51 protein-coding genes and 1 tRNA gene (2 of these 52 cut by a window edge) are annotated in these 57,671 nt (G+C 70.9%); 39 read left to right on the top strand and 13 right to left on the bottom strand.

The window, feature by feature from the left end:
* Both VGN50_RS02495 and VGN50_RS02500 read right to left on the bottom strand, forming a co-directional pair.
* A protein-coding gene (locus tag VGN50_RS02495; RefSeq protein ID WP_327443055.1) for a phage holin family protein crosses the window boundary here: on the bottom strand, nt 1–165 show its 5' portion. 231 nt of this gene lie to the left of the window's left edge; 165 of the gene's 396 nt are visible here — the first part of the coding sequence; its start codon is at nt 163–165; its stop codon lies off the left edge, out of view.
* A 134-nt stretch (nt 166–299) separates the two neighbouring features.
* The gene (locus tag VGN50_RS02500; RefSeq protein WP_327443056.1) at nt 300–836 is read right to left on the bottom strand and encodes an NAD(P)H-dependent oxidoreductase; all 537 of its coding nucleotides are present in this window, start codon (nt 834–836) and stop codon (nt 300–302) included.
* Between the two features lie 135 nt (nt 837–971).
* Between VGN50_RS02500 and VGN50_RS02505 the strand changes: the two genes are divergently transcribed.
* From VGN50_RS02505 to VGN50_RS02515, 3 genes are all read left to right on the top strand, one after another.
* Nucleotides 972–2,393, top strand: coding sequence for an NAD-dependent malic enzyme (locus VGN50_RS02505; protein ID WP_327443057.1), 1,422 nt, complete (start codon nt 972–974; stop codon nt 2,391–2,393).
* A gap of 49 nt (nt 2,394–2,442) precedes the next feature.
* On the top strand, nt 2,443–3,216 hold the full coding sequence (locus VGN50_RS02510) for an IclR family transcriptional regulator (RefSeq protein WP_327443058.1): 774 nt from the start codon (nt 2,443–2,445) through the stop codon (nt 3,214–3,216).
* A gap of 111 nt (nt 3,217–3,327) precedes the next feature.
* A complete protein-coding gene (locus VGN50_RS02515; RefSeq protein WP_327443059.1) occupies nt 3,328–4,125 on the top strand; it encodes a glycerophosphodiester phosphodiesterase family protein in 798 nt (265 codons plus the stop codon).
* On the opposite strand, the gene acs is transcribed toward VGN50_RS02515, so the two are convergent.
* Complete coding sequence (acs, locus tag VGN50_RS02520) at nt 4,091–6,115, bottom strand: acetate--CoA ligase (protein WP_327443060.1); 2,025 nt, start codon at nt 6,113–6,115, stop codon at nt 4,091–4,093. The two genes, VGN50_RS02515 and acs, sit on opposite strands and share 35 nt — an antisense overlap.
* An 87-nt stretch (nt 6,116–6,202) precedes the next feature.
* Between acs and VGN50_RS02525 the strand changes: the two genes are divergently transcribed.
* Nucleotides 6,203–7,057 carry a hypothetical protein gene (locus VGN50_RS02525; RefSeq protein WP_327443061.1) on the top strand — a complete coding sequence of 285 codons (855 nt, stop codon included), beginning with the start codon at nt 6,203–6,205 and terminating at the stop codon, nt 7,055–7,057.
* On the opposite strand, the gene VGN50_RS02530 is transcribed toward VGN50_RS02525, so the two are convergent.
* On the bottom strand, nt 6,999–7,586 hold the full coding sequence (locus tag VGN50_RS02530) for an AMIN-like domain-containing (lipo)protein (RefSeq protein WP_327443062.1): 588 nt from the start codon (nt 7,584–7,586) through the stop codon (nt 6,999–7,001). The genes VGN50_RS02525 and VGN50_RS02530 overlap by 59 nt on opposite strands.
* 114 nt (nt 7,587–7,700) lie before the next feature.
* Between VGN50_RS02530 and VGN50_RS02535 the strand changes: the two genes are divergently transcribed.
* The 8 genes from VGN50_RS02535 (at nt 7,701) to VGN50_RS02570 (ending at nt 13,570) form a co-directional block, all read left to right on the top strand.
* A complete protein-coding gene (locus VGN50_RS02535; RefSeq protein ID WP_327443063.1) occupies nt 7,701–8,555 on the top strand; it encodes a hypothetical protein in 855 nt (284 codons plus the stop codon).
* A 715-nt stretch (nt 8,556–9,270) separates the two neighbouring features.
* The gene (locus tag VGN50_RS02540; protein WP_327443064.1) at nt 9,271–9,978 is read left to right on the top strand and encodes a hypothetical protein; all 708 of its coding nucleotides are present in this window, start codon (nt 9,271–9,273) and stop codon (nt 9,976–9,978) included.
* On the top strand, nt 9,975–11,102 hold the full coding sequence (locus VGN50_RS02545) for a TadA family conjugal transfer-associated ATPase (RefSeq protein WP_327443065.1): 1,128 nt from the start codon (nt 9,975–9,977) through the stop codon (nt 11,100–11,102). The genes VGN50_RS02540 and VGN50_RS02545 overlap by 4 nt, the downstream gene beginning before the upstream one ends.
* Nucleotides 11,099–11,833, top strand: coding sequence for a type II secretion system F family protein (locus VGN50_RS02550; RefSeq protein ID WP_327443066.1), 735 nt, complete (start codon nt 11,099–11,101; stop codon nt 11,831–11,833). The genes VGN50_RS02545 and VGN50_RS02550 overlap by 4 nt, the downstream gene beginning before the upstream one ends.
* Entirely contained in the window at nt 11,830–12,444 is a 615-nt protein-coding gene (locus VGN50_RS02555; protein WP_327443067.1) for a type II secretion system F family protein, read from the top strand. The genes VGN50_RS02550 and VGN50_RS02555 overlap by 4 nt, the downstream gene beginning before the upstream one ends.
* 156 nt (nt 12,445–12,600) lie before the next feature.
* On the top strand, nt 12,601–12,795 hold the full coding sequence (locus VGN50_RS02560) for a DUF4244 domain-containing protein (RefSeq protein WP_414694528.1): 195 nt from the start codon (nt 12,601–12,603) through the stop codon (nt 12,793–12,795).
* Nucleotides 12,796–12,809: 14 nt separating this feature from the next.
* On the top strand, nt 12,810–13,148 hold the full coding sequence (locus VGN50_RS02565; RefSeq protein ID WP_327443068.1) for a TadE family type IV pilus minor pilin: 339 nt from the start codon (nt 12,810–12,812) through the stop codon (nt 13,146–13,148).
* Nucleotides 13,145–13,570: an Rv3654c family TadE-like protein gene (locus VGN50_RS02570; protein WP_327443069.1), complete on the top strand. Its 426-nt coding sequence runs from the start codon at nt 13,145–13,147 to the stop codon at nt 13,568–13,570. Before VGN50_RS02565 ends, VGN50_RS02570 begins: the two co-directional genes overlap by 4 nt.
* 51 nt (nt 13,571–13,621) lie before the next feature.
* Here the strand turns inward: VGN50_RS02570 and VGN50_RS02575 are convergent, their stop codons facing one another.
* Entirely contained in the window at nt 13,622–14,419 is a 798-nt protein-coding gene (locus VGN50_RS02575) for a hypothetical protein (RefSeq protein ID WP_327443070.1), read from the bottom strand.
* A 30-nt stretch (nt 14,420–14,449) separates the two neighbouring features.
* On the bottom strand, nt 14,450–16,825 hold the full coding sequence (locus VGN50_RS02580; RefSeq protein ID WP_327443071.1) for a DEAD/DEAH box helicase: 2,376 nt from the start codon (nt 16,823–16,825) through the stop codon (nt 14,450–14,452).
* A gap of 70 nt (nt 16,826–16,895) precedes the next feature.
* On the opposite strand from VGN50_RS02580, the gene VGN50_RS02585 reads away from it, so the two are divergent.
* From VGN50_RS02585 to VGN50_RS02630, 10 genes are all read left to right on the top strand, one after another.
* Nucleotides 16,896–17,252, top strand: a complete 357-nt coding sequence (locus tag VGN50_RS02585; RefSeq protein WP_327443072.1) for an anti-sigma factor antagonist — start codon at nt 16,896–16,898, stop codon at nt 17,250–17,252.
* A 127-nt stretch (nt 17,253–17,379) separates the two neighbouring features.
* Entirely contained in the window at nt 17,380–19,818 is a 2,439-nt protein-coding gene (locus VGN50_RS02590) for a sodium-translocating pyrophosphatase (RefSeq protein ID WP_327443073.1), read from the top strand.
* Nucleotides 19,819–19,875: 57 nt separating this feature from the next.
* A complete protein-coding gene (locus VGN50_RS02595; RefSeq protein ID WP_327443074.1) occupies nt 19,876–20,589 on the top strand; it encodes an AIM24 family protein in 714 nt (237 codons plus the stop codon).
* Nucleotides 20,586–22,085 (top strand): DUF7059 domain-containing protein, encoded by a 1,500-nt coding sequence (locus VGN50_RS02600; RefSeq protein WP_327443075.1) that lies wholly within the window; start codon nt 20,586–20,588, stop codon nt 22,083–22,085. The genes VGN50_RS02595 and VGN50_RS02600 overlap by 4 nt, the downstream gene beginning before the upstream one ends.
* A 131-nt stretch (nt 22,086–22,216) precedes the next feature.
* Nucleotides 22,217–22,882: a helix-turn-helix domain-containing protein gene (locus VGN50_RS02605; RefSeq protein ID WP_327443076.1), complete on the top strand. Its 666-nt coding sequence runs from the start codon at nt 22,217–22,219 to the stop codon at nt 22,880–22,882.
* On the top strand, nt 22,882–24,618 hold the full coding sequence (locus VGN50_RS02610) for an ABC transporter ATP-binding protein (RefSeq protein ID WP_327443077.1): 1,737 nt from the start codon (nt 22,882–22,884) through the stop codon (nt 24,616–24,618). Before VGN50_RS02605 ends, VGN50_RS02610 begins: the two co-directional genes overlap by 1 nt.
* Complete coding sequence (locus VGN50_RS02615; RefSeq protein ID WP_327443078.1) at nt 24,615–26,651, top strand: ABC transporter ATP-binding protein; 2,037 nt, start codon at nt 24,615–24,617, stop codon at nt 26,649–26,651. Before VGN50_RS02610 ends, VGN50_RS02615 begins: the two co-directional genes overlap by 4 nt.
* Before the next feature lie 47 nt (nt 26,652–26,698).
* Nucleotides 26,699–27,295 carry a TMEM175 family protein gene (locus VGN50_RS02620; RefSeq protein ID WP_327443079.1) on the top strand — a complete coding sequence of 199 codons (597 nt, stop codon included), beginning with the start codon at nt 26,699–26,701 and terminating at the stop codon, nt 27,293–27,295.
* 79 nt (nt 27,296–27,374) lie between these two features.
* Nucleotides 27,375–29,141, top strand: coding sequence for a sodium:solute symporter family protein (locus VGN50_RS02625; protein WP_327443080.1), 1,767 nt, complete (start codon nt 27,375–27,377; stop codon nt 29,139–29,141).
* A 10-nt stretch (nt 29,142–29,151) separates the two neighbouring features.
* Nucleotides 29,152–29,448 (top strand): hypothetical protein, encoded by a 297-nt coding sequence (locus VGN50_RS02630; protein ID WP_327443081.1) that lies wholly within the window; start codon nt 29,152–29,154, stop codon nt 29,446–29,448.
* Nucleotides 29,449–29,467: 19 nt separating this feature from the next.
* On the opposite strand, the gene VGN50_RS02635 is transcribed toward VGN50_RS02630, so the two are convergent.
* The gene (locus tag VGN50_RS02635; RefSeq protein WP_327443082.1) at nt 29,468–30,268 is read right to left on the bottom strand and encodes a class III extradiol ring-cleavage dioxygenase; all 801 of its coding nucleotides are present in this window, start codon (nt 30,266–30,268) and stop codon (nt 29,468–29,470) included.
* 159 nt (nt 30,269–30,427) lie between these two features.
* Between VGN50_RS02635 and topA the strand changes: the two genes are divergently transcribed.
* The 7 genes from topA to VGN50_RS02670 all read left to right on the top strand — a co-directional run bounded on the left by topA (nt 30,428) and on the right by VGN50_RS02670 (nt 39,047).
* The gene (topA, locus tag VGN50_RS02640) at nt 30,428–33,217 is read left to right on the top strand and encodes a type I DNA topoisomerase (RefSeq protein WP_327443083.1); all 2,790 of its coding nucleotides are present in this window, start codon (nt 30,428–30,430) and stop codon (nt 33,215–33,217) included.
* A gap of 18 nt (nt 33,218–33,235) precedes the next feature.
* On the top strand, nt 33,236–33,961 hold the full coding sequence (locus VGN50_RS02645) for an ATP-binding cassette domain-containing protein (RefSeq protein ID WP_327443084.1): 726 nt from the start codon (nt 33,236–33,238) through the stop codon (nt 33,959–33,961).
* Between the two features lie 274 nt (nt 33,962–34,235).
* Entirely contained in the window at nt 34,236–35,498 is a 1,263-nt protein-coding gene (locus VGN50_RS02650) for an MFS transporter (RefSeq protein WP_327443085.1), read from the top strand.
* Between the two features lie 83 nt (nt 35,499–35,581).
* Entirely contained in the window at nt 35,582–36,199 is a 618-nt protein-coding gene (tmk, locus tag VGN50_RS02655) for a dTMP kinase (RefSeq protein WP_327443086.1), read from the top strand.
* Complete coding sequence (locus VGN50_RS02660) at nt 36,196–37,341, top strand: DNA polymerase III subunit delta' (protein ID WP_327443087.1); 1,146 nt, start codon at nt 36,196–36,198, stop codon at nt 37,339–37,341. Before tmk ends, VGN50_RS02660 begins: the two co-directional genes overlap by 4 nt.
* 28 nt (nt 37,342–37,369) lie before the next feature.
* Nucleotides 37,370–38,908, top strand: a complete 1,539-nt coding sequence (locus tag VGN50_RS02665; RefSeq protein ID WP_327443088.1) for an alpha/beta hydrolase — start codon at nt 37,370–37,372, stop codon at nt 38,906–38,908.
* A gap of 62 nt (nt 38,909–38,970) precedes the next feature.
* A tRNA-Thr gene (locus VGN50_RS02670) sits at nt 38,971–39,047 on the top strand.
* A 75-nt stretch (nt 39,048–39,122) separates the two neighbouring features.
* On the opposite strand, the gene VGN50_RS02675 is transcribed toward VGN50_RS02670, so the two are convergent.
* The 3 genes from VGN50_RS02675 to VGN50_RS02685 all read right to left on the bottom strand — a co-directional run bounded on the left by VGN50_RS02675 (nt 39,123) and on the right by VGN50_RS02685 (nt 41,639).
* The gene (locus VGN50_RS02675) at nt 39,123–39,965 is read right to left on the bottom strand and encodes a class I SAM-dependent methyltransferase (RefSeq protein ID WP_327443089.1); all 843 of its coding nucleotides are present in this window, start codon (nt 39,963–39,965) and stop codon (nt 39,123–39,125) included.
* 102 nt (nt 39,966–40,067) lie between these two features.
* Complete coding sequence (locus VGN50_RS02680; RefSeq protein WP_327443090.1) at nt 40,068–40,541, bottom strand: DUF6328 family protein; 474 nt, start codon at nt 40,539–40,541, stop codon at nt 40,068–40,070.
* A 27-nt stretch (nt 40,542–40,568) separates the two neighbouring features.
* A complete protein-coding gene (locus tag VGN50_RS02685) occupies nt 40,569–41,639 on the bottom strand; it encodes a mannosyltransferase family protein (protein ID WP_327443091.1) in 1,071 nt (356 codons plus the stop codon).
* A 181-nt stretch (nt 41,640–41,820) separates the two neighbouring features.
* On the opposite strand from VGN50_RS02685, the gene VGN50_RS02690 reads away from it, so the two are divergent.
* From VGN50_RS02690 to VGN50_RS02710, 5 genes are all read left to right on the top strand, one after another.
* Nucleotides 41,821–43,410, top strand: coding sequence for a CYTH and CHAD domain-containing protein (locus VGN50_RS02690; protein ID WP_327443092.1), 1,590 nt, complete (start codon nt 41,821–41,823; stop codon nt 43,408–43,410).
* Nucleotides 43,411–43,531: 121 nt separating this feature from the next.
* Nucleotides 43,532–47,233 (top strand): ATP-binding protein, encoded by a 3,702-nt coding sequence (locus VGN50_RS02695; protein ID WP_327443093.1) that lies wholly within the window; start codon nt 43,532–43,534, stop codon nt 47,231–47,233.
* 4 nt (nt 47,234–47,237) lie between these two features.
* Nucleotides 47,238–47,639 (top strand): roadblock/LC7 domain-containing protein, encoded by a 402-nt coding sequence (locus VGN50_RS02700; protein WP_414694536.1) that lies wholly within the window; start codon nt 47,238–47,240, stop codon nt 47,637–47,639.
* Nucleotides 47,640–47,643: 4 nt separating this feature from the next.
* A complete protein-coding gene (locus tag VGN50_RS02705; protein ID WP_327443095.1) occupies nt 47,644–48,015 on the top strand; it encodes a DUF742 domain-containing protein in 372 nt (123 codons plus the stop codon).
* Nucleotides 47,996–48,580, top strand: a complete 585-nt coding sequence (locus VGN50_RS02710) for an ATP/GTP-binding protein (protein WP_327443096.1) — start codon at nt 47,996–47,998, stop codon at nt 48,578–48,580. Before VGN50_RS02705 ends, VGN50_RS02710 begins: the two co-directional genes overlap by 20 nt.
* Nucleotides 48,581–48,641: 61 nt before the next feature.
* On the opposite strand, the gene VGN50_RS02715 is transcribed toward VGN50_RS02710, so the two are convergent.
* The gene (locus VGN50_RS02715; protein ID WP_327443097.1) at nt 48,642–50,090 is read right to left on the bottom strand and encodes an LLM class flavin-dependent oxidoreductase; all 1,449 of its coding nucleotides are present in this window, start codon (nt 50,088–50,090) and stop codon (nt 48,642–48,644) included.
* 41 nt (nt 50,091–50,131) lie between these two features.
* A complete protein-coding gene (locus VGN50_RS02720; protein ID WP_327443098.1) occupies nt 50,132–51,034 on the bottom strand; it encodes an alpha/beta fold hydrolase in 903 nt (300 codons plus the stop codon).
* Between the two features lie 66 nt (nt 51,035–51,100).
* On the opposite strand from VGN50_RS02720, the gene VGN50_RS02725 reads away from it, so the two are divergent.
* The 3 genes from VGN50_RS02725 (at nt 51,101) to VGN50_RS02735 (ending at nt 54,575) form a co-directional block, all read left to right on the top strand.
* Nucleotides 51,101–51,559 carry an SRPBCC family protein gene (locus VGN50_RS02725; protein WP_327443099.1) on the top strand — a complete coding sequence of 153 codons (459 nt, stop codon included), beginning with the start codon at nt 51,101–51,103 and terminating at the stop codon, nt 51,557–51,559.
* Nucleotides 51,560–51,601: 42 nt separating this feature from the next.
* Nucleotides 51,602–52,918, top strand: a complete 1,317-nt coding sequence (locus tag VGN50_RS02730) for an MFS transporter (RefSeq protein ID WP_327443100.1) — start codon at nt 51,602–51,604, stop codon at nt 52,916–52,918.
* A gap of 259 nt (nt 52,919–53,177) precedes the next feature.
* A complete protein-coding gene (locus tag VGN50_RS02735) occupies nt 53,178–54,575 on the top strand; it encodes a C40 family peptidase (protein ID WP_327443101.1) in 1,398 nt (465 codons plus the stop codon).
* A 119-nt stretch (nt 54,576–54,694) separates the two neighbouring features.
* Here the strand turns inward: VGN50_RS02735 and VGN50_RS02740 are convergent, their stop codons facing one another.
* Nucleotides 54,695–55,279, bottom strand: coding sequence for an inorganic diphosphatase (locus VGN50_RS02740; RefSeq protein ID WP_327443102.1), 585 nt, complete (start codon nt 55,277–55,279; stop codon nt 54,695–54,697).
* Nucleotides 55,280–55,343: 64 nt separating this feature from the next.
* On the opposite strand from VGN50_RS02740, the gene VGN50_RS02745 reads away from it, so the two are divergent.
* Both VGN50_RS02745 and VGN50_RS02750 read left to right on the top strand, forming a co-directional pair.
* A complete protein-coding gene (locus VGN50_RS02745; RefSeq protein ID WP_327443103.1) occupies nt 55,344–56,780 on the top strand; it encodes a D-alanyl-D-alanine carboxypeptidase/D-alanyl-D-alanine-endopeptidase in 1,437 nt (478 codons plus the stop codon).
* Nucleotides 56,781–56,794: 14 nt separating this feature from the next.
* Nucleotides 56,795–57,671, top strand: partial view of a zinc-dependent metalloprotease gene (locus VGN50_RS02750; protein ID WP_327443104.1) — the 5' portion only. Its footprint extends 203 nt past the window's final position; the window shows 877 of its 1,080 coding nt (coding positions 1–877); its start codon is at nt 56,795–56,797; its stop codon lies beyond the right edge, outside the window.

Raw genomic sequence — 57,671 nt, forward strand, 5'->3', positions numbered from 1 at the left:
GGCCACCGCGAACATCGCCGCGCCCTTGCCGGCCGCCTTGGCGTCGGAGGAGATCTCGGCCTTCGCGAGCGCGATCTCGTTGCGGACGATCGTCGAGATCTCGCCTGTCGCGTCAGCGACGAGCTGACCGATGGTGCGTTCGGGCTTGTCAGGGTTGGTGCTCATGGGCCGCGCCCTCGCTTCCGTCGGTCCGTGGTGCCGGCGAACCCACCCTAACCGCGTTGCTCCGGCCGCACATCCAAGGGCTCGAAGCAGTCGGCATTCCCGGGCGCGCGGGAGGGGCGGGTGGACATGGCGTCTCAGGCGGGTACGCGAGCGGCCTCGCGCAGCGCCGTGAACATCGCGGCCAGCTCGGCCTCGACGTCCTCTCCGGCGGTGACCTCGCCCTGCTGGGTCAGCGTCTGCTCGAAGGCCAGCCCGGGAGCCTCGACGACGGTCATCTTCAGCCGTTCGAGCGTCTGGCGCAGCGCTGACCGGGCGAAGTGCGCGCCCCGCCATCCGTAGCCCACGCAGGCCACGGGGAGCCCGTCCCACTCGGCATACAGGTAGTCGATGGCGTTCTTGAGTGCGGCGTTGTAGCCCCGGTTGTACTCCGGCATCACCAGCACCAGCGCATCGGTGGCGCGCATCGCGGCGGACCAGCGCCGGGTGTGGTCGTGGACGTAGTGCCCGTCAGCCGGCTGGCCCGGCTCGTCGAGGAAGGGCAGGGCCAGCTCGCGCAGGTCGTGCACCGTGGTCTCGAAGTCTCCGGGCACCCGCTCGACCACCCACTGGGCGACCAGGTGGCCGATGCGCTGCGGGCGGGTACTCGCGACGACGACAGACAGGCGGGGCATGCCCGAAGTCTCGCACCGTGGAGGGGGGGCAGGGCAGATGAGAGACCCTTGTCCGGATCCTGCCGCGGCCCCTACTGTTCCACTGAACAGAAAGAAAAGTCCACAATACGGAAACCATCGTATGGAGGCCCCACCATGTCCGCACCGAGTCCCGGGTACTCCATCACCGTGCGGGCCGTCGCGCCCGCCGCCATCGACACGACGGGCATCGTCGCCGCGGCGGTGGCACAGGCGGGTGGCTCCCTGACGGCCCTGGACGTGGTCGAGTCGCGGGCCGACAGCCTGGTCGTCGACGTCACGTGCAACGCGTCCTCCGCCGAGCACGCCGACCAGATCACCGCCCAGATCGCGGCGTTGCCCGGCGTCACCGTGCGCAACGTCAGCGACCGCACTTTCCTGCTCCATCTCGGCGGCAAGCTCGAGGTCGTCCCGAAGGTGCCCCTCAAGCACCGCGACGACCTGTCGCGGGCGTACACCCCCGGCGTGGCCCGGGTGTGCCTGGCCATCGCGGCCAACCCGGACGACGCGCGGCGCCTGACGATCAAGCGCAACACGGTCGCCGTCGTCACCGACGGCTCTGCGGTCCTCGGCCTCGGCAACCTCGGGCCGGCCGCGGCGCTGCCGGTGATGGAGGGCAAGGCGGCGCTGTTCAAGCAGTTCGCCGGCGTCGACGCGTGGCCGGTCTGCCTGGACACCCAGGACACCGAGGAGATCATCATGATCGTCAAGGCTCTGGCGCCGGTCTACGGCGGCGTGAACCTCGAGGACATCTCGGCGCCGCGCTGCTTCGAGATCGAGGCGCGGCTGCGCGCCGAGCTGGACATCCCCGTCTTCCACGACGACCAGCACGGCACCGCGATCGTGGTGCTTGCGGCGCTGACCAACGCTCTGCGCGTGGTGGGGAAGAAGCTCGAGGACGTCCGGATCGTCGTCTCGGGAGTCGGCGCCGCCGGGCACGCCATCATCCGGCTGCTCGCCGCGCAGGGCGTTCGCGACATCGTCGGCTGTGACCGGCACGGCGCCCTCGACCCCGCTGCCGACCACAGCGACGAGTTCCGTGGCTGGATCGCCCGCAACACCAACCCCTCGGGCGCCCGGGGCACGCTCAAGCAGGTGCTCGCCGGCGCCGACGTCTTCATCGGCGTCTCGGCGCCCAACCTGCTCGACGGCGACGACATCGCGACAATGGCCGAGCGGTCGGTCGTCTTCGCGCTCGCGAACCCCGACCCCGAGGTCGACCCGGTGGCCGCGAGCCGGCACGCCGGAGTCGTCGCCACCGGCCGCTCGGACTACGCCAACCAGATCAACAACGTCCTCGCCTTCCCCGGTTTCTTCCGGGGCCTGCTCGACGCGGGGGTCAGCGACATCACGGACGAGATGATGATCGCCGCGGCGACCGCCATCGCCGACTGTGTCCACCCCGGCGAGCTCAACGCCAGCTACATCGTCCCCAGTGTCTTCGACCCCGAGGTCGCCCCGGCGGTCGCGGCCGCGGTGCGTGGGGCGGCGGGCTTCCACGGCCATCATCCCGAGACCACCGGGGGAGCGAACCGATGACCCCACTGCTTGGCGTGCAGCGGTTCATGGTCGGCACGAGGAGCGATACATGAGCGTGCAGACGGCCCCCAGGTCCGGCGGGGTCCAGTCGCTCGAGCGCGCCTTCGGCATTCTCGAGACGATGGCTGACGCCGGGGGCGTCATCAGTCTGTCCCAGCTGGCCACCGACGCCAACCTGCCCCTGCCGACCATCCACCGGCTCGTGCGCACGCTCGTGGATCTCGGCTACGTCCGGCAGGAGGCCTCTCGTCAGTACTCTCTGGGGCCCCGGCTCATCCGCCTGGGAGAGACGACCTCACGGATGTTCGGACGCTGGGCCAGGCCCCATCTGGAGCGGCTGGCCGACGAGCTGGGGGAGTCCGTGAACCTCGCGATGCTCGACGGCGCCCAGGTGGTCTATGTCGGCCAGGTCATGGCCTCCCAGAACTCCATGCGGATGTTCACCGAGGTCGGTCGTCGCGTGCTGCCGCACTCGACCGGGGTCGGTAAGGCGATCCTGGCCGACATGGACCCTGCGGAGGTCCGCGCCCTGTTGGCCCGCACCGGCATGCCGGCTCGCACCGAGCACACCATCACCTCGGCCGATGACTTCCTCGCGGAGCTGGCTGCCACCCGCGAGCGCGGCTATGCCCTCGACGAGGGCGAGCATGAGGTCGGAGTCCGGTGTGTCGCCGTCGCCGTGCCCGATGCGGTGCAACGGCTGGCGCTGTCGGTCTCGGGTCCCCTACCGCGCATGACCGACGTCGTCGTGGCCCGGGCGGCCGGTCCTCTCCATCAGGCGGCGGCCGCCATCTCGGCCGAGATGCGCGGCGGCCGGCGCTAGCCCGACCCCCGTTCGCCCCTGGGCCGAACGGCCGCCGACCATCGGGTGAACAGTGGTCTGGCGGGCTGTTTCCGGTCCTTTCGGTGATCGCGGCTTGGCACTCTTGGGGGCATGGCCTACGGAGCCGAGACCTCTCCGATCGCCCTGGCTCACCGCGGGGGCGCGGGACTGGCGCCCGAGAACACCCTCGCGGCGTTCTCCCTCGCCACCGCCCTCGGACTGCGCTATCTCGAGACCGATGTCCGGCTCACTGCGGATCGCCACCTCGTGTGCTTCCACGACGAGCGGCTCGACCGGGTGACCGATGCGCGTGGGCCGGTGCGGCGGCATACCCTCGCGTCGTTGCGTGCGGTTCGGGTCGCCGGCACCGAGCCGGTCCCGACGCTGGTCGAGGCCCTCGAGGCCTTCCCCGACGCCCGCTTCACCGTCGACCTCAAGGAGCGCGATGCCATCGCGCCCCTGGTGAGGGTGTTGCGGCACAGTGACTTTCGTGAACGGGTCTGCGTCGCGGGCGCCTGGGACGGCTGGCTCGCGACCGTGCGTCAGGCGGTGCCCGGGGTGCGCACCGCCCTGGGGTGGCGGTCGCTGAGTGCCCTCGTCTGCTCGGCCCGAGCCGGTATGCCGCCGAACCGGCGCTGCGCGACCGCCGAGTTCGCCCACGTGCCACTGCGACTGGGGCGCGTGCCCGTGTTCGTGGAGCGGCTGGTGGAGGGCGCGCACCGGATCGGCGTCCGCGTCGTGGTGTGGACCGTCGACGACCCCGTGCAGCTGACCCGGCTGCTCGACGCCGGCGTGGACGGCATCATCACCGACCGGCCCGACCTGCTGCGTGAGGTGCTGCTCGCCCGTGGCCAGTGGACGCCGATGTCCGGGGTCAGTCCTCGGTGGACCCCGCCATGCCCTGCTTGATCAGACCCATCACCGACGAGTCGGCCAGCGTCGTCACGTCGCCGACCTCGCGGTTCTCGGCCACGTCCCGCAGCAGGCGCCTCATGATCTTGCCGGAGCGGGTCTTGGGCAGCTCGGCGACCACCAGGATCTGACGCGGCTTGGCGATGGGGCCGATCTCCTTGGCCACGTGGTTGCGCAGCTCCTGGATCGTCTCGTCACCGTGGTCCTGCGCGCCGCCGCGCAGGATGACGAACGCGCAGACAGCCTGGCCCGTCGTCTCGTCCGTCGCCCCGACCACGGCCGCCTCGGCCACTGAGGGGTGGGACACCAGGGCCGACTCGATCTCGGCGGTCGACAGCCGGTGACCCGAGACGTTCATGACGTCGTCCACCCGGCCGAGTAGCCAGATGTTGCCCTTCTCGTCGTACTTGGCACCGTCGCCGGCGAAGTAGTACTTCTCGCCGAACCGTGACCAGTACGTCTCCTTGTACCTCTCCGGGTCGCCCCAGATGCCACGCAGCATCGACGGCCACGGCTTGGTCAGGACGAGGTAGCCCACCGCCTCGGGGTCGTGCAGCGGCTTGCCCTCGTCGTCCAGGATCTCCGCGCTGATGCCCGGGATGGGCCGCTGCGCAGACCCCGGCTCGAGCTCGGTCACGCCGGGCAGCGGGCTGATCATGATCGCGCCGGTCTCGGTCTGCCACCACGTGTCGACGATGGGGCACCGGTCGGCGCCGATGTTCCTGCGGTACCAGAGCCAGGCCTCGGGGTTGATCGGCTCGCCCACCGAACCCAGCACCCGCAGCGACGACAGGTCGTACTTCGCGGGGATGTCGTCGCCCCACTTCATGAACGTCCGGATCGCGGTGGGAGCGGTGTAGAGGATGGAGACCTTGTACTTCTCCACGATCTCCCACCAGCGTCCCTGGTGCGGGGTGTCCGGCGTGCCCTCGTAGATCACCTGGGTCGCGCCGTTGGCCAGCGGCCCGTAGACGATGTAGGTGTGCCCGGTGACCCAGCCGATGTCGGCGGTGCACCAGTACACGTCGGTCTCCGGGTGCAGGTCGTGGACCACCGAGCTCGTGTATGCCGCCTGCGTGAGGTAGCCCCCCGTGGTGTGAAAGATGCCCTTGGGCTTCCCCGTGGTGCCAGACGTGTAGAGGATGAACAGCGGGTGCTCGCTGTCGTGCGGCACCGCGTCGTGCCGGTCGCTCGCGCTGTCGACCACCTCGTGCCACCACACGTCGCGCTGGTCGTCCCACGCAACCTGCTGCTCGGTGCGCCGGACGACCAGGACCTTCTCGACGGTGCTGTCCCCGGTCACCGCGTCGTCGACCGCAGGCTTGAGGGGCGCGGGCTTGCCGCGCCGGAACTGGCCGTCGGCCGTGATGACGACCTTGGCCTCGGCGTCGGCGATGCGGGTCCTCAAGGCGTCGGCCGAGAAGCCGCCGAACACCACCGAGTGCGGAGCGCCGATGCGGGCGCAGGCCAGCATGGCGACGACGGCCTCGGGGATCATGGGCAGGTAGATCGCGACGCGGTCGCCCTTGACCACTCCCAGCCCCTCCAGCGCGTTGGCGGCCTTGGCCACGTCCCGCTGGAGGTCGGCATACGTGATGGTGCGGGTGTCGCCGCCCTCACCCTCGAAGTGGATCGCGACGCGCCCGCCGTTGCCGGCCTCGACGTGGCGGTCCACGCAGTTGTAGGCCGCGTTGAGCTCGCCGCCGACGAACCACTTGGCGAACGGTGCCCCACTCCAGTCGAGCGTCTCGTCGAAGTCCTTGGCCCAGGTGAGGTAGTTCCGCGACTGCTGGGCCCAGAAGCCCTCGTGGTCGGCGGCCGCCTGTTCGTAGAGGTCGGCCCGGCCGTTCGCGGCCTCGGCAAGCTCTCGACTCGGCGCGAACGACTTCGACTCGACTGGCTCAGACACGGTCTTCCTCCTGGGCGACGACGCGGTGACGGCCGCCGAGGCGACCGCTGAACTCCCAGCCAACCCGGATACCGCCATGGCTTCAAGGGGTACGCGTCGGTCGACGGGGCGTACGTCACGTTATCCAGGCTCACGCAACGAGCTCTCAGAGGCTAGCCTCGCCGCGTGAACACACTGCGGCGTGAGCGGAGCGAGGCGGCCGCGCGCACGCGGGGAGCGGATCTGAGGCGGGTCGCTAGGCGCTTCTGGCCCGAGACCGCCCTGTTGCTCGGGGTCGTCCTGTGGTGGCCGGCGGGGTTCTGGGGCCTGGGGTCGTGGTTGCGCCTTCCGCTGCGGCTCCTCGACGGCGATGTGCTCGTGCTCGGTGCAGCGGCCGCCGCGGCCACGGTCGCACTACTGGTGCGTGCGCCGTGGCCGCGTCTGGGGGTCGTGGTCGCTTTCAGCGGCCTGGGCTGGGTCCTCTCGGCGCCGAGCCGTGACAGTGTCCCCGGCGAGCGAGCGGACCTCGCCATCCTGGTGGCGGTGGCGGCCCTGGTGGGGATCGCGCTGGGGGCTCGCGGCCCCCGCAGCCTGCTCGGGACGGCCGGTGTGCTCGCGATCGTGGCGGGACTCTCGCCCGCGACCTGGCCTCACGGCCTGCCGCTGGCGGTGGCCCTCGCGCTCCCCTTCGCGGTGGCCACCTGGGCCCGCGTTGCCCCGACGCTCCTGTCCGTCGCTCGACTCCTCGTGACGTGGCTGGTGTTCGGGCTGCTGGCTGCATCATTGCGACACGGCTGGGCCGCCCTCGGCCCACACCGGCCGTCGGACTCCGGTCGCAGCCAGGCGGGCCGGGTGCTCCAGGCCTTCTGGCACTACCTCTCGACCCAGTGGTGGGCCTTCTCGCAGAGCACGCTCGCTCAGCAGGTCGGATGGTTCTGGGTCGCAGCCGTCCTCGCCGTGCTGATCGTGGTGGCCCGAGTGCTCACCAATGGTTCGCGACGTCGATCACCAGCCGGCTCGTCGTCGCGTCCTGGATCGTGAAGACGCGGAACGGCAGCCGCGCGCGCACGCCGAGACCCAGGGTCGTCTGCCCCTCGAAGGATCCGGCCCACGCCACCTGACGGAACGTCGGGTATCCGGTGACGTTCACGACCTCTGAGCGGTTGGCGGGGGTGAAGCTGGGTGCTCCGGTCGCGGTGTAGGCGGGAGCCAGGGCTACGACCCGAAGCCTGGCGCCACCACGCAGAGGCACCAGAGTGCCCTTGCCCTCGGTGTATACGGCGTTGACGTACTGCACGGAGAACCCCGGCGCGCGTCCGGTGACGTCGATGACGAGCCGGTCGAAGCAGGCATGCCGCCCGGCGCGCACGCCGGTCACGGGACCCCTGACCATGGGGGCGCTGCTCTTGGCGAGCGAGCCCCAGGTGATGCCGCAGTATGCCGTGCTGGCTGCGGCGGTGCCGGCGGTGGTCGAGCCGGCAGCCGAGGTGGCGACGGCGGTGAGGGGGAGTGCCCCCGCGGCGATGCTGACAGCGAGGGCCTGGATGACCCTGGTGGTTCGGAGCGTCATGGCGTGCTCTCCTTTCAGGACACCCCTCTGACGCGCGAGCACGTGATCGAGTTGACGTCGGGGCCAGGGATGTATCGGGGGGAGCGGGCCACTCCTCGCCCTAGGCTTCACCGTGTGTCCACCTCCCCCGCACAGGTCCTTGCCTCGCTGAACGGCATCGCGGCGCTGCCGGGCATCGCCGACAAGATCGCCGCGGCCCGAGAGGCCTGCGAGCAGGTGCGGTGGCACGAGGCGCTGCGCCGCCGGATCCCCGAGGCGAGTGCCGAGTCGCGGGTCCGCGGTGCACAGGCCAGCGCTGCGCTCGAGGGCGCCACGGTGCCGCTTGACCTGGTCCGCGACGTGATGCGCGGCGCGGCGCAGTGGCCGCTTCAGCCCGACCCCGTCGAGCGCGTGGCTCGAGGCGCGGTGCAGGCCACCGCCGAGAGCGAGCACGTGCGGTCGCTGGTGACGAGCGCGCCGCTGCAGGCACTGGCCCGGCTGCATGTGGCGGCGGCATCGGGGCTCGGACCCGACGAGCAGCTGGGCCGGCCGCGGGTCGAGGGCGAGGGGTCCGCTGAGTTCACCGACCTGGGCGTCGCTCCCGACGCGGGAGAGCTGCGAGCCCGGCTCGGCGGGCTGGTGGCCGTCATGACCGTCGGCGCCTCGGTGCCCGCCCTCGTCGTCACAGCGGTAGCCCATGCAGAGATCGCCACGGTGCGGCCCTTCGTCCGTGGGAACGGCGTCGTGGCTCGAGCGGTCGAGCGGGCTCTGGTCCAGGCGACGGGGCTCGACCCCACGGGAGTCGTGGTGACGGAGGCCGGCCACGCCGCACAAGGCGGACCCGCCTACCTCGGCGCGCTCGCGGCATACGGCACCGGCACCCCCGAGGGGGTCGCACTGTGGGTCGGGCACTGCGCGGAGGCGGTCGTTGCCGGCGCGCAGGCCGGTCAGCAGATCTGCGACGCGGTGCGGGCAGGTCGGCTCGGCTAACGCGTCCGGGCGGTGTCTCGCGCCTACGCCAAAAGTCAAGGGTTCCGTTTCCCGGCGCCGCGAGGTACACATGAAGCACGTCGACGTACGCGAGTCCGACGACCACCGCGATCACACCGGGAACCCACGCGCGGGCAGTCCACTGGTGGACCGATCGTGACGGGCTTGTCCCGTTGCGACAACAACACGATGCACGCTTGGTCGCCCGGGGCGGGTCGCGGTCGATGGCACCCCGCCTGCGGGGTGCCATCCTCGCGCCCGGCCCGAGCGAACTTGTTGCGCCATCCCTTCCGCAGAAGTCTGGCGCCGACGCGTTCTCGCAACGGCAGTTGCGCCGTAGACCGGGAGTCCCAAGCCCCCTTTTTGCACCCCAGCCGCCGTTCCACGGTGGGTCGCCCACGTCGTGGCGGGGTGACTGTTGACGCCCTGTGGCGCGCATCACGCAGATCTTCAGGAGGGAAGTTGCGCACGGGGCGTCGATAGTTCAGGATTGACCCGTTCGCTCCCCTTCGGGGTCGAGCGGACCGGCGCACCAGCTCCTCCCCCCCGGAGCTTGGCGCGTCGACGGCCCCGGTTGTCCCCCCGACCGGGGCCGTCCCCTTTTCTCCACCAGGTCGCTTGCGTCCGTCCACAGGTCCCGCCAGCCAGGGTGTCGCCTCCACAGAGCAATGGCCGACCACCCGGGGCCCGTGCCGTCCGGCGCCACCCTTGCGTCATGGATCATCAGGTGGTCGGCGTCCTCGGCGCCTCCGGCGGACTCGGCGTCTCCAGTCTGGCTGTCGCGGTGGGGCTGCGCGCATGTGCGCGCTTCGGCGCCACGGTCTGTCTCGACGGCGACGCTGTCGGCGGCGGGCTCGATGTCACGGCCTGCCTCGAGCACCTGCCGGGGCTGCGCTGGCCCGATCTGGAGGCCGCTCGGGGGCAGATCGACGGCGCTGCGCTGTTGCGGGCGCTTCCGGCCGAGGGGTCGCTGCGCGTCCTCGCGGCCCGGGCGGCCGCGCCGGGGCGGGACGTGATGGTGGCGACGCTCGCCGCGCTGGCCGAGCTGTGCCCGGTGACCGTCGTGGATCTCGGGCGATCCCTCCGTCTGGTCGACCAGTGCACGCACGTCGTCCTCCTGTCCGGCGTGGCCGCGCGACACCTCGCCGACGCCGCCGCGGTCGTGCCCGCGTTGCTCGAGCGGTCCCCAGACGTGCGCCTCGCCCTGCGCGCGGCGCGGCGTGACCCCGTGCAGCCCGAGGACGTCGCGTCCCTGCTCGACCTGCCCTTGGCGACGGTCCTCCACCAGGACCCACGCGCCGTCACTGACGCAGACCGCGCCCGTATGCCGGGCGCCCGCCCCTCCTCCGTCCTCGCCCGGGCGGCCGAGGACGTGGTGGCGGTCTTGGCCCTCAGCGGCCAGAACGGCCGAGCGGCGTCATGAGCTACCTCGCCGGGATCGAGGAACAGATTCGCGAGGGGCGCCAGCCTGACCCGGCTGTGGTGGCCCGTGTCGCAGCGGCCGATGTGGCGCGCCTCGGGCGGGACGGCGTCGCGGCCGCCCGTGAGGTCATCTCCTCCGACGTGCTGGGCCTTGGTCCCTTGGAGGCCTGTCTCTCCGACCCGGCGGTCACCGACATCCTCGTCAACGGTGACGGCTCCGTCTGGGTCGACCGTGGATCGGGACTCGTCCGGTCGGACGTCGTCCTGCCCGAGGCCGCCGCGACCCGGCGTCTGGCCGTGCGTCTGGCAGGCCTGGCCGGGCGTCGTCTGGACGAGAGCCAACCTTGGGTGGACGGCCTGCTGAGGGGCGGGGTCCGCCTGCATGCTGTGCTGCCCCCGCTGGTCGACGGGGGCGCCCACCTGAGCCTGCGGGTCCCACGAGTGCAGGCTGACGGTCTCGCAGTGCTGCGCGAGGGCGCGATGTTCGGTGCCCTGGGAGAGGAGCTGCTGCGCGGGCTGGTGCGCTCGCGACGCTCGTTCGTGGTCACCGGCGGCACGGGCTGCGGCAAGACGACACTGCTGGGCGCCATGCTCGCGGAGGTGCCAGCCTCCGAGCGCATCGTCCTGGTCGAGGATGTCAGAGAGCTCTCCGTGGCCCACCCTCACGTGGTCCGCCTGCAAGGGCGGGCTGCCAACGTCGAGGGGCAAGGCGCGGTCACGCTCGTCGACCTGGTCCGGCAGGCCCTGCGCATGCGTCCCGACCGGCTGGTCGTGGGCGAGGTGCGGGGTGCCGAGGTCCGCGAGATGCTGGCCGCGCTCAACACCGGTCACGAGGGCGGGTGCGGCACCGTGCATGCGAACGCACCTGCGGACGTGCCGGCCCGCTTCGAGGCGCTGGGCGCGCTGGCAGGGCTGGGCCGCGAGGCGCTGCAGTCACAGCTCTCCAGCGCGGTGCAGGCGGTGGTGCATGTGGCCCGACGTCCCCGGGGTCGTGTCGTCGACTCGATCTCCGTGCTGGGCTCGGGCCCGTCGGGACTGTCGTGCGTGCCTGCGATCGACCTGGTGGGCGAGGCGAGGGGTTCGGGGTGGGCCCAGCTCATGTCGTTGGTGGGTGAGGCATCGTGACGAGCGGAGGGGTGCTGGCGGTGGCCGTGGTCGCTGTCCTCCTCTGGCCGGGTCGGCGTCGGCGCGATCTCGGTGTGGGTGTCGCCACCCGAGCTCGACCTCGGGGGGATGTCGGTATCGCTGGCCGGCTGACCCGTCGCCGAGTCCCGCTCGGGGTGACGGCTCAGACCGAGCTCGGCGATGCCATCGCCTTGATGGCCGCGCCGGTGCACACCGGCGTCCCACCGGCCACCGCCCTGCGCGCGGCAGTCAAGGCGATGCCGGCCGGCGGCCCCTTGCAGCCGTTGTTCGACGACCTGGTCGCTGCGGCTGCCCGTGGTGAGAGCATCGCCGCCGTCTGGCTCCGCCACGCGGACGAACGAGAGAGCGCCGACCTCCGCTTCGTGGGCCAAGCCTGGGGTTTGAGCGAGATGACCGGCGCGCCCCTGGCGCGCGCATTGCAGACAGCAGAGCAGGTCCTGCGGGGGCGGCAACGCTCGCGACAACGGCTGGCGAGCGCTGTCGCGGGGCCTCGTGCGTCGATGGCGGTGCTTGCCCTGTTGCCCCTGTGTGGTCCCTTGGTGGGACTGGCCTTCGGTGTGAGCCCTCGGGCGCTCTACCTCTCATCCGGCGCGGCGATGGCCAGTGTGGTCACGGGTGTCCTGATGGGTGTCCTGGCCTGGTGGTGGAGCCGTCGCATCATCGCGGGGGCCATCCGGCCATCCAGGCGCGGAGGCGCCCGACCGGGGTGAGCGTCCCATGGGTGCTGATGCTGCTCGCGGTGCTCGCTGTGAGCCTCTGGCCCTCGGGTGCTTGGCCGGCGGCAAGGGAGGCGAGCCGTCCCACGGCGGGCGAGGCGGTCATCGACCGCTGCCGCTCGCTCGTCCGGCCAGTCCGGCACTTGAGCCTCTTCTCGAGGGCCGAGCAGCCGACAGCCGTCGAGGTGGCCGACACCCTCGAGCTGCTGTCGTTGGCGGTCCGCTCCGGTCTCGGTCTCACCGAGGCGCTGCACCATGTCCAGCGGTGCTCGGTCGGATCCGCCCGGCGTGACCTCGCGGCCGTGGTGGCTGCTCTTCGGTGGGGGCGTCCGGCGGGCGAGGCATGGACCTATGGCGGTCGCGCGTGGCGGGCGGCTGCCCTGGCTTGGGCCGTCGCCGAGGAGACCGGCGCGCCGGCTGCCGAGCTCCTGCACCAGGCTGCGGTCCGGCAGCGCGAAGCCGACGACCGGGCTGCAGAGCGTCGCACCGCACGGGCTGGAGTTCTCCTCGTACTGCCCCTGGGGCTCGGCTTCCTGCCATCTTTCGCCTGCGTCGCTGTGGTGCCCGTCCTGCTCGTCCTGGCCCGTGGGGTGCTGGGGGGCTAGCCCGGCGACCCACCGATGCCCATGGCGTCGTCCACATGCCGCCTACCTCCGCCCAAGGCTCCCCAGCTCGCTGACGGGTCGGTGGTGGCGACACCTCTCGCGCGCTGAACTGAGGTTCGGCCGAACCGGCCGAACCCATCTCATGAGGAGAGTCGCGTGAAATGCCTGCTGAGACAACGGATGACGGTCGTGCGGTCGGCCGCAGAGGCCGGCATGACGACGGCAGAGTACGCCGTCGGCACGATGGCGGCCTGCGCTTTCGCTGCCGTGCTGCTGGTGGTCGTGAAGTCCTCCGCGGTGAGGGCGGCGCTCGCGTCCGTCATCACTGCCGCCTTGGGCACCGCTGCCTAAGCACCGAGCGAGGCATGGCCTCGGCCGAGCTGGCCGTCGCACTGCCCTCCTTCATCGTGGTCCTCGTCGTGGCGCTGTCGGCCGTCGCGGTGGCAACAGACCAGGTGCGATGCCTCGACGCGGCGCGCGCCAGTGCCCGGCTGGTGGCCCGGGGCGACGGCATGGCGGTGGCTCTCTCGCAGGGGCGCCGGTTGGCTCCGGTCGGGGCGCGTCTCACCGTGACCGCGTCCGCCACCGAGGTCGAGGTGGAGGTCGTCGGCCTCCCTGCGCCGATGCTGTCCTGGTTGGGTGATCGGGTGGCGCCCCATGCCCATGCCGTCGCGGCCCGAGAAGATGTGGGGCCCGGTTCGTGACACGGCGCCCGGTCCGACCTCGACGGGGAGGTCGTGGAGGCCGCAGTGACGAGGGGTCGGCGACCATCCTCGTGGTTGCGGGCCTGGGCGTGCTGATGTTGCTCCTGCTGTCAGCGCTCGGCGTCGGCGCTGCGGTCACTGCGTCCCATCGGGCGCGTGGCGCCGCGGACCTCGGCGCACTCGCGGGCGCAGTCTCCATCCACGCGGGTCTGGGCACGGCGGCGGCGTGCGCCCGAGCGGGGGCGATGGTCGCACGCAACGCCGCCCAGCTGGTCAGCTGCGAGGTCGATGATGAGGGGGCGGTCCTCGTGACTGTGTCCGCACCGGTCACCGGGCCCGTGCAGTTCATCCAGTCCCTGGGCTGGCCCGGCGCTGGCACGCCCATGGCGAAGGCCCGGTCCAGGGCCGGGCCTTCGCCATGACGTCGACATGGCTGTGGTCGAGGGTGGACGGGGTTGGCGCTCGAGCTGCGCTCAGGCCTCGCCGGTGGGCTCCCGGCCCATGATCTTGTCGGCCACGGTCCGGAACCGGTCGTGGTGCGGTGCGTTCGCGTCCGTCGCTCCGTTCGCGTCCGTCGCTCCGTTCGCGTCCATCAAGTCGTTCGACTGATGCGAGCCCGTGTACTCGCCGGCACCTGTGTCGTGAGAGGGGGTGTCGTCGCGGTAGGCGCTCGCGGGGTCGGAGAAGCCGCCGCCCTCGGCAGTACCGGCACCCATCGCGCCCGCGGCGCCAGTCCCGCTGCCCGAGAGACCTCCGGCAGCAAGGGCATCACCGGAACGGTCTCGGTACTCGCTCTCGACCTTGAGCCGCTCGTCCGCCCGGATGCGCTGCTCGGCCTCGGTCATGCGAGTCTGCTCGTCCTCGTCCCGCATGCGGTCTCGTTCCGCGAGCCGAGACTGGAACTCGTCCTCACGGACCCGGTCTCGCTCCGCCAGGGCGCTGCGATGCGTCTCCTCGGCCCGAGCCCGCTCGTCCGCCCTGATGTTCTCCTCCAGCTCGGCCTGCCGCTGCGCCTCTCGAGCCTCCCGAGCCGGCCGACGCCGGCGCTTGACGCTCGCCCGGATGAGGGCCAGGCCGATCCAGAAGACCAGCAGGATCAGGGCCCCGGCCACCAGCAGGGCCAGAGGGGTCATACCGATCTTGAGACCGGCGGTGTGCAGGTTGACAGGGGCTGTCACCGCCTGGCTTCCCAGGACGAGCCACACCGCGGCTCCAGCAGCCACCAGCACGAGCAGGACTCCAAGCAGAACCACGAGAACCTCCCAGTTCACGGCGCCGGGTGCGCCTCTGCGCCTTCGACCCTAGTGCGCGGCCTGAGCTTTCGCCCGTTCCGTGGCCGTGCCGTCCGGCGCGTGTGGAGCGAGTGCCAGCACCGCCCGCAGCAGGCGCGCGGCTGCTGCCTTGTTCAAGGGTTCGTTGCCGTTCCCGCACTTGGGTGACTGCACGCAGGCAGGGCAGCCGTGCTCACAGCGACACGACGTGATGGTCTCCTCCGTCGCCCCGAGCCACGCCTCGAACGACTCGTAGGCCCGCTCGGCGAAACCGGCCCCCCCCGGATATCCGTCGTAGACAAGGATGGTCGGCAGTCCCGTGTCAGGGTGCAGGGCCGTCGACACGCCGCCGATGTCCCAGCGGTCGGAGGTCGCCATCAGGGGCAGCATCCCGATGGCGGCGTGCTCGGCCGCGTGGGCCGCGCCGGGGATGTCGGCCTCGTCGATGCCCGCGCGCGCCAGCAGCTCGACGGGCATGGTCCACCACACCGCCTTGGTGGTCAGCGTGCGGGTCGGTAGCTCCAGGGGATGGGTCCCGATGACCTCTCCGGAGGGGAGCCTGCGCAAGAACGAGGTCACCTGTGTATGCACCTGCACCGAGCCGAACGACACCTCGACCGGCCCCCACGACGTCGACCGCTGCGCACCGACGAGGTCGAACGCGCTCACCGACTGGGCGAACGTGCTCCAGCCAGGATCGCCGCGCACCACACTGGCCGTCGCGGTGGCGAGGTCGAGCTCGGTCACCACATAGGTCTGCCCTTGGTGGACATGGACCGCGCCGGTGTGGGCCTGCGACTGAGCCGACGCCTCGTCGATGGTGCCGAGCACGCGCCCCGTGCGTTGCTCGACGATCCCCACGACCTCGCCGGCGCCCCGGAGCGACACATGGTCGCTGGCCCGGTCGGTGCGGGCCCAGTACCACCCGTTGGTCCGGCGGCGCAGGATGCCGCGGGCCACGAGCACGTCGAGAAGCCCTCGAGCCGTCGGTCCGAAGAGCGGCAGGTCGCCTTCGCGCAGCGGCAGCTCGGCCGCGGCAGCCGCGAGGTGGGGAGCCAGGACATGCGGGTTCTCGGGGTCGAGGACCGTGGCCTCCACGGGCTGCCCGAAGACGATCTCGGGATGGCTGACGACGTAGGTGTCGAGCGGGTCGTCGGCAGCGACGAAGACGGCCAGCGACCTGGCCCCCGCCCGCCCGGCCCGGCCGGCCTGCTGCCACAGCGAGGCGCGCGTCCCCGGCCACCCGGCGAGCAGCACCGCGTCGAGACCGCTGATGTCGATCCCCAGCTCGAGAGCGTTGGTGGCCGCCAGTCCCACCAGTGACCCTTCGCGCAGCGATCGCTCCAACGTCCGGCGTTCCTCGGGCAGATATCCGCCTCGGTATGCCGCAACCGCATCGGCCAGCTCTGGGCGCACCTCGGTGAGCGTGCGGCGGGCGGAGGTCGCCAGGGCCTCCACGCCGGCGCGGGACCGCGCGAAGGCCACGGTCTGGACGCGGTCACCGACCAGCTGAGCCAGGAGATCGGCCGCCTCCGACGTGGCGGAACGACGTCCCTCGCCATCGGACAGCGGCCCTGGCTCCCACAAGGCGAAGGTCATCGCCTCGCGGGGTGACCCGTCACGGGTGACGGGCTCGACCGGCATACCGACCAGGCGGGTGGCGTGTGCGCCCGGGTCGCGCACCGTCGCGGAGGCGAGGACGAAGGTCGGGTGCGCGCCATAGCGGGCGCACACGCGCCGCAGCCGCCGCAGCAGGGCCGCGAGGTGCGACCCGAACACCCCTCGGTAGACGTGGCATTCGTCGACGACGACGTAGCGCAGCGCGCGCAGGAACGGCGCCCAGCGTTCGTGCCGAGGCAGCAGCGAGTGGTGCACCAGGTCGGGGTTGGTGAGGACGAGCTGGGCGTGGTCCCTGATCCAGCGCCGCTCCTCCGACGGGGTGTCGCCGTCGTAGGTCGCGGCCCGCACCCCCGGCACGGCCAACGTCTCGATCCGAGCCAGCTGGTCGGCCGCCAACGCCTTGGTGGGGGACAGGTACAGCGCAGTGGCGCCACGACCGGTCGGTGCGTTCGCACCCTCGACCACCGCGGACAGGACCGGCAGCAGGTATCCCAGGCTCTTGCCCGATGCGGTCCCCGTCGCCATGACGACATGCGAGCCCGCGTGCGCCAGGTCCGCTGCCTCCCGTTGGTGCGACCACAGGGAGGTCAGACCCGATCCGGCGCACGCGGCATACACGCTGGGGTCGACCCACGTCGGCCAGTCGACGAGCGAAGCCGCCCGGGCCGGAACCTCGTGCACATGGCGCAACCGCGCACCGCGCTCACCTGCGGCGAGGCGTCCGAGCGCGTCGACGGGGTCGAACTCCGGGCGTTCCGGGGGGAGTGGCGTTGTTGCTGTGGACATTGCCGCTACCGTAATCCCGGGGGCAGACCGAACCAGTGCTGCCCGATGAGCAGGAGGGAAGGGCCGGACCTTGGATCTCTCGGTCTCCAGCACCGAGCAGGGAGCTGTCACCGTCGTTCATGTGGCCGGTGAGATCGACGTCTACACCGCTCCTCTGCTGCGCGAGGTGCTCGACAAGCAGGTCGCCGCAGGGCGCACCAACCTCGTCGTGGACCTCGAGAAGGTCACGTTCATGGACTCGACCGGCCTCGGGGTCCTGGTCGGCCGGCTGAAGCTGGTGCGTGGCCAGAACGGCTCCCTGCGCATCGTGACCGCCCAGGAGCGCATCCTCAAGGTCTTCAAGATCACCGGTCTGGACAAGGTCTTTCACATCTACCCCTCGATCGACGAAGCCGTCGCGGACGCGGATCCCGCAAATCCTGTGTGACCCTCCTCACCAGGGGGTAAAAACAGTGTGACGTGCATTACCCTCGGCGCAGCGTCCCCCTTGGCAGTTCGTCACCCCGGCGTGTGCGTGGGCGGTCCGGAATTGTGTCTCGATCAAGGAGGATCGAATGTCCCGCCTTGCCCCTCTCGCGGTGCCTCAGCTGCCGCTGACCGGCACCAACCTCACCCTTGTCGTCGTGGTGGCAGTCATCGCTCTCATCGCGCTCGCGATGGGTGTGGTGTTCCGGCAGCAGGTGCTCTCGGCTGACCCTGGCACCGCGAAGATGCAGGAGATCGGCGCGGCGGTGGAGGAAGGCGCTCAGGCCTACCTTGCGCGCCAGTTCAAGACCCTCAGCGTCTTCGTGGTGCTGGTCTTCGGGCTGCTTCTCCTGCTCCCCGCTGACACGATGAGCGTCCGCTGGGGACGATCGGCCTTCTTCATCGTCGGCGCCCTGTTCTCCGCGACCATCGGCTACCTGGGCATGAGCCTGGCCGTCAAGGCCAACGTCCGGGTGGCCTCTGCCGCTCGCTCGGGCAGCCGTGACTTCGGCATGCGGGTCGCCTTCCGTACCGGTGGCACCGTGGGCATGGCGACGGTGGGCCTGGGTCTCCTCGGCGCCTCCGTGGTCGTGCTCCTCTATAAGGGCGACGCCCCCAAGGTCCTCGAGGGCTTCGGTTTCGGCGCGGCGCTGTTGGCGATGTTCATGCGCGTCGGTGGCGGCATCTTCACGAAGGCTGCCGACGTGGGCGCGGACCTGGTCGGCAAGGTCGAGGCGGGCATCCCCGAGGACGACCCGCGCAACGCGGCGACGATCGCCGACAACGTGGGCGACAACGTGGGCGACTGCGCAGGCATGGCCGCCGACCTCTTCGAGTCGTATGCCGTGACGCTGGTGGCCGCGCTCATCCTGGGTTCGGTGGCGTTCGGCGAGAAGGGCCTGGTCTTCCCTCTCATCGTGCCGGCCATCGGCGCCGTCACCGCCCTCATCGGCGTGTTCGTCACCCGGGTCAAGCCAGGCGAGAACGCCCTTTCGGCCATCAACCGCGGCTTCTACATCGCTGCCGCGATCTCGGCCGTGCTGTGCGCGGTGGCCTCCTACACCTACCTGCCCAGCAGCTTCGCGGCGTTCGGCACGCAGGCGACCCAGGGGTTGGCGGGCGACCCGCGGCGCACGGCGATCCTGGCCGTGCTCATCGGTATCGGGCTTGCGGGCATCATCCTGTGGCTCACCGGCTACTTCACGGGCACCGACAAGCGGCCGACCCGCGACGTGGCCCGCACCTCCCTGACGGGCGCCGCGACCGTGGTCCTGTCCGGTATCGGCGTCGGCCTGGAGTCCGCCGTCTACACCGCCGTCATCATCGGGGCCGCCGTCTACCTCGCGTTCCTGCTGGGTGGCGGCTCGGTCGCGCTGTCCCTGTTCCTCATCGCGCTCGCCGGGTGTGGCCTGCTGACCACGGTCGGCGTCATCGTCGCGATGGACACCTTCGGGCCCGTGTCCGACAACGCCCAGGGCATCGCGGAGATGTCCGGCGACGTGGACGGAGAGGGCGCGCAGATCCTGACCGACCTCGACGCGGTCGGCAACACGACCAAGGCCATCACCAAGGGCATCGCCATCGCTACTGCTGTGCTGGCGGCCACGGCGCTGTTCGGCTCCTACACCGACGCCTGGCAGTCCGCCCTCAACGGCATCAACCCCAGCTCGCTGTCCCCGGAGGACCTGAAGTCCGCGCAGTCCTTCGTGGCCAACGCCCAGGGTGTGATCACGACCCCGTCGACGCTGGTCGGCCTGCTCCTGGGGGCCGCAGCGGTGTTCCTGTTCTCCGGGCTGGCGATCAACGCCGTGACGCGGGCGGCAGGCGCCATCGTGTTCGAGGTGCGGCGCCAGTTCCGTGACATCCCCGGCATCATGGAGGGCACGACCAAGCCCGAGTACGGCAAGGTCGTCGACATCTGCACCAAGGACTCGCTGCGCGAGCTGGCCACTCCCGGTCTGCTCGCCGCGCTGGCTCCGGTGGCCGTCGGCTTCGGTCTCGGCATCGGCGCCCTGGCCGGCTTCCTGGCCGGCGCGATCGGCACGGGCTGCCTCATGGCGGTGTTCCTGGCCAACTCCGGTGGGTCCTGGGACAACGCCAAGAAGATCGTCGAGGATGGCACGTATGGCGGCAAGGGCAGCGACGCCCACGCCGCGACCGTCATCGGCGACACCGTGGGCGACCCGTTCAAGGACACCGCAGGCCCGGCCATCAACCCGCTGATCAAGGTCATGAACCTCGTGTCGGTACTCGTCGCCCCCGCGATCATCACCCTCAGCATCGGCGCGACCTACCCGTGGCTCCGCTACGTCATCGCCGGCGTCGCGACCCTGATCATCGTTGCGGCCGTGGCCGTGTCCAAGTCGCGTGACCTGGCCATCGGAGGGGGCGACGACGACGGCAGGGCCGACGCGGCGACCCCCGACGCCACGACCCCCGACACGGATGCGGTCACCGCCCCCGGCCAGGCCGTCGACGAGGCCACCGGCGGGGCAGCCGACGTCGTCGAACAGCCCGTCACCCGATAGTCGCCGAGCGTAGGTGCTGCCCAGCGGTCGTCGCCGGGCAGCACCTACGCTGTCCTTATGGACAGCCCACTGTTCGAGCAGCGCAACCTCGAGGTCCAGACGGGCCAGCGGTTCGTGCTCCAGAACCCGCAGATGCTGCGGGTGCATCTCGGAGCCGACGTGCTCGCGGTCAAGGGCGCCATGGTGGCCTACCAGGGCCAGGTCCGCTTCGAGCACGAGCGGGCCGGCGGCGTCGGCAAGCTCCTCAAGAAGGTCGTGACGGGCGAGGACGTCTCGCTGATGAGGGTCTCCGGTGACGGAGAGGTGTTCTTCGCGTCGGAGGCGGGCTTCGTGTTCCTCATGGACCTCAGCGGTGACGGCCTGTCGCTCAACGCGCATAACCTCCTGGCCTTCGACTCCTCCCTCAGCTGGGACATCACCCGCGTGCACGGTGCGGGGGTGCTCAGCGCCGGGCTGTTCACCACGACGCTGCAGGGCTCGGGCACGGTCGCGATCCACACGATGGGCCAGCCGGTGGTCCTCGACTGCAGTGAGCAGCCCACCTATGTCGACGTGCAGGCCTGCGTGGGGTGGTCGGCCTCACTCGTGCCCCAGATGGTCTCGAGCATGAACGTCCGCTCCTTGGTCCGGGGCGGCTCGGGCGAGGCCTTCCAGTACGTCTTCTCGGGACCAGGGTTCGTCATCGTGCAGCCCAACGAGTGGGTGACCCCACCGTCCCAGGGTCGCTCCGGTGGTGGCGGGTTCAACCTCGGCGGGTTCCTCGACGGATGAGCACTTCCACACCGCTGGTCGACATCGAGCTCGTCGGGCGGCTGCGCGCCGACCTGGAGCATGCGGCATACACGGTCGAGGCCGTGGACCGGCTGCTGGGTCCGCTGGCCTCTGCCGCGCTCGCACGCGAGCAGGCCCTGCCCGCCCAGCGCGTCACCGCCGCTGCGGGGACCCCGTTGGCCACCCTGGTGCGCCTCTTCGCCCTGGGCGACGCCGTCGACGCCGAGGATGCAGAGCTGGCGCTGCCCACGCTGGGACTGGACGGTGCCACTCGCCTGGGGCTCGTCCGGCAGCAGGGGCCGGGCGTCATGGCGACGTGCGACCTGCGCCCGTATGCCGACGAGCGGCACGCCTGGTGGGTGGCCTCCGACCTCGCGGAGCTCGCCACGCGGGCGCCGCTGCGTGAGGACCACGTCCTCGGGCTGGGCGGCGCGTCGACCACGCTGGCGTCCTGGACGCCGCGCCCGCAGGTCGACCGCGCTCTGGACCTGGGGACCGGGTGTGGGGTGCAGGCGCTGCACCTGGGTGACCACGTCCGGCAGGTCACCGTCACCGACATCTCGGCCCGGGCGCTGGCCTATGCGCGGTTCAATGCCGCGCTCAACGGCTGTGACTGGCAGGTGGTGGAGGGGTCCATGCTGGATCCCGTCGCGGGGCAGCGGTTCGGACTCATCGTGAGCAACCCTCCGTTCGTCATCACCCCCCGCTCACCTGACGTCCCGCTGTTCGAGTACCGCGACGGCGGCCAGGTCGGCGATGCTCTGGTCGGCGACCTCGTGCGGTCCATCCGCGACCATCTCGAGCCGGGCGGCATCGCCCAGTTTCTCGGCAACTGGGAGATCGTGGGCGACTCCGACTGGCGGGAACGCGTGCGCGGCTGGCTGGCCGGCACGGGGCTCGACGCCTGGGTGGTGCAGCGCGAGCTGCAGGACCCTGCCCAGTACGCCGAGACGTGGGCTCGCGACGGCGGTCACCACAGTGCCACCGCCGAGTTCTCCACCCTGTATGCCGCGTGGCTCGACGACTTCGCCTCGCGCGGGGTGAACGCCATCGGGTTCGGTGTGATCACCCTGCAGCGCCCGGCCACGCAGCGGGCGACGTTCCTCGAGCTCACCGAGGCGACCGGGCCCGTGGCCTCACCCATGGGCCCGCACATCCTCGCGGGCCTGCGCGCGCGGACCTGGCTGGCCGACCACGACGACGACGCGGTGCTGGGGACGGCCTGGTCCTGCGCCCCTGACGTGACCGAGGAGCGCCACGGCCGCCCCGGCCAGGAGGACCCCTCGGTCATCCTGCTGCGCCAAGGCGGCGGCCTGCGGCGCACCGTTCGGCTCGATACGGCAGGTGCCGCCCTGCTGAGCGTCTGTGACGGGACCCTTGCCGCGGGGCCGGCCATCGAGGCCATCGCCGAGCTGCTGGGCGAGGAGCCGGCAGGGCTGCGGGCGCGCCTGGTCCCGCTGGTGCGCGAGCTGGTGGGGGACGGGCTGCTCGTCTGAGTGCCGGTGGCCACAGGGGTGCGGGAGGGGTCGGACAGTGAGTGGAGCAGCGACGGAGGCGGCGCTCACGGCCGTTGTCGCAGGTCATCAAACTTGTTGTGAGTGAGTGCTCACTCACTTACCCTGAGACGGTGACTCCCCGAGCCCCAGCCATGCCGGCCGACCAGCGCCGCGCGGCCATCATCGCCGCGACGGTGCCGTTGCTGCGCGAGAAGGGGCGGGCGGTCAGCACCCGCGAGATCGCCCGGGCCGCCGGCGTCGCCGAGGGCACCATCTTCCGCGTGTTCCCCGGGAAGGACGAGCTGATCGCGGCCTGCGTCCGCGAGGCCTTCGACACCGCGGGGCTGCACCGCGAGCTGGCCGGCATCGACCTCGACCAGCCCCTGCGAGAGCGCCTTGCGGCGGGCGTGGGAATCATGCAGTCCTACCTACGCGGCATCTTCACCCTGATGACGGTGCTCCAGGCCACCGGCCAGCGGCTGGAGCGGCCACGCGGGAGCGAGCACCATCACGACCGGCGCCAGTCCACCGCGGTCATCGACGCGGACTTCGTCGCCCTCATCGGCGCCGATGCCGACCGGCTCCGGATGAGTCCCGAGAAGGTCGTGGGCTACCTGCGCATGGTCACGCTCTCGAGCGTCCATCCCATGCTGGAGTCCACGAACAGCACCGCTGAGGAGATCGTCGACGTCATCCTCGACGGCACTCTCGAGCGGGTGCCCGAGCTCGCCCACACCGCAGCCGCCATGGCCACCTATGCCACCGACCTTCACGCCAGAGACAACAGGGGGAACTGATGCTCCTACGGATCGTCCGCGACTATCTCAGGCCGTACCGCGGCTTGGTCGTCCTACTGGTTGCCCTGCAGCTGGTCGGCACCATCGCCTCGCTGTACCTGCCGAGCCTCAACGGCAGGATCATCGACCAGGGGGTCGCCAAGGGCGACACGGCATACATCCTGCGCGCCGGGGGCTGGATGCTGACGGTGTCGTTCGTCCAGATCCTGGCCAGCATCGCGGCCACCTACCTCGGTGCGCGATCGGCGGCGGGGTTGGGGCGGGACCTGCGGGCAGGCATCTTCTCGCGTGTGGGCGACTTCTCCGCCCAGGAGGTCTCGCGGTTCGGGGCGCCGACGCTGATCTCGCGGAACACCAACGACGTCACCCAGGTCCAGCAGGTCGTCTTCATGGGGGCAGCCATGATGGTGTCCGCGCCGATCATGATGGTCGGCGGCATCATCATGGCGCTGCGCGAGGACGTCGGCCTGTCGTGGCTCGTCGCTGTCGCGGTGCCCCTGCTGGCCCTGTCCGTGTCCCTGGTGATCCGCAAGATGATCCCCAACTTCCGGCTGATGCAGGAGTCGGTGGACTGGGTCAACCGCGTGCTGCGCGAGCAGATCACGGGCATCCGCGTCGTGCGCGCCTTCGTCCGCGAGGACCACGAGCGCGCGCGGTTCGCCGAGGCCAACACCCAGTACACCGGGACCGCGCTCGCCGTGGGACGGCTCATGGCGCTCGTCTTCCCGATCGTCATGCTGATCTTCAACTCCTCGACCGTGGCGGTGCTGTGGTTCGGCGCGAGGCGGGTCGACTCCGGTCAGATGCAGATCGGCGAGCTGACCGCGTTCATGAGCTACCTCATGCAGATCCTGATGTCGGTGATGATGGCGACCTTCATGTCGATGATGATCCCGCGGGCCACCGTGTCCGCCGGACGCATCGCCGAGGTCCTCGACACGGACACCACGGTGGTCGAGCCGGCAACGCCGACGCCCATCCCGCGCACCGGCACGACCGTCGAGCTGCGGGATGTCGAGTTCTGCTACCCCGGTGCGGATATGCCTGTCCTGCAAGGAGTCTCGCTCACCGCCGAGCCGGGCCGCACGACGGCCATCATCGGCAGCACGGGGGCCGGCAAGTCGACGTTGCTCTCTCTGATCCCCAGGCTCTACGACGTCACCGGCGGGTCATTGATGCTCGGCGGCGTGGACGTGCGCGACGCGGCGCTGAGCGACGTCTGGTCCCGCATCGGGCTGGTCCCGCAGAAGCCCTATCTGTTCACCGGCACCGTGGCCTCCAACCTTCGGTACGGCGACGCCCACGCGACCGACGACGAGCTCTGGGACGCACTGCGCATCGCCCAGGCCGAGGACTTCGTGCGGGCCATGCCGGCAGGGCTGGAGGCGCCGATCGCACAGGGTGGCACGAACGTGTCCGGCGGCCAGCGTCAGCGCCTCGCGATCGCCCGGGCTCTGGTCGCCAAGCCAGAGGTCTTCCTGTTCGACGACAGCTTCTCCGCACTCGACCTGTCGACCGACGCCAGGCTCCGGTCGGCGCTCAAGCCGGTCACCCGGCATACCGCTGTCATCGTCGTGGCCCAACGGGTCTCGACCATCATCGACGCGGACCACATCGTGGTCCTGGACGACGGCAAGGTCGTCGGGTCGGGGCGCCACGACGAGCTGCTCGAGACCTGTCCCACGTATACGGAGATCGTCGAGAGCCAGCGGTTCGCAGAGGAGGCCGCGGCATGAGCGAGGGAGTGAAGACCGCCGAAGAGAAGGCCGCAGAGGCGCGGCGTGGACCGGGTGCCCGCGCCGGCCAGCGTCACGGGCCGATGATGGGCGCGGGCATGCCCGCGGAGAAGTCGCAGAACTTCGGGCCGTCGGCCAAGCGCCTGATCGGCCTGATGCGCCCTGAGCGCGTCTCGCTGTATGCCGTGCTGGCCTTCGCCGTGACGAGCGTGGCCCTCAACGCGGTGGGACCCAAGATCCTCGGACGCGCCACGGACCTGATCTTCGCGGGAGTCGTCGGGCGGCATCTGCCGGCCACCGCCACCCGCGCAGAGGTGGTGGCCGGCCTGCGAGCCCAGGGCCAGGGCACCTTCGCGGACATGGTGGCGCGGATGCCCGACCTGGTGCCCGGGTCCGGCATCGACTTCGGCGCCGTCGGGGGAGTGCTCCTCCTGGCGCTGAGCCTCTATGCCATCGCCAGCCTGCTCTCGTGGGCCATGGCCTGGATCCTCACGGGCGCCGTGAACCGCACCATCTTCGCGCTGCGCCGGGACGTCGAGGACAAGCTCAACCGGCTCCCGCTCCCGTACTTCGACGCTCAACCCCGCGGCGAGCTGCTGAGCCGGGTCACGAACGACATCGACAACGTCGCACAGAGCCTCCAGCAGACGCTCAGCCAGCTGTTGACGTCACTGCTGACCGTCGTCGCCATGGTGGCGATGATGATCTACATCTCCCCGTTGCTGGCCGTGATCGCGCTGGTCACCATCCCGGTCTCCATGGGCGTGACCACGGCGATCGGCAAGCGGTCCCAGCGGATGTTCGTCCAGCAGTGGAAGAGCACGGGCGAGCTCAACTCCATCGTGGAGGAGACCTTCACGGGACACCAGCTCGTCAAGGTCTTCGGACGCCAGGACGAGGTGCGTGGCGCCTTCCGGTCCAAGAACGACGACCTCTATGCCGCGGGCTTCGGCGCCCAGTTCATCAGCGGCATCATCATGCCGTCGATGATGTTCATCGGGAACCTCAACTACGTCGCGATCGCCGTCGTCGGTGGCCTGCGGGTGGCAAGCGGCTCGATGAGCCTGGGCGACGTGCAGGCGTTCATCCAGTACTCGCGGCAGTTCACCCAGCCGTTGACCCAGGTGGCCTCGATGGCGAACCTGCTGCAGTCCGGAGTCGCTTCTGCCGAAAGGGTTTTCGAGGTCCTGGATGCCCCCGAGCAGCGTCCTGACGTGGCGCACCCGGCGACCCTGGAGAGTGCGCGCGGCCGGGTCGAGCTCGAGGACGTGTCGTTCTCCTACGACCCCGCCGAGCCGCTGATCCAGCACCTCGACCTCAGCGTGGAGCCAGGCCAGACCGTGGCCATCGTCGGGCCGACCGGGGCCGGCAAGACCACGCTGGTCAACCTCATCATGCGGTTCTACGAGCTCGACGCCGGCCGCATCACGCTGGACGGCGTCGACATCACCCAGCTGCGCCGGGACACCCTGCGAGGACAGATCGGCATGGTGCTCCAGGACACCTGGCTGTTCGGTGGCACGATCCGCGACAACATCGCCTACGGCCGGCCGGGGGCGGCCGACGAGGAGGTGCATGCGGCGGCCCGTGCCACCTACGTCGACCGGTTCGTGCACTCGCTTCCCGACGGCTACGACACGGTGCTCGACGCCGAGGGCGGCAACATCAGTGCCGGGGAGAAGCAGCTGATCACCATCGCCCGCGCCTTCCTCTCCGACCCGGCGCTGCTGATCCTCGACGAGGCGACGAGCTCGGTCGACACCCGCACCGAGCTGCTGGTGCAGCAGGCGATGTCTGCGCTGCGCAAGGACCGCACCAGCTTCGTCATCGCCCACCGCCTCTCCACGATCCGCGACGCCGACGTCATCCTCGTGATGCGGGACGGTCAGATCGTGGAGCAGGGGTCGCACGACGACCTGCTGGCGCGGGGCGGCGCCTATGCCGAGCTGTATGCCGCGCAGTTCAGCGGTGCGGCCGTGGACGTCGACACCGGTGAGGCCCCGGCCGCCGACCTGGCTGGGGCGCGCGTCTGAGGTCTAGGAGTGAGCGGGCCAGGGACGCTCACTCCTAGACTGGGCCGATGCGGACGGCGCGGCTGGAGGCGTTCAGTGACGGTGTGCTCGCGTTCATCATCACGATCATGGTGCTCGAGCTGCAGCGGCCCACCGGCTCGACGTTGCACGCGCTGCTGGGCGACCCGCTCAAGGGGCTGTTCACCTACCTGCTGAGCTTCGTCTACATCGGCATCTACTGGAGCAACCACCACCACATGTTCCAGCTGGTCCGCCGGGTCGACGGGGCGATCCTCTGGGCCAACCTCGGGCTGCTCTTCTTCCTGTCGCTCGTCCCCTACTCCACCTCGTGGATGGATGCCCACGGTGGCGCCACGGTGCCCGTCACCGTCTATGGCGTGAACCTGCTGGGCGCCGCCCTCGCCTACTACGTCCTTCAGCAGGCGATCTTCCGTGCCGAGGGGCCGCAGAGCCTGCTTCGGCAGGCCCTGGGCCGAGACCTCAAGGGCAAGCTGAGCCCGGTGATCTACATTGTCGGGATCGTCGGCTCACTGGTGTCCGTGTGGGTCGGCATCGTCGCCTATGTGGCCGTGGCCGTCATCTGGCTGGTGCCCGACCGCCGTGCCGAGCGTTTCATCAACGCCCACCTCGTCCCCGAGGACTGAACGCGCTCGGGGTGCCGCGTCGCGGCATACCCCCTAGGTTGGTCCGAAGCTGCGCCGACGAATCGACCAGGAGCCACCGATGTCTCACCTTGCGCCCTTTGCCGTCCCTGCGGCAGCGAGCACGTTGATCAACGCCACCTGGCTCGACTACACGATGGTGGCGCTCTACTTCGTCTTCGTCCTGGGGATCGGCTTCATCGCGCGGCGGTCGGTCTCGGACTCCATCGACTTCTTCCTCTCGGGGCGCTCGCTCCCCGCATGGGTCACCGGTCTGGCGTTCATCTCGGCCAACCTCGGCGCGGTCGAGATCATGGGCATGTCGGCCAACGGCGCACAGATCGGGCTGCCGACGGTGCACTACTTCTGGGTCGGCGCCATCCCGGCGATGCTGTTCCTCGGCGTGGTGATGATGCCGTTCTACTACGGCTCCAAGGTGCGCTCGGTCCCGGAGTTCATGCTGAGGCGGTTCGGCACCGGCGCCCACCTCGTCAACGCGATCAGCTTCGCGCTCGCCCAGCTGCTCATCGCGGGCGTGAACCTGTACCTGCTGGGGTCGATCGTGCACGCACTCCTGGGGTGGCCGCTGTGGGTGGCGCTGCTGGTGGCGGCCGCGATCGTGCTGTCGTACATCACGCTCGGTGGCCTGTCGGCCGCCATCTACAACGAGGTGCTGCAGTTCTTCGTCATCGTCGCGTCGCTGCTGCCGCTGACGCTGATCGGCCTCCACCGCGTCGGTGGGTGGAGCGGGCTCCAACAGAAGATCACTGCCTTCGCGGGATCGGCACCGGCCAAGGCCGCGGTCGCCCCTGCCGGGCAGCAGCTCCACTCGTGGCCGGGACAGGCGCTGTCAGGGTTCGGCTCCAGCTTCCTCTCCGTGGTGGGGATCGTGTTCGGGCTCGGGTTCGTGCTGTCGTTCGGCTACTGGACGACGAACTTCGTCGAGGTCCAGCGAGCCATGGCCTCCAAGTCGATCTCGGCCGCGCGCAAGACGCCGATCATCGGTGCGTTCCCGAAGATGTTCGTGCCCTTCATCGTCATCCTGCCCGGCATGATCTCTGCGGTCCTCGTCAAGGAGATGGTGCAGCTCAAGGGCGGTGGGTCCCCTCCGGGTGGTGCGTCCGGCCAGGGTGTGAAGTACAACGACGCGCTCCTGCTGCTCATGCGCGATGTGCTGCCCAACGGCCTGCTCGGCCTGGCGATCGCGGGCCTGCTCGCCGCCTTCATGGCGGGCATGGCGGCCAACATCTCGGCGTTCAACACCGTCTTCAGCTACGACCTGTGGCAGCGCTACCTGCGCAAGGACCACACCGACGACTACTACCTGCGGATCGGCCGGCTGGCCACGGTCGCCGCGACGATCATCGCGATCTTCACCGCCTCGATCGCCAGCAGCTTCTCCAACATCATGGACTACCTCCAAACGCTGTTCGGGTTCTTCAACGCGCCGTTGTTCGCGACCTTCATCCTCGGCATGTTCTGGAAGCGCATGACGCCCGCGGCCGGGTGGATCGGCCTGGCCAGCGGCACGCTGTCGGCGGTGGTGGTGGCCTTCCTGAGCAAAGACGCCTTCGGGTCCGCCAGCCTGGGTGTGCTGCCGCTGTCGGGACAGGGGGCGAGCTTCGTCGCGGCGTCCACGGCGTTCGTGGTCGACATCGCGGTCTCGTATGCCGCGTCCCTCGCCACCGAGCCCAAACCCGCGTCCGAGCTGCGAGGGCTCGTCTACTCCGAGACGCCGCGGGAGGACCTGGTCGACCCGGAGGAGGCCAGCCACCCGTGGTTCCAGCGCACCCTGCCGCTGGCCGGCATAGCGCTGGTGCTCGTCCTGATCCTCAACTTCGCCTTCTAGAGGAGCCCCGATGACCGAGAAGACCAGCCCAGCACCGAAGAAGACCGCCGGTGCGTTCGACATCCGCAACATCATCGGCGCCCTGTTGGGCCTCTATGGCGTGATCCTGCTGCTTGCCGGGATCTTCGGCGACACCGCCTCGGCCAAGACCGGGGGCGTCAACGCCAACCTGTGGACCGGGCTGGCGCTGTTGGTGGTCTCTGTGATCTTCCTCGGCTGGGCGCGGCTCAAGCCGATCGTGGTGCCGGCCGATGTCGAGCCGGTGGCCGACGACCCGACCCGCCCGGCCCCTCGCCACCGCCACTAGCTGACCCTGGCCACCGCGACTAGCTGAACTGCCACGAGCGCTTGCTCAGGCCGAACCAGAAGCCGTCGATGACGCTCGTGTTGTCGAGACTGCCCGACTCGTATGCCGCGCCGAGGCTCACGTAGAGCGGCGCCCAGTGCTCGGTGCGCGGGTGCGCCTCGTGGGCTGCCGGCGCCCGGTGCATGAAGTCGAGGATCGCGTCGACGTCCTGACGCTCCAGGGCCTCGGCCGCCCAGTGGTCGAACTCGGCCGACGGTGTCGGCGGCTGGGCGTCGGGACCCGCTCCGGGGTTGAACCAGCGCAGGTTGTGGGTGGTGAAGCCGGAGCCGACGATCAGCGTGCCCTCGTCGCGCAGCGGCGCCAGCTTGCGACCGATCTCGAACAGCGCCCGCGGGTCGAGCGTCGGCATCGACATCTGCAGGACAGGCACGTCGGCGTCCGGGTACATCTCGACCAGCGGGACGTAGGCGCCGTGGTCCAGGCCGCGGGTCTCGTCTCGGTGCACGGGCGTCTGCGAGGAGTGGACCAGCTTGGTGACGCTGTCGGCGAGCGCAGGCGCGCCGGGCGCGGCATACGTCACCTCGTAGTAGTGGCGGGGGAAGCCCCAGAAGTCGTACACGAGAGGCACGTCGCCGCTGGTCGCGCTCAGCGCGAGCGGTGCCTGCTCCCAGTGCGCCGACACCATGAGGATGTTCGTGGGCTTGCCGAAGTCCCGGGACCAGTCGGCGAGCTGCTGGGTCCACACCGGGTCATCCGCCAGCGGCGGGGCCCCGTGGCTCAGGTAGAGCACGGGCTGACGGGATGGGGTGGGCTCGTTCATGTCCCAAGCATACGCTTGCTTGAAGTTTCAATCAATTTATCGGGCCGCTGACGAGACCAGTCAGCCGGAACACGAGCGGCTGGGTTACCGTCATGCCCGTTGCCATGTCCGCGCTGTGACGAATCCGCAGCACATGGGAGCAGGAGTGAGGTTGGATCTGTGAGTACGGGGCGCAAGCTCGTCATCGTCGAGTCGCCGGCCAAGGCGAAGACCATCGGCGGCTATCTGGGCAAGGACTGGGACGTCGAGGCCTCCGTCGGGCACATCCGCGACATCCCGACCCCGTCGGAGATGCCCGCTGAGATCAAGAAGGGGCCGTTCGGCCGGTTCGGCGTCGATGTCGACAAGGGCTTCGAGGCCTACTACGTCGTCGACACGGACAAGAAGAAGAAGGTCTCCGAGCTCAAGCGTCTCCTGAAGGGCGCCGACGAGCTCTATCTCGCCACGGACGAGGACCGCGAGGGCGAGGCCATCGCCTGGCACCTGCTCGAGGTGCTCCAGCCCAAGGTCCCGGTCAAGCGCATGGTGTTCCACGAGATCACCAAGGAGGCCATCCAGCGCGCCGCCAACAGCACCCGAGACCTCGACACCGCGCTCGTGGACGCCCAGGAGACGCGCCGCATCCTCGACCGCCTCTACGGCTACGAGGTCAGCCCGGTCCTGTGGCGCAAGGTCAAGGCGGGGCTGTCCGCCGGCCGCGTCCAGTCCGTGGCGACCCGCATGGTGGTCGAGCGGGAGCGCGAGCGGATGGCGTTCGTCCGCGCGTCCTACTGGGATGTCGTCGGCGACTTCACTCCGGACGGCGCCGGCAACCAGTTCCAGGCGCGGCTCAGCGTCGTCGACGAGGCGCGCGTGGCCACCGGCCGCGACTTCGCCGACGACGGCACCCTCAAGAGCAAGGGTGTCGTCCACCTCGACGAGGCGACCGCTCGCTCCATCGCCACGCAGGTCCTCGATGCTCAGGTCCGCGTCACCTCGGTCCAGGAGAAGCCCTACACCCGGCGTCCCTCAGCCCCCTTCACCACGAGCACGCTCCAGCAGGAGGCGTCGCGCAAGCTGCGGCTGTCCTCCAAGAACGCCATGCGCGTGGCCCAACGCCTCTACGAGAACGGCTACATCACCTACATGCGTACCGACAGCACCACGCTGTCGGAGGCCGCTCTCACGGCGGCACGCCAACAGGCGAGGGACCTGTATGGCGCGGACTACGTCCCCGACGCTCCTCGCCGCTACGAGAAGAAGGTCAAGAACGCCCAGGAGGCGCACGAGGCGATCCGTCCCGCGGGCGACCGGTTCCGCACCCCGGCGCAGGTCGCGGGCGAGCTGCGCGGCGACGAGTTCGCTCTGTACGAGCTGATCTGGAAGCGCACCGTCGCCTCGCAGATGGCCGATGCCCGCGGGTCCACCGCGACGGTCAAGCTCGGCGGCACGCTCGAGGACGGCAAGCTCGTCGAGTTCAGCGCCTCCGGCACTGTCATCACGTTCCGCGGCTTCCTCGCGGCATACGAGGAGGGCCGTGACGAGGAGCGCGCGAGCCGCGCCGCCGAGGCTGAGGAGGAGCGCCGCCTGCCCAAGCTCAGCGAGGGCGTGGCGATCACCACGCTGCGCGCAGAGGCCGACGGCCACGAGACCTCGCCGCCGCCGCGCTACACCGAGGCGACCCTGGTCAAAGCCATGGAGGAGAAGGGCATCGGTCGCCCGTCGACCTATGCCTCGACCGTGGGCACGATCCAGGACCGCGGCTACGTCAACACCCGCGGCAACGCCCTCATCCCCACCTGGCTCGCGTTCGCGGTGACCCGCCTCCTGGAGGAGCACTTCTCCGAGCTGGTCGACTACGACTTCACCGCCTCGATGGAGGAGGACCTCGACCGCATCGCCGGTGGCGACGAGCAGCGCGCGGCGTGGTTGCACCGGTTCTACTTCGGCCACGACCTCGACGGCGGTCCCGAGCGCGCCGGCCACGGGCTCAAACATCTGGTCGAGGACCTGGGTGAGATCGACGCCCGCGAGATCTCGACCATCCCGATCGGCGACGGCATCGTGGTCCGGGTGGGTCGCTACGGGCCGTACGTCGAGGAGACCATCCCCGCAGGCGTGGACCCCGCTACGGGCGAGATGGCCGAGGGCGCGAGCGAGACGCCTCGCCGCGCCACGATCAACGACGACATCGCGCCCGACGAGATGACGCCGGCCAAGGCGCGGGAGCTGCTCGAGCAGTCTGCCGACGACGGCAGGGTGCTCGGCCAGGACCCGGAGACCGGGAGGGACATCGTCGCCAAGGCCGGCCGGTACGGGCCGTACGTCACCGAGGTCCTCCCCGAGGACGCAGCCGACGCAGCGGGCGGCTCCAAGGCCCGCGGCAAGGCCAAGGCCAAGCCGCGCACGGCCAGCCTGTTCAAGGACATGGACCTCGCGAGCCTCGACCTCGAGACCGCCCTACAGCTGCTCAGCCTGCCGCGGGTCGTCGGTGCCGACGCCGAGGGTGTGGAGATCACGGCGCAGAACGGCCGGTACGGGCCCTATCTGAAGCGGGGGACCGACTCGCGCAGCCTGTCGAGCGAGCAGCAGCTCTTCGACATCACGCTCGAGGAGGCGCTCGCCATCTACGCCCAGCCCAAGCAGCGGGGACGTGCCGCCACAGCGCCGCTGAAGGAGCTGGGTGACGACCCCGTGTCGGGCCGGCCCATGGTGGTCAAGGACGGCCGCTTCGGGCCCTACGTCACCGACGGCGAGACGAACGCGACGCTGCGCAAGGACGACGAACCCGAGTCCATCACGCCCGAGCGGGGCGCCGAGCTGCTCGCCGAGAAGCGCGCCAAGGGCCCGACGACGCGCAAGCGGGTGGCCAAGAAGACGACCAAGAAGACGGCGACCAAGAAGACCGCCGCCAAGAAGACGGCTGCCAAGAAGGGCACCGCCACGAAGGCCACCGCCAAGAGGTCCTGACTCGGCGGGGGTGCGCTCATGGTGGTCCGCGAGCCGGCCGGCCAGGCGGTGCTCCAGGCCAGGGGGCTGACGAAGGCCTTCGGGTCAGTCCTCGCCGTCTCCGACCTCGACCTGGCCGTCGTCGCGGGATCCGTCCACGCCCTCCTCGGACCGCCCGCGTCGGGCAAGACGACCGTGCTCAACCTCGTCTCGGGCTATCTGGTGCCGGACTCGGGCGAGGTGCTCGTCGACGGGCTGGACGTCTCGGGCCTGGATCCTGAGCAGCTGGTGCGTCGTGGAGTGGCGCGCTGCTTCGCCATCGCGGGCCTCTTCGCCGCGCTGCCGGTGGCGGACTACGTGCGGCTCGTGCTCGACAGGTCCCGGGCGGCCTCAGCCACCGACCTGGGCGTGGACGCCGTGCTGGCCCGGGCTGGGCTGGGTGACCTGGGCGCGGCGTCGCTGGGCTCTCTGCGGGCAGTCCCGAGCAGGGCCCTCGAGGTGGCGCTGACCCTGGCGTCCGACCCCCGCGTGGTGATCCTCGACGAGCCCAGCGCCGGCTTGAGCCCACCGGAGGTGGAACGGCTGGCAGGGGTGCTGGCGCACGGCTGCCAGGGGCGCGCGGTGCTCCTGGCCGACCACAACCTTCGTCTGGTGGCCGCGTTGGCCGACACGGTCAGCGTCCTGCGCGCGGGGCAGGTCGTGGCGCACGGCACCTATGCCGAGGTGCGCCGCGAGGCGCTGCTCGCGGCATACGAAGATCCGTGAACCGAGCATCCTTCCCCCGATCAGCACTTTCGGAGGCCATCGTCCAGCAGCAAGGGGCGTCTGGGTAAAGATCGTCGGCGAATTGCCCCGCATGTCCCCTGAGTGCGGGTATGGTCACCGGGCGGTGGCGTGCAGCCACGTGGGGATGCGGGCCATCGCTGGGTGAGCGATCCTCAGGGGATCGTGCGATAGTGAAAAGGCGGTGGGGCGACATGACTGAGGAGTCGATCCACCTGTCTGCTTCGCTTGACAACGTGCGAGAGGGTGCCGGCCCGTGACCGACCCCGCACCCGGCCGGCTTCGCGACCACCCCCACGCCCTCCGTCTCCAGGTCGCCAACACCATCGACGGTCTCGGCACCTACGTGGGTCTGGCCGCGCTGATCGTCATGGGCTACCACTCCACCCTCCTACTGGGCACCGCCATGGTGCTGGCGGCCCATATCCTCCCCGGACTGCTTGTCGCCTTCTTCGTCGCACCGCGGCTCCAGCACCGCCAGCGACGCCCGCTGCTGCTCATGACGAACGCCCTGGGGGTGCTCGCGCTGGTGCCGGCGATCGCCGCGCCGAGCGGCGCCACGGCGATCCTCGCGGCCGCATTGCTCGGCGCGACCAGCGTCGCGACCCGCGGCGTCCAGATGGCGGCGTTGGCCGAGGCGGTGCCGGCCAGTGTCCGGGGGCGCTTCTACGGTGTGGCCGGGTCGTTCTCCCAAGGGGTCCAGGTGGTCGGCCTCGCTGGGGGCGGTGCCATCGCGGCGGCCCTCAGTCCTCGCGCCGCCCTGCTGATCGACGCTGGCAGCTTCACCGTCGCCGCGCTCGTCATCGCCACGATCCGCTTCGCTCGGGTCGTGCCGGTCCGCGCGGCGACGTCCCCCCGGCCGGTCATGGGCAGCGCCCTTCAGGTCGTGTGGTCGAACCCCCTGCTGCGCATGCTGGCGTGCGTCACGTGGCTGGGCGCCCTCGCGGGCACCGTTCCCGAGATCGCGAGCCCTGCCGTGACGAGCACGAACCTCCTGCCCATGGTGATGGCTGCCTCGCCGGCCGGTGGCGCCGTCGCCGCCCTGGTGGGCACGCGCCTCGGTATCTTCAGCCGCGTCGTCGACACGCTGCGGCTGGCCGTCGTCTCGGGGGCGTCACTCATGCTGCTGGGTGGAGGCATGTATGCCGCCATGGCCTATCCCGCCGACTCCGTCACCCGGGCGCTCTACGGCGTCCTGGCCAATGCGCTCATCGGTGGCCTGTGGGTCTGGTTCCTGGGGATGATGACCGCCTTTGCCGAGTACACGCCACCCACCGAGACCGTGGCGGTCGGGTCGTTCATGTCGTGGAGCGTCGGCGCCGCCAGCGGGGTCGGTGGGTTCGTCGTGGCCCTGCTCGGTGTGGCGGGCGGGTATACCGCACTGGGCCTCCTGCTCCTCCCTGCCGCGATGTGGGGGCTGCGGCTGGTGACTCCGGCGATGCCACTGTCCATGGGGATGCCGAACGCCGACGCGGATCACCCGGGCTCACCGGGGACCGGGGTCGTCCCACCGTCGTGAGTGGCGGACGGGGCGGTGTCGTCCCGCCGTGGTTGGGGCTGGGGTTGTGGGCCGGTGTCGGCCCGCTGGCCTAGGCTCACCGCGTGACCGATGGACTCTTCATCGCCTTCGAGGGTGGCGACGGCGCTGGCAAGTCCACCCAGGTGGAGCTGCTGCGCGCTGCTCTGGAGGCGAGGGGCCGCACCGTCACGGTGACGCGGCAGCCGGGAGGCACCCGCCTCGGGCAGCAGATCCGCGACCTCGTGCTGCACGGCGAGCATGTCGCCCCACGTGCCGAGGCGCTGCTGTTCGCCGCAGACAAGGCCCACCACGTCGAGGAGCTCATCGTTCCGGCGTTGCGTGCCGGTCACGTCGTGCTGACCGACCGCTACACCGACTCCTCGGTGGCCTACCAGGGTGCGGGCCGGTCACTCGGCGCGCAGGAGATCCACGACCTGGCCATGTGGGCGGTCGACGACCTGGTGCCCGACCTCACCGTCATCGTCGACATCTCCGCGGCCGAGGGGCGGCGCCGGCGAGGTGAGGTGCACGACCGCCTCGAGTCCGAGCAGGACGACTTCCACGAGGCCATCCGCGCGCACTTCCTGGCCATGGCCGCCGGCAACCCGCAGCGCTATCTCGTCGTCGATGGCCTGGCCGCCCCTGGCGAGATCCACGAGCAGGTCCTCGCGCGACTGGATGCCATGGGGGTGCTGCCATGACGGTCTGGCAGGACGTCATCGGCCAGGACTCGGCCGTGGCGACGCTCCAGCGCGCCGCCGATGACCCGGCCGCGATGACTCATGCGTGGCTGCTGACCGGGCCGCCCGGGTCGGGCCGATCGGTCGCTGCCCGGGCGTTCGCGGGCGCCCTCGAGTGCCCCCGGCACGGCTGCGGCGAGTGCCGTGAGTGCCGCACGGCGGTCGACGGCACCCACGCAGACGTCGATGTCGTCGCGACCGAGGGGCTGTCGATCAAGGTCGAGCAGGCGCGCGAGCTCGCTGCGATGTCGGCGCTGCGACCCTCGGTCGGCCCCTGGCGCGTCATCATCATCGAGGACGCCGACCGGCTCACCGAGCGAGCGGCCGACGCCCTTCTCAAGGCGCTGGAGGAGCCCGTCCCGCGCACGGTCTGGGTGTTGTGCGCTCCGTCGGTCGAGGATGTCGTCATCACCATCCGCTCTCGCTCGCGCCATCTGCGGCTGCGCACGCCGCCGGTGGAGGCCGTTGCCGACCTGCTTCACCGGCGCGACGGGGTGGAGCTCCCCATGGCCTTGTATGCCGCGAGGGCGGCCCAGAGCCACGTCGGCCTGGCCAGACGGCTGGCCCGCGATGAGGCGGCCCGCATCCGCCGACGCGATGTCGTGGGCATGGCCGTGCGCATCCATGGGGTCGGTGAGGCGATCGACGCGGCGGCCGACCTCGCCGCGATCGCCGACGAGGAGTCCACCGCCGCCGCGGCCGAGCGGGACGGTGCCGAGCGACAGCGGCTGCTCGAGGTCCTCGGCGCGGACCCGACCGCACGCACGCAGCCACCCCACATCCGCAGCCAGCTGTCGGCGCTCGAGCGCGAACAGAAGGCGCGGGCCACTCGGCATTCTCGTGATGTGCTCGACCGCTCGCTCGTCGACCTGCTCTCGGTCTATCGCGATGCCCTGGTGCTCTACAGTGGCGCGGGTGTCGGCCTGGTGAACCACGACAACCTCGCGCTCGTCCAGTCCCTCGCACGTGCCCTCTCTCCTGACCGGCTACTCACGGCCATGGATGCCATCGGCACGGCGCGCGAGCGGATCGGTCTCAACGTCGCCCCGTTGCTGGCCCTGGAGGCGATGGCGATCTCGCTGCGCCTCCCACGGTCCGCCTGACCCAGCGGGTCGGGATACGGTCGGGGGCATGAGGGTGCAGCGCAATGTCCTGGTCGCCGCGGCGGCGGCGCTTGCCGTGGGGCTGGCCGGGTGCTCGATGGGCTCCGGTCCGTCGCCGGCCATCACCTCCGGGGCGAGTATCCCGCGGACGCCCCCGGCGGGCACGTCGGGCCTCGCGCGGTTCTATGCCCAGAACCTCGACTGGCACAGCTGCGGTGAGGCCGACTGTGCCGGGCTTTCCGTCCCCCTCGACTACGCCAAGCCCGAGGGCACATCCATCACCGTCCAGGTGCTGCGCATGCGCGCGACAGATCCCAGCCAGCGGATCGGCTCCTTGGTCGTCAACCCCGGCGGTCCGGGCGGGTCCGGGGTCGACTATGCGCGCGCCGCCGACTACATCGTGGGTCGGCCGGTCCGGCAGCGCTTCGACATCGTGGGCTTCGACCCGCGCGGCGTCGGGCGTTCCCACCCCGTGACCTGCCTGCCCGACGCCCAGATGGACGCCTTCCTCGGACAGGACCCCACGCCTGACGACGCCGCCGAGGAGCAGGCGTTCGCCGCCTCGAGTGCGAAGTTCGCGCAGGGCTGCGTCCAGCACACCGGGCCGCTCATCGGCCATATCTCGACCCAGGACGCCGCTCGCGACATGGACATCCTGCGTTCGGCCCTCGGCGACCCCAAGCTCAACTACCTCGGCAAGTCCTATGGCACCCTCCTCGGTGCCACGTATGCCGGGCTCTTCCCCACGCTCGTGGGTCGGTTCGTCCTCGACGGGGTGGTGCCGCCCGATGCCACGCCCGCCGAGGTGTCGATCGGTCAGGCCGAGGGCTTCGAGCGTGCGACTCGTGCCTGGGCTCAGGACTGTGTCAGCCACGGGTGCCCTCTCGGCGGGTCCGTGGATGCGGTCATGGCCGGCATGCGCGACCTGCTGAAGCGGTTGGACGCCCACCCCGTGCCCATGAGCGACGGCCGGCTGAGCCAGCTCACCGAGGGCTGGGCCGCGACGGGGATCGCCCAGGCGATGTACGACCAGGGGTCCTGGCCCAGGCTCACCTCCGCGCTGCGCCAGGTGGTCGACGACAACAACGGCACCGACCTCATGAAGCTCGCCGACGACTACGCCGAGCGCAACCCACAAGGGCACTACACGAGCAACCTCCTGGCGGCCTTCTACGGTGTCTCCTGCCTCGACAGCCCCGACAGCTCAGACCCCAAGGTCTTCGAGCAGCGGGCGAAGGAGGCAAGCATCAAGGCGCCGACCTGGGGTGCCTTCCTTGCCTGGGGGAGCTTCGTCTGCGGGCAGTGGCCCGTGAAGTCGGCGAGCGGTGGCCCACACACCATCAGCGCCAAGGGCAGCGGGCCCATCGTCGTCGTCGGCACCACGCGCGACCCCGCGACGCCCTACGAGTGGTCGGTGCGGCTGCGCAAGGAGCTCGCCAACGCCCGACTGCTGACGTTCGACGGTGACGGGCACACGGCATACGCCCGCTCGAACAGCTGCGTGGACTCCGCGATCGACGACTACTACACGCAGGGCACCTTGTTCCCCGACGGGCTGAGGTGCTGACCGCGGTTCGGTGATTGCGGCGGTCATCCGTATACTCATGCCTCGTGCCCACCCCGGCATGTGCCGCCTTAGCTCAGTCGGCCAGAGCGATTCACTCGTAATGAATAGGTCATCGGTTCGATTCCGATAGGCGGCTCCAGCAGACGCCCTCGACTCCGGTCGGGGGCGTCTCTGCGTGTCGGGACACTCGGCGGGCGGCTAACCGAACGCGCGGTCAGATCGACGGTGGAGCCTGTCGAAGGATGAGGTGTGCGAGCTGACCGAGCTGCCGATAAGGATCGGTGGAGCCAAGGCGTTCTTCCACTGCCAGCAACGCCGCGAGGGTCGCCGGGTCGGACGGGGGCGGTGGGTCGAGCTCCTCGGGATCCACGGCGATCCGTATGCCGTACCAGTCCTCCAGCGCGAGGCCGTGCGCCGCTGCGGCGGCGACGAGCGCGTCGAACCGGTCAGCGCGTGCCGCCGCCCCGATCTCGTTGAGATAGCGCATGTCTCGGCGCTGCGCGTTCGCGGCGTCGTACTCCTCGAATGCGGCCAGGGTGCCGAGCCAGTCTTGGCGGGCGGCCGGTCGCCACAACGCCGAACTCGTGGTGCGCACCGCCAGGGCAAGCATCCCGCCGGTCGCGACGTGCGCGGCGAGCTCTGCGATGACGGGTTCACTCGACGGCAGGTACATCATCACGCCCAGCAGCAGCACGACATCGAAACGGTCGCCGTGGGTCACTGACGCGAGGCCGCCGAGGGCTCCAGCTCGGAGGGAGACTCGCGCACGAACATCCGCAGGTTCGTTCGCCAGTGCTGCCGCGAAGGCTGCGCGCAGCTGCGGATCGGGTTCGACTGCGAGGACCTCGTGACCGGCGGCCGCGAGGCGGATCGACTGCGTGCCCTGGCCCGCGCCGACGTCGAGGACTCTGGCCGGGCGCCGGTGCAGGTGTCTGGCCAGCTGGCGAGAGATCATCTCCTGCCGAACCACGTTCCGGACGTTGCCCAGCCCCCCGAGCCAGCCCGGACGACCTTCGTCGAAAGTGCCCTGGATGACATTGCCGCCGCTCGCTGTCACGCCGGCGATGTTACGCATGACCGTGGTCGGTGCCTGCGGCCATTCCGCGAACTATCCTGGCGTTCAGCCTGTCCGCGGTCGGCAACCCGGGGTGGCCAGGGCTCACCTCTGCTTTGTCCGCTTTCGCTGGAGCGCAAGCGGCAGCGCGAGCCAGGCGAGCAGGAAGAACGTCAGCGAACAGACCGACGCCACCACGGCCGCGACGGCACCGACCACGAAGCTGAAGATGAGCGCCAGCACGGTGGTGATGGTGAGGCTCAAAGCCACCAGTCCGGCCTTCGCGAGTGCGTCACCCGCGTCCACGAGTACGTCCTTCTCGTGGTGGCGGAACAGCAGCCGGTGCGCGCTGACCGGGGCCACGAGCAGACCGGTCGCCACCGTGCCGAGGCCGATCGCCACGAGATAGAGGGCTTCTTGGGTGTGGTCCAGATGGGTGAACCGCGCCTGGAACGGCAGGGTCAGCAGGAAGCCTGACAGGATCTGGACGCCCGTCTGCGTGACCCGCAGCTCCTGGAGGAGCTCTGACCAGTTGCGGTCCATCTTCTCGGCCGGCGTCTCGCTGCGCTGTGTGTCCATGGGTGCCTCCAACCGCATCTTGCCTGGTCAGCTGACCCAGTGGTGAGCCGAGAACGCTAGCGCCAACACGAAGACCAGGGGCAGGCACAGAGCGGGGACCGCCACCTTGAGCCACCCCCAGCCGGGACGCGTCGCCAGCTCGGCCACGAGGATGTAGCCGGGGAACCACGTGAGCGCATACCGGGGCGCCGAGGTGAACATGTTCGAGAACAGCAGGACCGCCACGCTCAGACCCACGTAGGCCACCTCCGGCCATCGCCGCACGGCCACCAGGATGCCCACGAGCAGGATGCCGGCGACGACGACGAGCAGGTCTGCCCAGCGCGAGATGAGCAGGTCGGGGGACGTGGTGCTGTGGATCGCCCGCCAGGCCGTCGAGAACCCCTGCCATGGCCACGCCGACTGCCGTCGCCAGCCGGCGATCTCAGCCCGGTGCCACTCGTCGAGCGAGCCGGTCGTGGCGAAGAGGAACCCGAAGAACCCGGCCGTCACCACGAAGGGGATCAGCAGGGCCGCGGCGTCCCAGCGGGGCCGCCACCGACCTTCGGCGCGCAGCTGACCGGCATACATCACGGCCAGTGCCAGCGCCAGGAAGATGCCGTTCACGCGCACCCCGGAAGCCGCGCCGGCCAAGGCGCCGGCCCACCACCAGCGGCGCCGGGTGGCCATCCACCAGGCCGACAGGACCAGTGCCAGGAACGTCGACTCGCTGTATGCCGCGGTGAGGAACACGCCGTAGGGCGCGACAGCGAGGAAGAGGACGGCGACGGTCGCCGTCCGGGGGCCTCGGGTGGCGGCCACCAGCCGCCACAGCATCGCGGCGGCCACGATGCCGGCCACCAGTGAGACGAGCAAGGCGGCGGCCAGCGAGCCCCCGGTGAGTGGTGCCGTCACGGCGATCAGCAACGGGTAGCCGGGGAAGAAGGCCTGGTCGCAGCAGGGGAGGTGGGCGGGGAAGTAGCCAAGGTCGGCGATGCGCAGGAAGTGCAGCGAGTCCCAGTACGCGAACCGCTGGAGCATCCACTGACCTGGGTGATGCGCCAGGCCCGCACGGTCGACCCCGATGACCCACGAAGCGGCGAGAACGAACACGACCACCGAGATGCGGCTGCCGACCCAGAGTCCGAGGGGCTGGGCTGCGGCACGCGCGAGACGCCTTGACGTGGCTCTGGGGGCAGGGCGGTCCACAGAGTCCATGAGTTCGAAACTACCCGAGGGTCGCCGGGTCGGCTCATACGGTTTGCGAGCGGTAACCCCGCTGGAGGAGGACGATGGACGCATGGCTACGGGCCCCCGGAGCAATGGCGCGCCTGCTTCGTCGCGTGCGGCCACGCTCCAGGCGGCCGAGGTGGAGCGCAAGTACGCGGTCGACCCAGCCACGCTCCTGCCTGCGCTCGCCCACGTGCCAGGCGTGGCCTCGACGGGACAGCAGGCGACCCTCGACCTCGCGGCGACCTACTTCGACACCGAGGCACTCGACCTCACCCGGCACGAGATGACCCTGCGCCGGCGCACCGGTGGGCACGACGCCGGCTGGCACCTCAAGCTGGGCGTCGACAGCGAGAGCCGAACCGAGCTGCGCCGTCCGCTGGGGCGCGCGGTCAGGACGGCGCCGGCGGCGCTGGTCACCACGGTCAGAGCGGTCGTGCGGGACCGGCCGCTGCTGCCGGTGGCCACGGTGCGCACCCACCGCCTCGAGTACGACCTCCTGGGTGCGGGGGGCGAGGTCCTCGCCACGATCTGCGACGACGAGGTCCACGCCGAACGGCTCGTAGGCAGCCCGTTCGTCCAGGACTGGCGGGAGTGGGAGGTCGAGCTGGTCAACGGGGACTCCCGGTTGTTCGACGCCCTCGACGCCGAGCTGACCGACGCCGGTGCCCGCCGCGTCAAGGGCGGCTCCAAGCTGAAGGCCGCTCTCGGCGACGGCCTGCCCAGGGCGGCCGGCGCCGTGGTGTCCCCGAGGCGGCTGAAGCGGGCCACCACCACGGAGTTCCTGGTGAGCCAGCTCGCCGAGCAGCTCGCGGCAGTCCAGAGCCAGGACCTGCGGATCAGGTCCGGGGACACCACCTCGGTGCACCAGCTGCGCATCGCGCTCCGCCGGCTGAGGTCGGCTCTGACGACCTATCGTCCGTTGCTGGACTCCACCGTGGTCGACCCGGTCAGGGCAGAGCTGAAGTGGCTCGGTGCGTCACTTGCGCCCGCGCGCGACGCGCAGGTGATGCACGCGCAGCTGCGTGCTCTGCTCGAAGAGGAGCCCCCCGAGCTCGTGATGGGTCAGGTCGTCCGACGTATGGACCTCCACCTCCGGGGCATGGCCGAGCAGGGGTGGCGGACGGCTCAGGAGGCGCTGGCGAGCGAGCGGTACCTCCGCCTCCTCGACGCGCTCGACAACCTGGTCGACCACCCGCCGGTGGCACGCCGCAGTGGGTCGAGGGCGAAGAAGGTGGTGCCGCCCCACCTCCAGCGGGACGCGAAACGGCTGCGGCGCGCGGTCCGGGCGATCGACGAGGCCCGCGATGCAGTCGAGCGCGACGTCGCCTTCCACGAGGCCCGCAAGAAGGCCAAGCGGCTCCGGTATTCGGCGCAGGCGGCGGTGCCGCTGTTCGGTGCTCCCGCCAAGCGGCTCGCCACCTCGGCGAAGGGCGTCCAGACCGTGCTGGGGGACCGCCAGGACTCGGTGGTCGGGCGTCACTTGCTGCGGGACCTGGCGTCACAGGCCTACCTCAACGGAGAGAACAGCTTCACGTTCGGGCGCCTCCATGCCCGAGTGGAGCGGCTGGGCCAGGACGCCGAGCAGCGCTTTGCCGCGCTGTGGCGCGAGGTCCCGCACCGCGGCATACGGGGTCGGCTGGGGAAGCGGACGCCCTAGTCCGTTCGGTCAGAACTGCAGCGGCCAAACGTCTCGGCTGCGCCTTGTTCCCTATCCCTCGCCCCTGGGGGCGCGCATATGTTGCGGTTTGCTCCAGTGTCGTGACGAGGAAGGTGACTCTGTGCCCAGACTGCATCAGGCGGCTGGCCATGTCTCGCACGGCTGGTCGTTCAGCCAGTGGCCCCTACGCCGCAAGCTTGCCGCCGCCGTCGTCTTCCCGATGCTGCTTGCCTTCGTCTTCGGCGCACTGCGTGTCTCGAGCGACTTCGTCTCGGCGCAACAGCTGTCGCGCGCTGCAGACACGGTCAACGTGATTCACCCCGTGATCGACTACAACCTCGCTGTGCAGGGGGTCGCCGCCGCCGGGAGCACGGGCGGTGCTGACCTCGCGACGGCCACCCGCCGGTACCAGGCAGCCGCCGCCGCCCTGCGCAGCGCCGAGAAGGCAGCCGGGATCCCGAGCGCGGTGAAGGCCAAGATCGACAGCGCCCTCGGTCTGGGCCAGGCGACCCTGTCAGCCAAGACGCTCGGCGGCTTCGACGACGTCGTCATCAGCAACTCGGACAATACGGCGGCCCTGCTGTCGACCGTCGTGTCCGACCTCGGTCTCACTGACGACCCGGCGTCGGCCACGCTGGTCGTGGGCATCCAGGACGCGCTGTCCGCCCAGCACGCGATGACCGGGCAGCAGGCCAACCTCGCCAACATCCACGACGCGTCCGCACAGCTGCGCGCGATCGGCCAGGTGGGTGCCGAGACCGCGGCCTTGACGCGACTGCAGTCCGAGCTGCCCTCCCTCAGCTCGCCGATCCGCCAGCTCCTCAACGACAACACCCGCCGCGGCGGGATCCTCCAGGGCTCCCCGACCAAGGAGGACATCGCCGGGCTCGCCCCCGTGTTCCAGTCCAGCAACGCCACCTATGCACGCCTGATGGGCACTCAGCTCACGGCGTTGCAGACCGACCTGCGGGACCGCGCCACCGTCAACCGCAACGCGGCCATCTACAACGGCGTCCTGGTCGCGGCTGCGCTGGTGGCCGCGATCCTGCTCGTCGTCGCTCTGCTGCGGTCGCTGCTGTCCACCATCCGCATCGTGCGTGAAGGCGCTCTGGATGTGGCCCAGAACCGCCTCCCGACCGCCGTGGCCAAGATCCGCGACGGCGAGGAGGCGCCGGAGTTCGAACCCATCCCGGTCACCACCCGCGAGGAGATGGGGCAGCTGGCCCGAGCGGTCGACGACCTGCACAGCCAGGCTCTGACTCTGGCCGGCGACCAGGCCCGCCTGCGGGTGCAGGTCGGGCACATGTTCGAGACGTTGTCACGGCGCAGCACCTCCCTCATCGACCAGCAGCTCAGCCTCATCGAGCGGCTGGAGAGCGACGAGGAGGACCCGAAGCGTCTCCAGAGCCTCTTCCGCCTGGACCACCTGGCCGCCCGCATGCGCCGCAACAGCGACTCCCTCCTGGTGCTGGCCGGCACCTCGACGCGACGGGGCGTCTCGGGCTCCATCTCGGTCGCGGATGCCGTCCGCGCAGCTGTGTCCGAGGTCGAGAACTACGAGCGCATCGACATCGGCGAGACCGCCAACGACCACGTGCTCGGCTCGGTCGGCTCGGACCTGGTCCACCTTGTCGCCGAGATCATCGACAACGCCCTCGCCTACTCGCCGCCCACGACGCGCGTGGCGCTGCGCGGCGCACGCACGCCTGACGGTGGCCTGCTCGTGGAGGTGGCCGACCGTGGCCTCGGTATGCCGGCCAAGGACCTCGAAGCGGTCAACGACCAGCTCGCTCACGGTGGCGACGTCACCGCCGACACGGCCCGCCGCATGGGGCTGTTCGTCGTCGGTAGCCTCGCCAAGCGTCACGGCATCAGCGTGCGCCTGCGCGCCAACGGCGAGGGCCTCCAGGGCGTCACCGTCTCGATCCACCTGCCCGCGGCGCTGCTCGCCGAGAGCAGCACGGTTCGGCCGGAGCGGGCCAAGGGTGCAGGGCCTGTGGGGGCCGTCGAGCCCACCTCGAGCGAACAGCCCGCCACCCACGGATCCGATGCCACCGAGGCTCCCGCCGGGGCTGCGGGTGCGGAGGGCCCCGCCGTGCCCAGCGACACGGTGGTCGGCGGCGTGACCAAGAGCGGTCTCCCCACCCGGGTTCGCGGTGCCAGCGGCGCCACCCCGGTCGTCGACGCAGCCAAGAAGGTCCTGCCAACGCGCGTGCCCGGGTCGCACGGCCCAGGTGCTGTCGCCACCCCAGCTGCCAACCCGAAGCCCGTCATCGAGACCTCGCCCGCTGAGCCTGTGACGGCCGCGGACGCGGCCGCCGCCGAGGGCCGGGCTGGGGACGAGCACCATGGTCAGCACAACGGCGAGCACAACGGGGCAGCACCTGCCGACCACCACAATGGCGAGCACAACGGGGCGGCACCTGCCGACCACCACAATGGCGAGCACAACGGGGCATCGCCGGCCGGGCCAACGCCGGCCGGGCCAACGCCGGGCCGCTCAGCCTCGGGCCTGCCCGTCCGGTCGCCACGAGCCAGCCGGATCACCGAGTACCGCGAGTTCGAGGATGCGCCCGCGACCGACGAGGCTGTCCCCGGCGTCGAAGCCGCCCAGGACGTCTCGGCGACCCAGGGTGCCGAGCCCCCTCAGAAGGGGCGCCGCAGCTGGTTGCCTGGCCGCGGCAAGGCAGCGCAGGCTGCCCGACGGGACGCCGAGGCCGACGCGGAGCCCCGGCAGATGCCCTCCAACCTCTCCGCCTGGCTCGAGCACCGCGCGAAGATCGTCGAGGCTGCCAAGGAGCGTGAGCTCCGGGAGAGCGGCGCCTTCGTCGAGGAGGCCACTGCCCCGGAGCCTTCCGAGCAGGGCGGTGCCGACGAGCTCCACGTGCCCGATGCGTGGGTCGGCGAGCCGCAGCCGGAGCCCGCCCTCGCCGACGAGCCCGCCCTCGCCGACGAGCCCGCCCTCGCCGACGAGCCCGCCCTCGCCGACGAGCCCGAGCAGCCCGAGCTAGCCGAAGCGCAGGAGCCTGAGCCCGTCCAGCCGCAGGAGCCCGAGCAGCCCGAGCTGGCCGAAGCGCAGGAGCCTGAGCCCGTTCTGCCGCAGGAGCCCGAGCTGGCCGGGATGGCCGAGGACGAGGAGCCCGCGACTACTGAGGGTGAGGAGACCCAGCCCACGCCCGAGCTCGGGGCTGCCGAGGATGCCGACCAGATGGCTCAGCCCGAACTCCAGGCGAACCTGCTGCCGACCCGGGTGCCGGGCATGTCCGGCGTGCCGGTGGAGAGCGTCCCGGCGGCCTCGTCGGCCGGTGTGGCCATGCGAGCGCACACCAGCTCCTTCTTCGGTGCTCGACGTTCCCGGGACGTCCAGCCCGAGGCGGCCCAGCCCGAGGCGGCCCAGCCCGAGGCGTCGCAGCCTGAGGCGGCCCAGCCCGAGGCGGCGCAGCCTGAGGCTCCGCTCAACGACACCCCGATCTTCCGGGCGATGATGTCGCGCTGGCTCACCGACGAGCCCGCCGACGCAGCCACGGACACCCAGTGGGCGCCCAGCGAGACCGACCAGGCCTGGTCGGCCGCTGCCCGAACCGAGGAGGCACCACCGCTGGAACAGTCACCCGCCGGGCTGCCCCGACGCCGGCCCGGCAACCATCTCGTCCCCGGGGCGATCGAGGCATCCGTTCTGACGCCCGCTGACGGACCGGCGGCCAACCGCCGCGACCCAGAGGCCATTCGCCGCAACCTCAACCGCCACCACCAGGGCGTGAGCGCAGCGCGCACCGAGACCCAAGAGGGCACACACCGAGAGGAAGCAGATGTTCACCAGTGACGCCATCGCCCAGCCCAGGGGCGAGTACGACTGGCTCGTGGCGAGGTTCGCCAACGAGACCCCCGGCGTGTCCCACGCCATCCTGGTCTCCGCAGACGGCCTGCCGATGGCGTCGAGCGAGGAGCTGCCGCCGGACCGTGCCGAGCAGATGGCTGCGGTCGCCTCGGGCATGGCGAGCCTCGCCTCGGGTGCGGCCCGGCTCTTCCAGGGCGGCACCGTCCTGCAGTCGGTCATCGAGATGGAGCTGGGCTACCTGCTCCTCATGAGCGTCGGCGACGGCTCGCACCTGGCCGCTCTCACCAGCACCGACTCCGACATCGGCCAGGTCGGCTATGAGATGGCCGTCCTCGTCGACCGGGTCGGTCAGATGATCGACGCGTCGGCCCGAACCCCGATGACGGGGTAGTGCGTTGGCCCCAGACGTAGGCGAGGAGCTGGGCGGACCGCGGCTGGTCCGGCCCTATGCGCTGACGTCGGGACGTACGGAGTCCGTCGTCCGTCTCCCGATCGAGGCCACGCTCGAGGTTCTCCCGGTGGCGCGGGAGAGGACCTGGCCGGAGGGTGACCTCTCGGGCCGGATCATCGAGCTCTGCGCCTCCGCGCCCTCCGTCGCAGAGATCTCCGCAGCGCTCCAGGTCCCACTCGGGGTGGCGCGGGTGCTGATCGGCGACCTGGTCTCGTCAGGCGCCCTCCGCACCCGGACCACCATCTCCACAGACACCACCACGGACGAACGACGTGCACTCATCGAAAGGACTCTCAGTGGACTACGCGCCCTCTAACCGCAACAGCGCCTCGACCAAGATCGTCGTGGCCGGCGGGTTCGGCGTCGGCAAGACCACCTTCGTGGGCGCCGTTTCCGAGATCGACCCGCTGCGCACGGAGGCCCTGGTCACCCAGGAGTCCGTCGGCCAGGACGACATCTCCAAGGTCCAGCAGAAGCAGACCACGACGGTGGCGATGGACTTCGGCCGGATCACCCTGGCCGAGAACCTCGTGCTCTACCTGTTCGGCACGCCCGGCCAGCGGCGCTTCTGGTTCATGTGGGACGACCTGGTCACCGGAGCCATCGGCGCCGTGGTCCTCGTCGACACCCGCCGGCTCGACGACTCGTTCGCGGCCGTCGACTACTTCGAGGCGAAGGGTCTGCCGTTCGTCGTCGCCATCAACCAGTTCGACGACGCCCAGCAGTTCGGCGCCGACGAGATCCGTGAGGCGCTTGCCATCCCCGCGCACATCCCAGTCATCACGGTCGACGCGCGCGAGCGAGAGTCGGCCAAGCAGGCGCTGGTCCGCATCACGGAGTTCGCGCTCACCCAGCTCACCGGCGTCGCGACGCCCGCCTGAGCTCCCGGAACCGCCCGGAGCCCGGCGCCTGGAGGCGTCGGGCTCCGGCGCGCCCCGCCTGCTAGAGGCCGTCCAGCACCGGCGCGAGACGTGCGACGTCCTCGGCGCCGTCGAGGTCGGCGAGAGCGAGGAACACCGTCCGCACTCCGCGCTCAGCCAGGGTTCGGTAGCGGTCCCGATGCTGGGACGCCTCGCCAGCATGGTGCCGCCGCGCGAAGGACGCCGCGGGCGTCCGGCCGCGCAGACGTTCGACGCGTCGCCACGTGTCGTCGCGGTCGTGGCCGACGACGGGCAGGTCGAGGACGGTGACGGCAACGGTGTCTGGGTCCCGTCCCACGGTCACGCAGTGCTGATGCAGGACACCCAGCTTGTGCTCGAGGGTGGCGAGGTCGCTGGGCAGGTTGCACGCGTCGGCGAGCTCGGCGGCGATGCGCAGGGTGCGGCGTTCCCCGCCGCCTCCCACGATGATCTCGGGTCGGCCCACGGGCCGTGGGTATGCCGTGGTCTCCGGCAGGGCGACGCGTGGGCCCGTGTGGGCCTTGGTGCCCGTGGCCCACAGCGCGCGCAGCGTCTCGATGCACACCTCGAGCTGGTCCAGCCGCTGCGGTGGCGGCGGGAACGGGATTCCGAAGGCGACATGTTCGCGCTCCCACCCGCCGGCGCCGAGGCCGACGAACGCGCGACCGTCGCTGAGGACGTCGAGGGTGGCCACGAGCTTGGCCATGATCCCCGGCGGCCGGAAGGTGACGGGCGAGACCAGCGTTCCCAGTCGCAGCCGGGTGTCCAGCCCCGCCAGCAGGCCGAGGCTGACCCAGGGCTCGGGGATCGGCTCCCAGGCCCGGTCCACCTGGGGGATCTGGATGAGGTGGTCCATCAGGGCGATGCCGGCGAAGCCGGCCTGGTCCGCCGCGCGCGCGACGGCGGTGAGCCATCCTCTGGGGTCCTGACCCCAGGGGAAGCGGCTGATCTGGAGGATGACCTCGGGGCCGCCGCTGTCTCGCCGCGTCACGTCCGGCCCGGTGGTGGCCGCCTGGTTGGTTCTTGAACCGGCCGTCCTGGTGGCCGACCTGGAGCCGTCGACGGCCCGCACCACCTCCACGCGGTCCCAGCCCTCGCGTTCGAGGACCCCTCGAGCCGTCGAGGCCTTGGCGAGCTGCGCGCGCAGCACCGGGGCCGGGACGGGACGGTCCCGCTGCGCGTTGCGCTCGCGGCATACGGTCGACGGTGTCTCGAAAAGCACTGCGACGCAAGGCATCCCGACTGCCCGAGCCAGCGCGAGGTAGTGGACGCGCTGCTGCGCGTCGAGGCCGAGGGTGTCGATGACGACGTTGAGGCCGCGCCGCAGGCGAGCGGCGACGACTTGGTCGAGCACCGCGAAGGCGTCGGCGGACGCGTCGAGGTCGTACTCGCTGCTGCCCACCACCGCTCGCAGGGCGTCGGAGGAGACGACCTCCGACGACCGGTACCGCGAGGCGGCCCAGGTGGACTTGCCCGAGCCACTCGCCCCCACGAGGACGACCAGGGCCGGGTCGGGCAGGGGAGTCGCCGCGCTCAGGAGCCCGCCCGCTCGAGGATGGCCGCCGCCACGTCGTGCGGGCGTGTCTCGGGCAGCCAGTGCCCGGCGTCGAGCTCGACGAACCGGTAGTCGGCAGAGACCCATGAGGCCGTGGCCAGTGCCGCCGCACGGCCGAGTGCCACGTCCTGGTTGCCCCACACATACGTCGTCGGCACCGTGATCCGGCGGGCCTCCCCGGCAGATACCGCGCCGGGCTCTGTGCCCGATGCTCCGGCGCCTCCCATCACACGGGGGACTATGCCGCGCAGGCGGCTGGTCGCCCCCGCCAGCTCCGCACCTCCCAGCGCGCGGTACCAGGCCAGGCTGCCCGAGGAGGTACGGCCCTGGCGGAACCGCGCGGCGTACCGGTGCGCGTCGGGAGCCGGAAGCCCGCTGCGCCGCAGGACCTGCTCCAAGGTGGACTTGAGTACCAGCTCGGGCAGCACGGGCACCTGGAAGGCGAGCATGTACCAGCTCTTGCTCAGCTGCTGCGGGCGCCGCAACGCCTCGAACATCGCCCGGTGGTGTGGGGTCGACAGTACGGTCAGCGAGCGCAGCCGTCCGGGAAGCCGCTCGGCCGTGGCCCACGCGACCGCACCGCCCCAGTCGTGCCCGACGAGGTGCGCCCGGTCGAGGCCGGCGGCGTCGAGCAGCCCCGCCACGTCGCCGACGAGGTCGGCCATCGCGTACGCACCGACCGGCTTGGGCTGAGCGCCCGGCGAGTAGCCGCGCTGGTCGAACGCCAGCGCGCGGTAGCCCGCAGCCGTCAGCAGGGGGATGACCCGGTCGAACGCATGCCGGTCCTGCGGCCAACCGTGCAGCAGGACGACCGCCTCGCCGTCGGCAGGCCCCGAGTCCGTGACGTCGAAGGTCAGGCCGTTGCGCGTGAAGTGGTCCACCCGACCGAATCTACTCGGCCCGACCGCGAGTGCCCCGGCGCCGGGACCCCTCGACAGAATGGGGCGGTGCCCACCTTCCGCTTCAGCCACCTCTGGGACCTCGACGTCCCGGCCTCCTCGGTGTTCGCGGCACTGGCCGACGTCGAGCGATACCCGACCTGGTGGCCGCAGGTCCGGTCCGCCGAGCGGATCGACGCGGACTCCGGCCGTACGGCCATCCGGAGCTTCCTGCCCTACACCCTGGAGCTCGTCCTGCGGCGCACGGTCGAGGACGAGTCCACCGGCACGCTGCGGGTCGAGGTCACGGGTGACCTCGAGGGGTGGTGCTGCTGGGTGGTCGGCGATCGGGACGAGGGGCCCGGCACTCGGGCCCGGTTCGAGCAGGAGGCCAGGGTGACGCCGCACCTGCTGGCCCGCACGGCCTGGTTGACCGGACCTCTGCTGAAGGCCAACCACGCCTGGATGATGCGGTGCGGCCATGAGGGCCTGGCCGCACATCTCGCCTGTGGCCGCTCACCGGGCTGAGCCGCTCCGCGCCGCCGACGGGTCGTACGCGAGAATGAGGCCGTGACCAGCGGCCGCCAGTACCCCCTCGGAGGGCGCGCCGCCTGGACCGTCTATGCCGCCGCCGTCTCCATCTACGTCCTGGCGGTGTTCCACCGCAGCTCGCTCGGCGTGGCCGGGCTCCTCGCGACCCAGCGCTTCCACATCGCCGCCACCCAGCTGTCCGTGTTCACCATGGTGCAGCTGCTGGTCTACGCAGCGATGCAGATCCCCGTGGGCGCGCTGCTCGACCGGTTCGGGCCTAAGCGGCTTTTGCTGTCCGGGGTCACCTTCATGACCGTGGCCCAGCTGGGCTTCGCATTCATCGACTCGTTCCCCGCAGGCATCCTCGCCCGGGTGTTCGTGGGGATGGGCGACGCGATGGTCTTCATCCCCCTGCTGCGCGTGGTGTCGCTGTGGTTCCCGCCCGTCAGGATCCCGGTGGTGACCCAGCTGACCGGTCTGCTGGGGCAGGTGGGTGCGCTCATGGCTGCCTCCCCGCTCGTCTACGCACTGCATCGCTGGGGCTGGACGCCGTCGTTCGCCTCGGCGGCCGCCACCGGGGTGGTGCTGGGGCTGCTCGTGCTGGTGGTCGTGCGCGACTCCCCGAACCCCGACCACGAGCTCGACCAGATCAAGGTCCGGGCCCTCGCGCGGGCGCTGCGAGCGGCGTGGCGTACGCCCGGCACGAGGCTGGGGCTGTGGTCGCACTTCTCCGCGCAGTTCGGTGCCACTGTGTTCGCGCTGCTGTGGGGGTACCCCTTCCTCGTCGCGGGCGAGGGCTTGTCGCCGTCGACGGCGGGCACCCTCCTCATGCTCATGACGATCACCACGGTGGTCACCAGCCCTCTCATCGGTGGGTTCGTCACCAAGTACCCCTTCTCGCGGTCCACCCTCATCCTCGGCATCGTCTGCGCGATCGTGACGGTCTGGACCGTGGTGCTGCTGTGGCCCGGGCGTGCGCCCCTCCCGATGCTGGTGGTGCTGGTGACGGTGACCGCTGTCGGCGGTCCTGGCTCGCTGGTGGGCTTCGACCTGGCGCGCACGTTCAACCCGCCGACCCGGCTGGGCAGCGCCACGGGCATCGTCAACGTAGGAGGCTTCCTGGCGTCCCTGTCGACCGTGACCCTCATCGGGCTCATCCTCGACCGGCTCGCCCCCGGCGGCCCCAGCACCTACACCGTGGGCACCTTCAAGGTGGCGATGTCGGCGCAGTACCTCGTGTGGGCGCTCGGTCTGGTCCAGATCCTGCGCTACCGCCACAAGGCGCGCCGAGCGCTCCGCGAGAGCGACCCCGATGCGTATGCCGCGTTGCGGGCTGGGCGGAGCATCGTCCCCTGACGGGGCTCAAGGGCACCCTCGAAGGCACCTGACCTGCACAAACGCCACTTTCGTTACGGATCTGTAACCTGTCCTGGACATCTGTTCGGACGTGCCGCATCACCTGCTGAAAAACATCGGTGTAAGTAGCCGAACAACAGGCGTGTCATTTGGTGGGAACGTCCGATATGGGTGGGATCCGTGTGACCAGAGTGCTCGGAGTGAAAAATGGGCCGTAACCTCATCGGGCTGCGTCCATCCGACCCGAGAGGCATCGCCCGTGCCCCGCACCTTTGCCGCCCGCCGCGCCCACCGCGGCCTGGCCACGCTCGCGATCGTCGGCGTCGTCGCGTCCATCTCGGCCGTGGCGGCCTCGGCCCAGCCTGGGCCGGTCTACCCCTCCCAGCAACAGGTCGACAAGGCCAAGGCGGCCGTGACGGGCGCGGCCGCGCAGATCGCCACGCTCGACGCCCAGTACGCGGCGGCCAGCGCCCGGCTGACCGACGTCCAGGACCGGGCTGCCGCCGCCGGCGAGGCCTACAACGGCGCCAAGCTGCATCTCGACCAGGCCACCGCCGCCACCACGGCCGCACAGAAGCGCGCCGCCCAGGCCCAGACCATCGCCGACGCGGCGAGCCTCGTGGTCCGGCGCTACGCGGCCACCGTCTACCAGCAGGGTGGCAACTTCGGAGAGCTCGACGCCTTCCTGTCGGCCAGCGGTCCGCAGGACCTGATGGACCGGACCACGGCGCTCCAGGCGGTCGGCGACGCGCGCGCCCGCACGCTCGACAAGGCGGCCGCAACGGCCATCGTCGCCGACCTGATGAAGCGCCAGGCCGCGCAGGCCCAGGCTCAGCAGCTCCAGGCGGCTACCCAGGCCAAGCACGCGCACGACGTCGCCCAGGCCGAGGCCGACCAGGCCCAGGTGGCCGCCACCCAGATCCAGGCCCAGCAGCAGTCGATGGTCGTCCAGCTCGCCAAGCTGCGCAAGACCTCGGTCGCCCTGGAGAAGCAGCGTCAGGACGGCCTGGCCGCCGCCGCCGCCGCGCGAGCCGCGGCCGCGGAGGCTGCCCGTCAGGCCCAGCTCGCCGCCGAGAGGGCTCGGGCTGCCCGGGATGCAGCCGCGCGTGCCGCCGCCCAGCAGGCTGCGGCCCGTGCCGCTGCCGCGGCGGCCGCTCAGCAGGCTGCGGCCCAGGCTGCCGCAGCCGCTGCCGCCCGCCTGGCACAGCAGACGCCTGCCAGGCCGGCACCTGCCCCGGCGCCGGCCCCAGCACCTGCGCCCATCCCGGTTCCGGTGTACTCCCCGCCGCCGGCCCAGAGCGGTGGCGTCAGCGCGGTCCTGGCCTACGCGCAGGCCCAGCTCGGCAAGCCGTACCTCTGGGGCGCCACCGGGCCTGACTCGTTCGACTGCTCCGGCCTGACGATGATGGCCTGGGCGCAGGCAGGGGTGTCCCTCAACCACTACACGGGCGCCCAGTGGGACGAGACCTCGCGCGTCGCCATCGGTGACCTCCAGCCGGGCGACCTCGTCTTCTTCGGCACGGACGGCCCGAGCAGCGAGCACGTGGGCCTCTACGTCGGGAACGGCCAGATGATCGATGCACCCCACAGCGGCGCGGTCGTCCGCACCGAGAGCATCTACTGGTACAACCTGCTGCCCTATGGCGGTCGTCCGTAGCGCGAACCCACGCCCCCCACCGACAGGCCCCCCACCGACAGGCCCCCCGGCGACTCACGTCGTCAGGGGGCCTGTTGGTGCGCCGGTGGTGGGCCGGCGGTGCTGCGAGGGGACGCGCCTCAGGCGGTGGGACCCTCGGCATCGGACAGCGGCAGGGCTGCCACCTCCGGCATCCGCCAGCGGGCCGTGGTCATGCCGGCGTCACGAGCACGCTGGATCGCCTCGCGGACGGCCTTCTCGGCCTCCTCGCGGCCCGCCCAGTGCGCGCCCTCGACGGACTTGCCGGGCTCGAGGTCCTTGTACGTCTCGAAGAAGTGCTGGATCTCGAGGCGGTCGAACTCGCTCACCTGCTCGAGCTCGGTGATGTGGGCCTGGCGCGGGTCGCCCGCCGGCACGCAGAGGAGCTTGTCGTCGCCGCCCGCCTCGTCGCGCATGTGGAACAGCCCGATCGGACGCGCGCGCACCAGGCATCCCGGGAACGTCGGCTCCTCCAGCAGCACCAGGGCGTCGAGGGGGTCGCCGTCCTCGCCGAGGCTGTCCTCGACGTAGCCGTAGTCGGCCGGATAGCGCGTCGAGGTGAACAGCAGGCGGTCCAGGCGGATCCGGCCCGTCTCGTGGTCGACCTCGTACTTGTTGCGATGCCCCTGAGGGATCTCGATGGTGACGTCGAACTCCACGACGTTTACCCCTTCCGTTGTGCGCATGTGGATGACCTAGGCTCACCGCCAAGTGTTCCGTACGACGCAAGTCCTGTGCCGAGGGGGTCGAGTGCGCCGGGTCCTGGCCGCAGTGCTGGTGTTCGTCGCTCTCCTGGCCGGATACGTCACGTTGGACATCTTCGACATCGTCCCCGGCATCCTCACGCGCAGTGCGCCGCCCCCGCCGCAGCCCAAGCCGACGACGTCCTCCACCGTCGCACCTGCCGTCTCCATCCCCACCGTCGACGCGGGTGCGGAGCCCCTGCCAGCAGCCTCGGCCGGCGCTCCGATCCCGGTCGGCGCCAGGCTCCGCGCCGTCCTGGGCGCGACGCTCACCGACCCTGCACTGGGGCCGCACCCCGGTTTCGTCGTGCGCGACGCGTTCACCGGCCAGGACCTGGTCGTCGTCGACGCCGACCGCCCCCGGGTCGCGGCCTCCACGGGCAAGCTCCTCACCGCGCTCGCTGTGGTCACCACGCTCGACCCGCAGTCGACGATGGCGACCACTGTGGTGCAGGGCGCCACACCCGGCGAGATCGTCCTCGTCGCCGGAGGCGACACCATGCTCGCCCCCGGGGCGGGCCGCCCCACGGCGGTGGAGGGGCATGCCGGTCTGGCCGACCTGGCCACCCAGGTGGCGACCGCTCTGCGGGCGAGCGGCACGACGACGGTCAAGCTGCGCCTGGACACCACGTATGCCGCGGGACCGCGGTTTGCGCCAGGGTGGTCGCAGGCCGACATCGCCGCCGGCTACACCGGCGGTGTGTCCATGCTTGGGCTCGCCGGTCAGCGGGCCAGGCCGGGCAAGCCCGCACCCAGCGACCCCGAGGCCGCGGTGGCCTCCGCATTCGCCGCGAACCTCAAGGGCCTGGGCATCACCGCCACGCTCGAGCCCGAGTCCACCTGGTCGACGCCGACGGTCTCGGGCGAGACTGTGCTCGGCACGGTGCGCTCGGCGCCGGTCGGCGATGTGGTCGCCCTGGCGCTCGACGACAGCGACAACGCGCTCACCGAGGGGCTGGCGCGGCAGGCGACGATCAAGGCGGGCGGCGTCGCGACGTTCCCGGCGGCGGTGGCGTTCGTCAAGGAGAAGGTCGCCGCGCTGGGCGTCGACCTGACCGGCGTGACCCTTCGGGACACCAGCGGCCTCACGGCAGGTCAGGCGATCCCGCCCCGGGTCCTTGCCGACGTGCTGCAGCTCGGCACCGACGGGACGGTGGCGGCGATGCAGGACCTCGTCGCCAAGCTGCCCGTCGCGGGGCTCAGCGGGACGCTGCACGACCGGTTCACCGCCCGGAGCACGCGTGCTGTCGCGGGCATCGCCCGAGCCAAGACGGGCACGCTCACGGGGGCGAGCGCGATGGCCGGCACGGTCATCGACGCGGACGGGCGGGTGCTGTCCTACGTGGCCGTCGCCGACGGCATACGGGCCGGAGCCGGAACCCTCGAGGCCAGGGCGGCGTTGGACCGCTTCGTGGCGGCGCTCGCGACGTGCGGCTGTCGTTGACCTACCGTGAGGTGATGACCGTGCCCGACCTATCGCCGACGCAGGCGCCCGTCTCTCGTTATGTCGACTGGGAGTTCGCCAAGGCGACGGGGGCGCGGCTGGCACCCCCGGGCCCCAAGGTCACCGCGGCAGAAGCCGCCCGGGTCGTGGCCGCGGTCCGCCAGGCCACCGTGCGTGCCCAGCAGCCCGTCGCCGAGACGGCGCGCCTGCACGCCCCGGGTGACGCGCCGGCCGCGGCCGTCGTCGACCGCCCGACCTGGGTCGCCCTCAACGCCGACTCGATGTCCGCCTTGATGGACCCCGTGTTCGGCAAGCTCGTCGACCACCAGAAGAAGCCGCCGACGGACGCCATGCGGGCCTTCGGCGGCAAGGTCACCGGCGGCGAGGCGGGGGCACTGCTGGCCTTCATGTCCGGCAAGGTGCTCGGCCAGTACGACCTGGCGCCGGGCGGCACCCCACGTCTCATGCTCGTGGCGCCCAACCTCGTCCAGGTGGAGCGCGAGCTGGGCGTGGACCCTGCCGACTTCCGTCTCTGGGTGTGCATGCACGAGGAGACTCACCGCGTGCAGTTCACGGCCGTGCCCTGGCTGCGCGACCACATGGTCGCGCGCATCCGGACCCTCGCGAACGACCTCGTGCCCGACCCCGAGACCCTGCAGGAGACCCTCTCCAGAGTGGGGCGCCAGCTCCCTGACGCGCTCAAGGCGGGTGGCGCCGGCCTGGCCGATCTCATCGCCACTCCCGAGCAGCGCGCCGAGCTGGCGCAGGTGACGGCCGTCATGTCCCTGCTCGAGGGCCACGCCGACGTCGTCATGGACGAGGTCGGGCCGGCGGTGATCCCGTCGGTCGCCACGATTCGCAGCCGGTTCAACGAGCGCCGCAAGGGCGTGG

Source organism: Pedococcus sp. (assembly GCF_036000045.1).
Classification (GTDB): domain Bacteria; phylum Actinomycetota; class Actinomycetes; order Actinomycetales; family Dermatophilaceae; genus Pedococcus.

Excerpts from the sequence above, each read along its gene's own strand:
- VGN50_RS02500 (WP_327443056.1), bottom strand. The coding sequence starts at position 836 with ATGCCCCGCCTGTCTGTCGTCGTCGCGAGTACCCGCCCGCAGCGCATC.
- VGN50_RS02505 (WP_327443057.1), top strand. The coding sequence starts at position 972 with ATGTCCGCACCGAGTCCCGGGTACTCCATCACCGTGCGGGCCGTCGCG.
- VGN50_RS02510 (WP_327443058.1), top strand. The coding sequence starts at position 2,443 with ATGAGCGTGCAGACGGCCCCCAGGTCCGGCGGGGTCCAGTCGCTCGAG.
- VGN50_RS02515 (WP_327443059.1), top strand. The coding sequence starts at position 3,328 with ATGGCCTACGGAGCCGAGACCTCTCCGATCGCCCTGGCTCACCGCGGG.
- acs (WP_327443060.1), bottom strand. The coding sequence starts at position 6,115 with ATGGCGGTATCCGGGTTGGCTGGGAGTTCAGCGGTCGCCTCGGCGGCC.
- VGN50_RS02530 (WP_327443062.1), bottom strand. The coding sequence starts at position 7,586 with ATGACGCTCCGAACCACCAGGGTCATCCAGGCCCTCGCTGTCAGCATC.
- VGN50_RS02540 (WP_327443064.1), top strand. The coding sequence starts at position 9,271 with ATGGATCATCAGGTGGTCGGCGTCCTCGGCGCCTCCGGCGGACTCGGC.
- VGN50_RS02545 (WP_327443065.1), top strand. The coding sequence starts at position 9,975 with ATGAGCTACCTCGCCGGGATCGAGGAACAGATTCGCGAGGGGCGCCAG.
- VGN50_RS02565 (WP_327443068.1), top strand. The coding sequence starts at position 12,810 with ATGGCCTCGGCCGAGCTGGCCGTCGCACTGCCCTCCTTCATCGTGGTC.
- VGN50_RS02580 (WP_327443071.1), bottom strand. The coding sequence starts at position 16,825 with ATGTCCACAGCAACAACGCCACTCCCCCCGGAACGCCCGGAGTTCGAC.
- VGN50_RS02590 (WP_327443073.1), top strand. The coding sequence starts at position 17,380 with ATGTCCCGCCTTGCCCCTCTCGCGGTGCCTCAGCTGCCGCTGACCGGC.
- VGN50_RS02595 (WP_327443074.1), top strand. The coding sequence starts at position 19,876 with ATGGACAGCCCACTGTTCGAGCAGCGCAACCTCGAGGTCCAGACGGGC.
- VGN50_RS02600 (WP_327443075.1), top strand. The coding sequence starts at position 20,586 with ATGAGCACTTCCACACCGCTGGTCGACATCGAGCTCGTCGGGCGGCTG.
- VGN50_RS02610 (WP_327443077.1), top strand. The coding sequence starts at position 22,882 with ATGCTCCTACGGATCGTCCGCGACTATCTCAGGCCGTACCGCGGCTTG.
- VGN50_RS02615 (WP_327443078.1), top strand. The coding sequence starts at position 24,615 with ATGAGCGAGGGAGTGAAGACCGCCGAAGAGAAGGCCGCAGAGGCGCGG.
- VGN50_RS02620 (WP_327443079.1), top strand. The coding sequence starts at position 26,699 with ATGCGGACGGCGCGGCTGGAGGCGTTCAGTGACGGTGTGCTCGCGTTC.
- VGN50_RS02625 (WP_327443080.1), top strand. The coding sequence starts at position 27,375 with ATGTCTCACCTTGCGCCCTTTGCCGTCCCTGCGGCAGCGAGCACGTTG.
- VGN50_RS02630 (WP_327443081.1), top strand. The coding sequence starts at position 29,152 with ATGACCGAGAAGACCAGCCCAGCACCGAAGAAGACCGCCGGTGCGTTC.
- VGN50_RS02635 (WP_327443082.1), bottom strand. The coding sequence starts at position 30,268 with ATGAACGAGCCCACCCCATCCCGTCAGCCCGTGCTCTACCTGAGCCAC.
- VGN50_RS02645 (WP_327443084.1), top strand. The coding sequence starts at position 33,236 with ATGGTGGTCCGCGAGCCGGCCGGCCAGGCGGTGCTCCAGGCCAGGGGG.
- VGN50_RS02660 (WP_327443087.1), top strand. The coding sequence starts at position 36,196 with ATGACGGTCTGGCAGGACGTCATCGGCCAGGACTCGGCCGTGGCGACG.
- VGN50_RS02665 (WP_327443088.1), top strand. The coding sequence starts at position 37,370 with ATGAGGGTGCAGCGCAATGTCCTGGTCGCCGCGGCGGCGGCGCTTGCC.
- VGN50_RS02680 (WP_327443090.1), bottom strand. The coding sequence starts at position 40,541 with ATGGACACACAGCGCAGCGAGACGCCGGCCGAGAAGATGGACCGCAAC.
- VGN50_RS02690 (WP_327443092.1), top strand. The coding sequence starts at position 41,821 with ATGGCTACGGGCCCCCGGAGCAATGGCGCGCCTGCTTCGTCGCGTGCG.
- VGN50_RS02740 (WP_327443102.1), bottom strand. The coding sequence starts at position 55,279 with ATGCGCACAACGGAAGGGGTAAACGTCGTGGAGTTCGACGTCACCATC.